This is a genomic window from Ectopseudomonas chengduensis, from assembly GCF_900102635.1.
In the GTDB taxonomy this organism is placed as follows: Bacteria; Pseudomonadota; Gammaproteobacteria; order Pseudomonadales; family Pseudomonadaceae; genus Aquipseudomonas; species Aquipseudomonas chengduensis.
The window spans coordinates 56,729-106,695 of the sequence record NZ_FMZQ01000017.1; the positions used below are offsets into that span (position 1 = coordinate 56,729).

General features: G+C 61.3%; 45 protein-coding genes and 2 tRNA genes (1 of these 47 cut by a window edge). 33 read left to right on the plus strand and 14 right to left on the minus strand.

All coding sequences use genetic code 11. The features are described from left to right. Nucleotides 1–1,546, plus strand: the 3' portion of a protein-coding gene (gene nahK, locus BLS08_RS22370) for a hybrid sensor histidine kinase/response regulator NahK/ErcS' (protein WP_164092079.1). It extends 1,097 nt beyond the left edge of the window; 1,546 of the gene's 2,643 nt are visible here — the last part of the coding sequence; the start codon falls outside the window, past its left edge; it ends in the stop codon at nt 1,544–1,546. A 137-nt stretch (nt 1,547–1,683) separates the two neighbouring features. Here the strand turns inward: nahK and BLS08_RS22375 are convergent, their stop codons facing one another. The 8 genes from BLS08_RS22375 to BLS08_RS22410 form a co-directional block, all read right to left on the minus strand. Further along, nucleotides 1,684–2,103 carry a GNAT family acetyltransferase gene (locus BLS08_RS22375; protein WP_017676564.1) on the minus strand — a complete coding sequence of 140 codons (420 nt, stop codon included), beginning with the start codon at nt 2,101–2,103 and terminating at the stop codon, nt 1,684–1,686. Nucleotides 2,104–2,235: 132 nt separating this feature from the next. Further along, nucleotides 2,236–2,901 (minus strand): response regulator transcription factor, encoded by a 666-nt coding sequence (locus BLS08_RS22380; protein ID WP_017676565.1) that lies wholly within the window; start codon nt 2,899–2,901, stop codon nt 2,236–2,238. A 23-nt stretch (nt 2,902–2,924) separates the two neighbouring features. Beyond that, nucleotides 2,925–3,500, minus strand: coding sequence for a PQQ-dependent catabolism-associated CXXCW motif protein (locus tag BLS08_RS22385; protein WP_017676566.1), 576 nt, complete (start codon nt 3,498–3,500; stop codon nt 2,925–2,927). A 238-nt stretch (nt 3,501–3,738) separates the two neighbouring features. After that, nucleotides 3,739–4,530 (minus strand): ABC transporter permease, encoded by a 792-nt coding sequence (locus BLS08_RS22390; RefSeq protein WP_017676567.1) that lies wholly within the window; start codon nt 4,528–4,530, stop codon nt 3,739–3,741. Then, nucleotides 4,527–5,384, minus strand: a complete 858-nt coding sequence (locus BLS08_RS22395; RefSeq protein WP_017676568.1) for an ABC transporter ATP-binding protein — start codon at nt 5,382–5,384, stop codon at nt 4,527–4,529. The genes BLS08_RS22390 and BLS08_RS22395 overlap by 4 nt, the downstream gene beginning before the upstream one ends. Further along, complete coding sequence (locus BLS08_RS22400; protein ID WP_017676569.1) at nt 5,381–6,346, minus strand: YVTN family beta-propeller repeat protein; 966 nt, start codon at nt 6,344–6,346, stop codon at nt 5,381–5,383. The genes BLS08_RS22395 and BLS08_RS22400 overlap by 4 nt, the downstream gene beginning before the upstream one ends. Nucleotides 6,347–6,554: 208 nt before the next feature. Next, nucleotides 6,555–7,736: an ABC transporter substrate-binding protein gene (locus BLS08_RS22405; RefSeq protein WP_017676570.1), complete on the minus strand. Its 1,182-nt coding sequence runs from the start codon at nt 7,734–7,736 to the stop codon at nt 6,555–6,557. Between the two features lie 121 nt (nt 7,737–7,857). Then, nucleotides 7,858–8,814, minus strand: a complete 957-nt coding sequence (locus tag BLS08_RS22410; protein WP_017676571.1) for a tetratricopeptide repeat protein — start codon at nt 8,812–8,814, stop codon at nt 7,858–7,860. A 249-nt stretch (nt 8,815–9,063) separates the two neighbouring features. On the opposite strand from BLS08_RS22410, the gene BLS08_RS22415 reads away from it, so the two are divergent. The 4 genes from BLS08_RS22415 to BLS08_RS22430 all read left to right on the plus strand — a co-directional run bounded on the left by BLS08_RS22415 (nt 9,064) and on the right by BLS08_RS22430 (nt 12,494). After that, nucleotides 9,064–9,501, plus strand: coding sequence for a cupredoxin domain-containing protein (locus BLS08_RS22415; RefSeq protein ID WP_017676572.1), 438 nt, complete (start codon nt 9,064–9,066; stop codon nt 9,499–9,501). Continuing rightward, nucleotides 9,502–10,767 (plus strand): HAMP domain-containing sensor histidine kinase, encoded by a 1,266-nt coding sequence (locus tag BLS08_RS22420; RefSeq protein WP_055986260.1) that lies wholly within the window; start codon nt 9,502–9,504, stop codon nt 10,765–10,767. Continuing rightward, nucleotides 10,764–11,414, plus strand: a complete 651-nt coding sequence (locus tag BLS08_RS22425; protein ID WP_017676574.1) for a response regulator transcription factor — start codon at nt 10,764–10,766, stop codon at nt 11,412–11,414. The genes BLS08_RS22420 and BLS08_RS22425 overlap by 4 nt, the downstream gene beginning before the upstream one ends. A 186-nt stretch (nt 11,415–11,600) precedes the next feature. Then, entirely contained in the window at nt 11,601–12,494 is an 894-nt protein-coding gene (locus BLS08_RS22430; protein ID WP_017676575.1) for a DUF6414 family protein, read from the plus strand. 115 nt (nt 12,495–12,609) lie between these two features. Here the strand turns inward: BLS08_RS22430 and BLS08_RS22435 are convergent, their stop codons facing one another. From BLS08_RS22435 to exaA, 4 genes are all read right to left on the minus strand, one after another. Then, entirely contained in the window at nt 12,610–13,911 is a 1,302-nt protein-coding gene (locus BLS08_RS22435) for a PQQ-dependent sugar dehydrogenase (RefSeq protein WP_017676576.1), read from the minus strand. Further along, entirely contained in the window at nt 13,908–14,336 is a 429-nt protein-coding gene (locus tag BLS08_RS22440) for a DUF2231 domain-containing protein (protein ID WP_017676577.1), read from the minus strand. Before BLS08_RS22440 ends, BLS08_RS22435 begins: the two co-directional genes overlap by 4 nt. Nucleotides 14,337–14,853: 517 nt before the next feature. Next, entirely contained in the window at nt 14,854–15,513 is a 660-nt protein-coding gene (locus BLS08_RS22445) for a pentapeptide repeat-containing protein (protein ID WP_017676578.1), read from the minus strand. 102 nt (nt 15,514–15,615) lie between these two features. Further along, nucleotides 15,616–17,478, minus strand: coding sequence for a quinoprotein ethanol dehydrogenase (gene exaA, locus BLS08_RS22450; protein ID WP_026088535.1), 1,863 nt, complete (start codon nt 17,476–17,478; stop codon nt 15,616–15,618). Between the two features lie 329 nt (nt 17,479–17,807). Between exaA and pedF the strand changes: the two genes are divergently transcribed. From pedF to BLS08_RS22470, 4 genes are all read left to right on the plus strand, one after another. Then, complete coding sequence (pedF, locus tag BLS08_RS22455; RefSeq protein WP_017676580.1) at nt 17,808–18,227, plus strand: cytochrome c-550 PedF; 420 nt, start codon at nt 17,808–17,810, stop codon at nt 18,225–18,227. Between the two features lie 3 nt (nt 18,228–18,230). Continuing rightward, entirely contained in the window at nt 18,231–19,103 is an 873-nt protein-coding gene (locus tag BLS08_RS22460) for a substrate-binding periplasmic protein (RefSeq protein WP_017676581.1), read from the plus strand. Nucleotides 19,104–19,124: 21 nt separating this feature from the next. Next, nucleotides 19,125–19,874 (plus strand): quinoprotein dehydrogenase-associated SoxYZ-like carrier, encoded by a 750-nt coding sequence (locus BLS08_RS22465; protein WP_017676582.1) that lies wholly within the window; start codon nt 19,125–19,127, stop codon nt 19,872–19,874. Nucleotides 19,875–19,992: 118 nt separating this feature from the next. After that, nucleotides 19,993–20,922 (plus strand): quinoprotein relay system zinc metallohydrolase 1, encoded by a 930-nt coding sequence (locus tag BLS08_RS22470; protein WP_017676583.1) that lies wholly within the window; start codon nt 19,993–19,995, stop codon nt 20,920–20,922. Between the two features lie 173 nt (nt 20,923–21,095). On the opposite strand, the gene BLS08_RS22475 is transcribed toward BLS08_RS22470, so the two are convergent. Further along, a complete protein-coding gene (locus tag BLS08_RS22475; RefSeq protein ID WP_017676584.1) occupies nt 21,096–21,482 on the minus strand; it encodes a hypothetical protein in 387 nt (128 codons plus the stop codon). A gap of 217 nt (nt 21,483–21,699) precedes the next feature. Here BLS08_RS22475 and BLS08_RS22480 point away from each other — a divergent pair, with 217 nt between their 5' ends. The 12 genes from BLS08_RS22480 (at nt 21,700) to BLS08_RS22535 (ending at nt 35,411) form a co-directional block, all read left to right on the plus strand. Beyond that, nucleotides 21,700–23,475, plus strand: a complete 1,776-nt coding sequence (locus BLS08_RS22480) for a methanol/ethanol family PQQ-dependent dehydrogenase (RefSeq protein ID WP_017676585.1) — start codon at nt 21,700–21,702, stop codon at nt 23,473–23,475. A gap of 322 nt (nt 23,476–23,797) precedes the next feature. Further along, nucleotides 23,798–25,318, plus strand: coding sequence for an acetaldehyde dehydrogenase ExaC (gene exaC, locus BLS08_RS22485; RefSeq protein WP_017676586.1), 1,521 nt, complete (start codon nt 23,798–23,800; stop codon nt 25,316–25,318). 457 nt (nt 25,319–25,775) lie between these two features. Beyond that, complete coding sequence (pqqA, locus tag BLS08_RS22490) at nt 25,776–25,847, plus strand: pyrroloquinoline quinone precursor peptide PqqA (protein WP_003243383.1); 72 nt, start codon at nt 25,776–25,778, stop codon at nt 25,845–25,847. Between the two features lie 47 nt (nt 25,848–25,894). Next, nucleotides 25,895–26,809, plus strand: a complete 915-nt coding sequence (gene pqqB / locus BLS08_RS22495) for a pyrroloquinoline quinone biosynthesis protein PqqB (protein WP_017676587.1) — start codon at nt 25,895–25,897, stop codon at nt 26,807–26,809. A gap of 86 nt (nt 26,810–26,895) precedes the next feature. Then, nucleotides 26,896–27,648 (plus strand): pyrroloquinoline-quinone synthase PqqC, encoded by a 753-nt coding sequence (pqqC, locus tag BLS08_RS22500; RefSeq protein ID WP_017676588.1) that lies wholly within the window; start codon nt 26,896–26,898, stop codon nt 27,646–27,648. Between the two features lie 85 nt (nt 27,649–27,733). Then, nucleotides 27,734–28,015 carry a pyrroloquinoline quinone biosynthesis peptide chaperone PqqD gene (gene pqqD / locus BLS08_RS22505; RefSeq protein ID WP_017676589.1) on the plus strand — a complete coding sequence of 94 codons (282 nt, stop codon included), beginning with the start codon at nt 27,734–27,736 and terminating at the stop codon, nt 28,013–28,015. Continuing rightward, nucleotides 27,987–29,141 (plus strand): pyrroloquinoline quinone biosynthesis protein PqqE, encoded by a 1,155-nt coding sequence (gene pqqE, locus BLS08_RS22510; protein WP_017676590.1) that lies wholly within the window; start codon nt 27,987–27,989, stop codon nt 29,139–29,141. Before pqqD ends, pqqE begins: the two co-directional genes overlap by 29 nt. Beyond that, a complete protein-coding gene (locus tag BLS08_RS22515) occupies nt 29,129–31,036 on the plus strand; it encodes a S9 family peptidase (protein WP_017676591.1) in 1,908 nt (635 codons plus the stop codon). The genes pqqE and BLS08_RS22515 overlap by 13 nt, the downstream gene beginning before the upstream one ends. A 77-nt stretch (nt 31,037–31,113) precedes the next feature. Next, nucleotides 31,114–32,277 carry an alcohol dehydrogenase-like regulatory protein ErcA gene (ercA, locus tag BLS08_RS22520; RefSeq protein WP_017676592.1) on the plus strand — a complete coding sequence of 388 codons (1,164 nt, stop codon included), beginning with the start codon at nt 31,114–31,116 and terminating at the stop codon, nt 32,275–32,277. Further along, nucleotides 32,261–33,985 carry a hybrid sensor histidine kinase/response regulator gene (locus tag BLS08_RS22525; RefSeq protein WP_017676593.1) on the plus strand — a complete coding sequence of 575 codons (1,725 nt, stop codon included), beginning with the start codon at nt 32,261–32,263 and terminating at the stop codon, nt 33,983–33,985. Before ercA ends, BLS08_RS22525 begins: the two co-directional genes overlap by 17 nt. Nucleotides 33,986–34,065: 80 nt before the next feature. After that, complete coding sequence (locus BLS08_RS22530) at nt 34,066–34,473, plus strand: PA2779 family protein (RefSeq protein ID WP_021490532.1); 408 nt, start codon at nt 34,066–34,068, stop codon at nt 34,471–34,473. Beyond that, complete coding sequence (locus tag BLS08_RS22535; RefSeq protein WP_186351536.1) at nt 34,458–35,411, plus strand: PA2778 family cysteine peptidase; 954 nt, start codon at nt 34,458–34,460, stop codon at nt 35,409–35,411. Before BLS08_RS22530 ends, BLS08_RS22535 begins: the two co-directional genes overlap by 16 nt. 48 nt (nt 35,412–35,459) lie before the next feature. On the opposite strand, the gene BLS08_RS22540 is transcribed toward BLS08_RS22535, so the two are convergent. Continuing rightward, a complete protein-coding gene (locus BLS08_RS22540) occupies nt 35,460–36,743 on the minus strand; it encodes an NAD(P)/FAD-dependent oxidoreductase (protein ID WP_017676596.1) in 1,284 nt (427 codons plus the stop codon). Nucleotides 36,744–36,926: 183 nt separating this feature from the next. On the opposite strand from BLS08_RS22540, the gene BLS08_RS22545 reads away from it, so the two are divergent. The 12 genes from BLS08_RS22545 (at nt 36,927) to BLS08_RS22600 (ending at nt 49,631) form a co-directional block, all read left to right on the plus strand. Then, nucleotides 36,927–37,003 (plus strand) — tRNA-Val (locus BLS08_RS22545). Nucleotides 37,004–37,270: 267 nt separating this feature from the next. Beyond that, nucleotides 37,271–39,193, plus strand: coding sequence for a threonine--tRNA ligase (thrS, locus tag BLS08_RS22550; protein ID WP_017676597.1), 1,923 nt, complete (start codon nt 37,271–37,273; stop codon nt 39,191–39,193). Further along, nucleotides 39,193–39,744: a translation initiation factor IF-3 gene (gene infC, locus BLS08_RS22555; RefSeq protein WP_169886860.1), complete on the plus strand. Its 552-nt coding sequence runs from the start codon at nt 39,193–39,195 to the stop codon at nt 39,742–39,744. The genes thrS and infC overlap by 1 nt, the downstream gene beginning before the upstream one ends. Before the next feature lie 60 nt (nt 39,745–39,804). Beyond that, a complete protein-coding gene (rpmI, locus tag BLS08_RS22560) occupies nt 39,805–39,999 on the plus strand; it encodes a 50S ribosomal protein L35 (RefSeq protein ID WP_003461222.1) in 195 nt (64 codons plus the stop codon). A 29-nt stretch (nt 40,000–40,028) separates the two neighbouring features. Further along, nucleotides 40,029–40,385 carry a 50S ribosomal protein L20 gene (gene rplT / locus BLS08_RS22565; protein ID WP_003461224.1) on the plus strand — a complete coding sequence of 119 codons (357 nt, stop codon included), beginning with the start codon at nt 40,029–40,031 and terminating at the stop codon, nt 40,383–40,385. A gap of 96 nt (nt 40,386–40,481) precedes the next feature. Beyond that, nucleotides 40,482–41,498: a phenylalanine--tRNA ligase subunit alpha gene (pheS, locus tag BLS08_RS22570; RefSeq protein ID WP_017676600.1), complete on the plus strand. Its 1,017-nt coding sequence runs from the start codon at nt 40,482–40,484 to the stop codon at nt 41,496–41,498. A gap of 44 nt (nt 41,499–41,542) precedes the next feature. Next, nucleotides 41,543–43,921: a phenylalanine--tRNA ligase subunit beta gene (gene pheT / locus BLS08_RS22575; protein WP_017676601.1), complete on the plus strand. Its 2,379-nt coding sequence runs from the start codon at nt 41,543–41,545 to the stop codon at nt 43,919–43,921. A 3-nt stretch (nt 43,922–43,924) separates the two neighbouring features. Further along, a complete protein-coding gene (gene ihfA / locus BLS08_RS22580; protein WP_003243414.1) occupies nt 43,925–44,227 on the plus strand; it encodes an integration host factor subunit alpha in 303 nt (100 codons plus the stop codon). Then, nucleotides 44,208–44,564 carry a MerR family transcriptional regulator gene (locus tag BLS08_RS22585; protein WP_013716019.1) on the plus strand — a complete coding sequence of 119 codons (357 nt, stop codon included), beginning with the start codon at nt 44,208–44,210 and terminating at the stop codon, nt 44,562–44,564. The genes ihfA and BLS08_RS22585 overlap by 20 nt, the downstream gene beginning before the upstream one ends. 75 nt (nt 44,565–44,639) lie before the next feature. After that, nucleotides 44,640–44,716 (plus strand) — tRNA-Pro (locus tag BLS08_RS22590). Nucleotides 44,717–44,853: 137 nt separating this feature from the next. After that, complete coding sequence (locus BLS08_RS22595; protein WP_241032993.1) at nt 44,854–48,003, plus strand: type I restriction endonuclease subunit R; 3,150 nt, start codon at nt 44,854–44,856, stop codon at nt 48,001–48,003. After that, complete coding sequence (locus BLS08_RS22600) at nt 47,997–49,631, plus strand: HsdM family class I SAM-dependent methyltransferase (protein ID WP_017676603.1); 1,635 nt, start codon at nt 47,997–47,999, stop codon at nt 49,629–49,631. Before BLS08_RS22595 ends, BLS08_RS22600 begins: the two co-directional genes overlap by 7 nt. Nucleotides 49,632–49,967 lie beyond the last annotated feature (336 nt).

Here is a 49,967-nt window from a genome sequence, read left to right on the forward strand (position 1 = left end):
CACCAACAAGGTCTACGAGGAATGGTACTGCTGGCCGCGTGGCGCGATGCTCGGCCAGAGCCTGCGCGAAGTGCACAGCGAGGAGCATTGCCAGCGCCTGGAGCCCTACGTCGAATTGGCGCTGTCCGGCGAGAGTGTGACCTTCGAATTCGCCGAAACCAACCATAACGGACAGGAGCGCTACATGCTGCGTTCCTACGTGCCCAACCGTCAGGCCAGCGGCGAGGTGGTCGGCATCTTCGTGCTGATCCGCGACATCACCGAGCGTCGCCGGACTGCCGAGGCATTGCACCAGGCTTATCAACATCTGGAGCAGCGCGTGCGCGAGCGCACCGCCGAGCTGACCACGGTGAACGACCAGTTGCGCCGCGAAATCGACGAGCGCACGCAGATGGAGGCGCGCTTGCGTGAGGCCAAGGGCGAAGCCGAGCAGGCCAACCTGTCCAAGACCAAGTTCCTCGCCGCCGTCAGCCACGACCTGCTGCAGCCGCTCAATGCCGCGCGGCTGTTCACCAGCGCCTTGCTGGAGAGGCGCGACCTTTCCGGCTGCGCGCCGCTGGTGCGTAATGTCAGCAACTCGCTGGAGGACGTGGAAAGCCTGCTCGGTACCCTGGTGGACATTTCCAAGCTCGATGCCGGGGTGATCAAGCCGGATATCGCGCCGTTCGCCGTCAGCGAGCTGCTGGAGAACCTGGCCGCCGAGTATCACCAGATCGCCGGTAGCGAGGGTTTGCGCCTGGACTACCTGCCCAGCTCGGCCCTGGTACGCAGCGACGTGCAGCTGCTGGCGCGGATTCTGCGCAACTTCCTTAGCAACGCCATTCGCTACACCGCCAGCGGGCGCATCCTGCTGGGCTGCCGGCGGCGCGGCAACAGCCTGTCCATCGAAGTCTGGGACACCGGTATCGGTATCGCCCAGGACAAGCTGGTGGAAATTTTCCAGGAGTTCAAGCGCGGCGACAACGTGCAGCGCAAGCAGGATCGCGGCCTCGGCTTGGGCCTGGCGATCGTCGAGAAGATTGCGGGCATGCTTGGCCACCGCATTCGTGTGGCGTCGCAACAGGGAAAGGGCTCGATGTTCGCTGTGGAAGTGCCTCTGACCCGCCGCGCGCCACGCGCGCGCAGGGTGCAGGACAGCCCGGATCTGTTGCTCGAACGCCTCAGCGGTGCGCGGGTCTGGGTGCTGGATAACGACGCGGCGATCTGCGCCGGCATGCGCACCCTGCTCGAAGGCTGGGGCTGCCGGGTGGTTACTGCGCTGAGTGAAGAAGACCTGGCGTGCCAGGTGGACAACTACCATGCCGAGGCCGACCTGCTGATCGCCGACTACCACCTCGACGACGAGCGCAATGGCGTCGACGCGGTGGCGCAGATCAACGCCCGGCGCAGCGCGCCGCTACCGGCGCTGATGATCACCGCCAACTACAGCAATGAGCTCAAGCAGCAGATGCGCGAGCTGGGCCACAGCCTGCTGCACAAGCCGGTGCGACCGATGAAGTTGAAGGCGGCGATGAGCCATTTGATGGAGCGTGGGGCAGGGGCTTGAGAGTGTCGTGAACCCCGGTGCGCATGGCGCACCCTACGACGCCCAAGCATCGATCACCCCGTAGGGTGCGCTGTGCGCACCGAGGCGTGCGAATCCGTGCAATTGAGCGCGGTACCCATGGCAAACCCTATATGGCATCACTCATCCGCGATCAGTCGCTTGCCCAGGCTGACCGAGGCATCGACCTTGTAGCCAAGGCGTTCGTAGAAAGCCAATGCCGCGGCATTGGTATCGCGTACCTGCAGGCTGAGCTTGGGGCAGCCCAGGGCCAGCAACTGCTCTTCGATATACGCCATCAGCTGACGGGCCAGGCCCTGCTGGCGTTGCTCCGGGCACACCGCCAGGTAGTTGACCCAGCCGCGATGCCCCTCGTAGCCGGCCATGGCCGAGGCCACCAGCTTGCCGTCGATCTCGCCTACCAGAAACAGCTCGGGCTGCACCTTCAGCTTGCGCTGGATGTCCTTGTGCGGATCGTTCCACGGGCGGGTCAGGTCGCAGCGTTGCCAGAGATCGACGACGGCGGCTTCGTCAGCGAGCCGGAAGGGACGGATGTGCATGCTGGGCTCCAATCGGTGAGGTCGCCGTTTTAGCACGGGTTGATGACGGGAGTCAGGACAACCTCGTTCGTCACTCCCGCGAAGGCGGGAGCCCAGGTGCTGCGTGCGGGATTGACTGTCACTCCTCAGGAGCTAGCGCCGCAGGTAGGAGGCGAAATCGATATCGCCGGCCGAGAGGATCGCCTGCACGCGGTTATGCACGCCCAGCTTGCGCAGAATGGCCGAGACGTGGGCTTTGACCGTGGTTTCGGCGATATCCAGGCTGTAGGCGATCTGCTTGTTCGATTCGCCCTTGGTCATACGCTCGAGCACCAACAGTTGCTTGCGCGTCAGTGCCTGCAGCAGTTCCGGGGCGATGCTGTGGTGGTCGTGGTGCTGGCGCGAGCTGCCGCTTTTCTGCGAACGGATGATGTCCGGCGGCAGGTAGACGTTACCGTCGAGAATCTGCGCAATGGCGTCGGTCATCTGCGCGCGCGGCGAGGACTTGGTGATGAAACCCACCGCACCATAGGTGATGGCCTGCAGCACGATCTGCTTGTCCTGCTCGGCCGAGACGATCACCACCGGGATGGTTGGCGCCTCGTTGCGCAGGTTCATCAGCCCGCCCAGGCCATGCATGCCGGGCATGTTCAGGTCGAGCAGGATCAGATCCAGGTCGTCGTGGCTTTGGGTCAGCTCCAGAGCGCTGTCCAGGTCGGCGGTTTCCATGATCTCGCTGCCGGGAAACCCGTCGGCGATGACGTTATGGATGGCTTCACGAAACAGCGGATGGTCGTCGGCAATCAGAATCTTGTACATGGCCTTGCACCTCGTTGTTGTGATTATGGTGTGGCGGTGGGCGTGAGGAAAGCGGCAGGCAATTCGGCCGGTTGGGCGGGCGCTATCGGCAGGCCGGCCTGTTCCCAGGAGTCGATACCATCACGATACCAATACAGCTGGCGGTATCCCATGGCATGGGCGCGGCGCGCGGCGTTCCAGCTCGGCCAGCAGTCGGGGCGGCAGTAGAAAACGAAAGGCTTGTCCAGGTCGCCTTTACTGGCCTGGTTCAGGTAATGGGTGAAGTAGCGCAGCCATAGCGCTTCCAGGTTTCCGCTGCCGGTGTTGGGTAGCCACAGACTGCCGGGGATGTTGGCGTGGGGCTCTTCTTCGATGAAGCGATCATGGCGCCACAGCTGACGGTAGACATCGACCAGTTGAACATCGGGGCGTTCGTCGAGCAGCTTTTGCAGGGCGGGAGTATCGAGAACCTGAACACCCTCAAGCGTTGACGGTGTCGGGCTGCGGTACTGGCTGCTGCGATAGCCGTCGGCATCGAACAGCTCTTCGGCACGCACGACGCAGACCAGTAGCAGGGAGGCGAGCATCAGGCCTGCTTGCACGGGCAGACGGTACTTCATGGCAAGGTCTCTACTTATTGTTGTGCCGGTATTACAGGCCATGGTCGCAGGCTTGGGAATTCTACGTTGGAGAGGAAAACCAGTACCAAAGTAGTAGAGATGGCTGGTGGGGCGTGCCTGGAATCTGTCGTAGGGCGTACTCGCGAAGCAGTACGCCATCAGGTTTGCGAGGCGACGAAGCGCGGCGGACTGTTCGCTGGCGCTCCTGAGTCCGCCCTACGGGGGGATTCCCTATTGGTTAACCCGCCTTGCGCAGCGCCGCATGTTGCGGATTGAAGCTGGCCACGGCCAGCAGTGTCAGCAGCACGGTGAGGCCGGTGCAGATCAGCAGCGCCTCAACATGCAGGCGCAGATATAGAGCGTTGCGCACCAGCTCCACGGCGTGGGTGAAGGGGTTGACTGCGCACAGCCAGTACAGCCACTCGCTGGACTCGCGCATCTTCCACAGTGGGTACAGCGCAGATGACAGGAAGAACATCGGGAAGATGACGAAATTCATCACCCCGGCGAAGTTCTCCAGCTGGCGGATGCCGTTGGACAGCAGCAACCCCAGTGCACTGAGCAGCAACGCCACCAGCAGCAGCGCCGGCAGCGCGGCGAGCAGGCCCCAGGCTGGCGGTTGCACGCCATACACCCAGGCGATGGCGAGGAAGGCATAGACCTGTAGTAGCGAGATCAGCGCCGTGGCCAGCAGTTTGGCCACCAGCAGGAAGGCGCGTGGCAGCGGGCTGGTGAGCAGCACGCGCATGCTGCCCATCTCGCGGTCGTAGACCATCGACAGCGAGCCCTGCATGCCGTTGAACAACAGGATCATGCAGGCCAGGCCCGGCACGATGTAGGTGTCGTAGGTGATATAGGTGTCGTAGGGCTCGATGATGGCGATGCCCAGCGCGGCGCGGAAACCGGCGGCGAACACCAGCAGCCACAGCAGCGGGCGCACCAGGGCGCTGAGAAAGCGCGAGCGCTGCAACACGAAGCGCAGCCATTCGCGCAGGACGATGCCACGCAGGCATTCCCAGTAGGCGGTCATGGTTGCGGCTCCGTTTTGGAATCTGTGGGGGTGGCCGGGCGGCGCTCCGCTTTAGCCGCGAGCTCTTCGATATGGTGGATCTCGCGGCTAAAGCCCCTCCCACAACTGGGCCGCAGCGCCTCACGCACATAGCCACGGCCCAGCGCCTCGTCGCCGGTGAGGCGGGCGAAGCTGATGGCCAGGTCTTCGCCGAACTGGCTGGCCTTGCCCCAGGCCACGCGCGCGCCGCGATGGAGGATCAACAGATCGTCGCTGGGCTCGATCTCATCCAGCAGGTGGGTCGTCCACAGCACGCACAAGCCCTGCTCGCGGCACAGGTTGCGCACATGCCGGCCCAGCGCCAAGCGGCTGGCTGGGTCGAGCCCGGCGCTGGCTTCGTCGAGCAGCAGCAGGCGCGGCTGGTGGAGCAGGGCGCGGGCAATTTCCACGCGGCGACGATGGCCGCCGTTGAGCGTGCGCACCTTTTCGTGGCGACGTTCGGCGAGATCCTGGCGCAACAGCTCCTCGTCGATGCGCGCCTGCGCCTCGCGGCGCGGCATGCCGTGCAGCGCGGCATGATAGGCGAGGTTCTGCTGCACCGAGAGGTCGAGATCCAGCGTGCTTTGCTGGAACACCACACCCAGCTGGCGCAACGCCTGGCGCGGTTCATCGCGCAGGCTGTGGCCGAAGATGCGGATGTCGCCCTGCTGCAGGTCGTACAGGCGGGTGAGCAGGGCGATCAGGGTGGATTTACCGGCGCCATTGGGGCCGAGCAGGGCGCCGAAACGCCCCGGCGCCAGTTCGAAGGCCAGGTCGTTGAGCGCCTGGCGGGCACCATAGGCGAAACCGACGCCGCTCACCTCCAGCGCATTCATGGCGTGACCACCACGCCCCAGGGATAGCGGCCAACCTTGATTGACTTGGTCACCTTGAGCGTATCGACGTCGATCACCGATACGTCGCCGCTGACGCCGTTGGTGGTCAGCAGGCGCTTCTGATCCGGGGTGAGCGCCAGATGCCAGACGCGCCGGCCGACCAGCAGGTAGTCGAGAATCTCGTAGGTCTTGGCATCCACCACGGCCACATGGTTGGCCGGGCCGAGGGCGACGAAGGCGTACTTGCCATCGTCGGTGAGCTTGACCCCCACCGGCTGCACCTTGTCCGGGTGCACGCCCTTGATGGCGAAGTTGAGCACCTTGAGCACCTGGCGCGAGTCGACGTCCAGCACCGTCACCGTGCCGCCGATTTCGGCCGAGGCCCACAGACGTTTGCCGTCCTTGTCGAATTCGACGTGACGCGGGCGCTGGTCGACCAGGGTGTTGTCCACCAGTTGATTGGTGCTGGTATCGATCCAGTGCAGCATGTTGGTGGTTTCGCTGGTGTTGACCGCCCACTTACCGTCCGGGCTCACCGCCATGCCTTCGGGTTCCACGCCGACTTCGATCTGCGCCAGCACTTCGTCGCTCTGGGTGTCGACCACCGTTACCAGGGCATCGTCTTCGTTGGAAATGTACAGCCAGCGGTCGTTGGGATGCAGGGCGAACTGCTCGGGGTCGGCGCCGGAGGGCAGCTCCTTGATGATCTTGCGCGTGGCCAGGTCCATTACCTGCACGCGGTCCGAGTCGCTGGCGCAGATGTACAAGAGCTTGTTGTCGGAAGACAGCAGCAGCCCACGCGGGCGCATGCCGACATCGAGGGTGGCGGTGACTTCCAGGCTGTCGAGGTCGATGACGCTGATGCTGTCATCCTTCTCGTTGGACACGTAGGCAGTAGCGGCGAAGGCCGAGTGGCAGGCCAGGCCGAAGGCGACGGCGCAGGCGAGACGGGTCAGACGCATGGGGTTGATCCTCTTGTTGTAGTTGTTGGTAGCCGTTGCTTTTGTGGGAGGGGCTTTCGACTCGGGCATCCTGCTTCGTTCTATCTCCTGCATCCCTGCAGTCGCAGCCGCGACAGTCGCCGCTAAAGCGCCTCCCACAGGTGTTCTGCTTTTCTGTAGGAGCCCGCTTGCGGGCGATACTTTGCGATGATCGCCGGCAAGCCGGCTCCTACAGGGACATACCCGCCAGATCACAGCTCACCTCGGGCCGGTCGTAGCCAAGGCTGTCCATCTCGTTACTGGGATGGAGAAAACCATCCTGCGGCGAGGTGCTGACCAGGGCGCGTGGATGCACCAGCGGAATCGGTTGGCGCAGCTCGCCGTTCCACGGACGGAAGCTCAGCTTGCGACCCTTGAAGCCGTCCAGCGGCAGTTGTTCGTTCAGCAGCTGGTGGCGAATGCCCTGCGGCTCGGCGGCGCGCTGCTTGGTGATGGCCGTGGCCACGCTGCGCACGGCCATCCAGGCAGCGAAGTCGCGGTCGTTCATCCAGCGTCCGGCCAGTTCCTCGAAGCGTTTCTGCAACTGCGCGGCGCCGAAGGTTTCCACCGTCTTGTGCCAGGCGGTCGGGGTCAGGCCCTGGGTGCCGGCCACCGGGCGCGGTAGCCAGGTGTTGTAAGGCAGGTATTCGCCGAAGTCGCCGCGCTCGTCGGCTACCAACACCACGTCGTACTCGCTGGCCTGGGTGAATAGCGGCATTTCCGCCTGGGCGCTGCGGCGCTGGTCGTTGTCGAAGCTCCAAGGCTTTTCGGCGACGATCTTGTGGCCGAAACGTTTGGCGGCGCGCTTGAGCGCGTCGGCGTAGGCGATGTCGTCCTCGGTGCTGCCGGTGACCAGCAGCCAGCGTGTCCATTTGCGCACGGCGAGGAACTGCGCCAGGGCGTCGGCCAGCATGGCGCGGCTGGGCAGGGTGTGCAGCACGTTGCCCAGGCATTGCTCGCGGCGCAGGCCGTCGTCGGCGCTGCCGGCGTTGAGCAGCAGGCTGTCCGGCAGGCGCTCGCTGAGCTGGCGCAGGGTAGCGGCCGGGGCATTGACTACGAACAGGCGAATGCCGGCCTGATGCTGTTGTTCGGCGGCAGCAAGCAGCTCGGTTGCATCCTCGCTCTCGGCGCTTTGCAGTTCGAACTTCTGCTTGAGGAAGCGCCCGGTGCTGTTGCTATCGATGATCGCCAGCTCCGCGCCACGGCGGCCGGCGTCCAGCGGTTCGGGGATGACGTTGGACAGCAAGGGCCCGCGTGGTGGTTGATGAGCCAGGTAGCCGATGCGCACCTGCAGCTCGTTCGCGCTGGCTTCGACCACCAAGCTGAATATGGCAGCGAGGCAGAACAACAGGCGGCAACTGATCCGGTGCATGGGACGACTCCTGCAAAGGGTGTCGCCAGCATAGGAAGCGTCGCCAGGTCGGGAAATATGCCCAAGGTCGCGCCGGCTTAGTACAAAGGTCGTAGCTCTTCAGGGCCGTTCTTCAAGGCCTTCACTCGCCTTGTTGGCGGATATCCAGGCGCAGGCCATGGATGCTGGCCTTGCCGTCGCGGACGCGTAACTGGGCGTTTTCGCGAATTTCCAGCTGCTGTATCCGGTCGCCGCGTTTGAGCTTCTCCCGGATCAGCGAGAAGGCCAGGATAGTGCCGCCTGCGTTTATCAGTTCGGGCTCATTGCGCTGGTAGCTGTACTCGTCGGCCTGGGCAAAGGTCTGCTGCCAGAGCGTGCGCAGCTGCGCCTTGCTCAGATGCTGCCAGTTACGCTCGTGCGGCAGGCGCACCAGGATCTGCGCGTCATCGTCGATCAGCGTCACCAGTGCCGCGGCATCCTGGCGTTGGGCTGCCTGGTCGACCGTCGCGAGGGCCGCCAGTGCGGCGCGGCGTTCGTGCTCGGTCGGGGTGATGGTGGTGCGGCTGCCTTCGCGGCTGGCGAGAAACTGCTGGGCCTGCGGATGTTCTCCCTGCCTGGCCGCGGCCCGTATCCAGCTCAGCCCGACACTGTGCTGGCCTTGCTCGTACAGGCGTTCACCCAGCGTCCACTGCGCCTCGGCGTTGTCCTGCTCGGCAGCACGTCGATACCACTGCGCCGCCTGGTCCGGGTCGGCCTCGGTGCCCAGCCCCAGGTCATGGGCGCGGGCCACCTCGTACATGCCGATGGCGTCACCCGCATCGGCAGCGCGCTGGTACCAGGTCAACGCCTGCTTGAGGTCGGCTGCGGTGCCCAGGCCGGCGGCGTACATGTTGCCGAGGTTGAGCATGCCCTGGCGGTTACCGGCTTCGGCGAGCTGGCGATAGCGCTCGAAGGCCTCGTCGAAGTCGCCCATCTTGTATACCGCATAGGCGTCCAGCACCTGGATCATCTCGCGGGCGATACGCGTCTGTTCGTCGTTGCCGGCACTCAGCGGCGTGCTCAGCAGTGTGCCCAGCAGCAGGCAGGCGAGATGACGCATGGCGGTACTCCAAGAGGGTGAAAGCGGTGAGTCAGGCTAACAAGCCGGGTACGTGCGGTATTTAGTTCGATGGTGGCGGATGGATGCGCCGATGGTGGCGGGTAGAGCAGGGGCGATGGGCATTGGGCCCGGATCTGGCGGGAAATCTGCCCAAAGTACCAGCTGGGCAGTACCAAGGTAGTAACCCGGTGCGGGCCTTTACTTCCTAGCATGGCAGGCGACGTCCAATAACAAGAACAGGTGAACGCCATGCGTATTTTCAAGGCCCTGCTACTGCCGCTGTTGCTGATCATCAGCCTGCTCGGTGTCGATCAACTGCACGCCGCCGGCGATATGACCCGCCGGCCGGTCGCCTTGCCCGACCTGGTGCTGGGGAGCGAGGAAAGCGACTACTTCATGTCGCAGAACGAGTACCAACTGGAAACCGGCCAGGCCTACCAGCTCAAGATCATCGCCAGCGGGCAGAAGGAATACGCCTTTCAGGCCCCCGAGTTCGCCACGTCCATCTACCTGCGCAAGGTCGAGGCCGGCGGCGTGGAGATCAAGGCGGTGACCCTCACCGAGCTGGAGTTCGAGGACGCCGGCGAGGCGGAGATCTTCTTCCTGCCGGTCAAACCGGGCAAATACCGCTTCTACGCCAAGGGCCTGGAAGGCAAGGGCATGCTCGGTCATTTCGTTGTCAAGTAGATGACCGCCCTGGGCCGCATCAACCTCGGCGTCAGCCTGCTGTTCGGGCTGGTGACCCTGGCCGGGCTGGCGCTGCTGTTGCGCCAGGCCAGTCACGATGTGCAGCGCGAGCTACAGGCCGCCGAAGCGGTGGTGGAATACCTCGGCGAAGTGGCGCGCAGCAACCCCGGCAGCCTGCGCCCGGAACTGACCGAGAACCTGCGGCATATCCGCGTGAGCTGGCTGCGCCCGGGCGAAGAGCCCGAGCAGCAGACCGAAAGCACCATCGAGCACTGGATCGCCGAACGCCTGCTGGGCTCGGCGTCACTGGTGGCCGATGCCTGGCCGCTGGAGGATGGCCGCGAGTTGCGTATCGCCCTCGATCCCTATGATGAAATCGAGGAAATCTACGACTCGCTGCTGCAACTGCTGTTGCTCAGCGCCTTCGCCCTGATCCTCAGCCTGCTGACCATCCGCTTTGCCGTGCAGCGGGCTCGGCGCGTGCTGGACGAACTACTCGCCGGTCTGCGCGACGTCGGCGCCGGTCACTTCGATACGCGCTTGCATGACCACGGCCTGGCCGAGGCCAAGCACCTGGCGGCGCACTTCAACGAGATGGCCACCACCCTGCAACAGGTGCAGGCGGACAATGCCGAGCTGACCCAGGCGCTGCTGGAGTTGCAGGAGCGCGAGCGCACGCGCCTCGGTCAGACCCTGCATGACGACCTCGGCCAATACCTCAGCGGCATTCGTGCCCAGGCCTGCCTGCTCAAGGTAATTGCCGATCGGCCGCAGCAGGTGCAGGACACTGCGCGCCTGCTCGACGACAACTGCGAGCGCCTGCAGCAGGGCTTTCGCAGCCTGATTCGCGACCTCTATCCGGTGGTGCTGGAGCGTCTGGAACTCGGCCCAGCATTGCAGCAACTAGCCGCCGACTGGCAACAGGCGCAAGGCATCCGCTGTCGCCTGCAACTGAGCGAACAACTGCCAAGCCTGCCGTTGGCGAGCAAGGCCCATCTCTATCGCCTGGTGCAGGAGGCGTTGACCAATGTCGCCCGCCATGCCGATGCCAGCGAAGTACGTATTCGCCTGCAACGCCGTGGCCATGGCTTGCGCCTGTTGGTACGCGACAACGGCCAGGGCACTGCACTGCCGCTGCGTCCTGGCATCGGCCTGCGCTCGATGCGCGAACGCAGCCGCAGTCTCGGCGGCGAACTGCGCCTGCACAGCCGCCCACAAGCTGGCTGGGCGCTTTGCCTGAATATTCCCTTGGAGGCAACGTCATGAAGATTCTGCTGGTAGATGACCACGCAGTGGTGCGCCAGGGCTACGCGAGCCTGCTGCGTGCGCTGTTGCCGGATGTGCAATTGCGCGAGGCCTGTGATGGCGAACAGGCTTTGCAGCGGGTGCAGGAAGAGATCCCCAACCTGGTGATCATGGATATCGGCCTGCCCGGCATCAGCGGCCTGGAAACCACCCGCCGCCTTCGTCAGCGCCTGCCGCAACTGCGCGTGCTGTTCTTCAGCATGCACGACGAACTGCCTCTGGTACGCCAGGCGCTGGACGCCGGCGCCATCGGCTACCTGACCAAGAACTCGTCGCCGGAAGTGCTGGTGGAGGCGGTCAAACGCACCGCCGCCGGCCACGCCTATATCGAACAGCAACTGGCCACCCAACTGGCCTGCAACCCCGCCAGCAGCGACGGTCTAGACCCGCGCCTGCGCGAGCTGACCCAGCGCGAGTTCGAAATCTTCGTCATGCTCGCCCGCGGCCTGCCTCCGAGACAGATCGCCGAGAAGCTGTGCATCAGTGCCAAGACCCTGTCCAACTACCAGACCTTGGTAAAGAACAAACTGCAGATCGCCTCGCAGGCCGAACTGGTGCATCTGGCGATTGATAGTGGGGTGGTTAGGGTGGGGTTGGAGAGTGCTTGAGAGGCTAAGGCGAGCTGCAATGGCCTGACGCCAGCTACTGCTTCCAGGGTCGCCGCAATCCAGTGATTAGGTGTAGATTGATGGCATTGAGCCATGGCGTGCGTGCGGTGTTACACCGAATTCTCGTGTAATGGGTTGATGTGAAATTCTATCCAATCACTGTTTGAACACAGAGTAGGAAAGGAAATGGGATATCTGGAACCTTTGTACTTGAATGAGAAAATGGTTTTGAATGCTGCCGCATATCTATTTAAAGGCGTTGGCTCAGAGTTGGAGGAAAGGGTGTCTTCTTCGGCAAATAGTCAGGCTAATGCAAAAATAGGCATTTCATTTTTGCAAGGCTTGCTTGGAAAGGCAGAGTTGGGTGTTAAAGGAGAAAGCGCAAGCGCCAGCGAAGTTACAACTGTTAAGCGATATACTTTGGGTGGGCTGCATATGACTGTGGTTGATGAGTTGGAGAATAGAAAAGATATTAAGGATTTTTCAAATGTTGAAATGGCGGCAGGTCAATATATCAAGGCAAAAGCTGTACTGCAGCCGGTCGATATTTTTCAGCTTGTCGAAACACTTCAGACATCAGCTCCCCTAATTGTTCAGGGTTTAAAGCACTTTGGTGTGGGACTGGGTATTCAGAAAAAATCTCTTGACGAATTTCTGAAATATGAAAAACCGCTCACGCAGCTAATTGATGCAATTGAGCAGGATTACTTGAAATCTAAGCAGCTTGAGATGCTTTTGTGCAGCCCGGAAACAGGGATTCCATTTGGGGTTGTTGATTTAGATGTTACGGACTATGATCCAAAAGAAATTAAGGCAAAGCTTACTGATGGTGAATTTGCTGTCTTCGGGAAATTAACAAAGCGTATTGGTGGTGGAGAGACGTTGAGCTTGGTCCAAAGAACGTTTTTGTCATATGTCATGGGCGTTTTGGATACGCTGATGGAAGTGACGAATGACATGAAAGGTTTAAATGAATATAGGCACTCCATGGATACAGCCAAGCCATTTGTCGAGAGATTTTGCCGCCTTTCGATAGATGGGCCTGCTTACAGAATGACAGCCATGTCGGTCTGCGCATAATTGATCGTTCCCACGCTCTGCGTGTGAATGCAGCCCTCGACGCTCCGCGTCCACTTGCCGGGCATTGCACATCTGAGTCAGCAGGCAACGCAGAGCGTGGGAGCCATGTACAGGCTTACTCCCTACCATCCCTCACCACCCGCCAAACCGTATTCGCCAGATCATCCGCCACGATCAATGCGCCGCTCGGATCGACCGTTACGCCCACCGGGCGGCCGCGGGTCTTGCCGTCTTCAGTGCGAAAGCCGGTGACGAAGTCGATGGGGTCGCCTGAAGGGCGGCCGTTTTCGAAGGGCACGAAGATCACCTTATAGCCCACCGGGTTCTTGCGGTTCCAGCTGCCGTGCTCGCCGACGAATACGCCGTCGGCATATTGCTCGCCCATCACGTCGCTGGAAAAGTCCAGGCCCAGCGCGGCGACGTGGGCGCCAAGGGCGTAGTCCGGGGCGATGGCGCTGGCGACCTTGTCCGGATCCTGCGGCTTCACCCGTGGGTCGACGTGCTGGCCGAAGTAGCTGTAGGGCCAGCCGTAGAAGCCGCCTTCCTGCACCGAGGTGAGGTAGTCGGGCACCAGGTCTTCTCCCAGTTCGTCACGCTCGTTGACCACTGCCCACAAGGTGCCGGTGCCCGGCTGGATGGCCAGTGCGGTGGGGTTGCGCAGGCCGGTGGCGTAGGGTTTGTAGGCGCCGGTTTCGGCGTCCACCTGCCAGACCAGGGCGCGGTCGACTTCGGCCTCCATGCCGCGCTCGGTGATGTTGCTGTTGGAGCCGATACCAACGTACAGGTAGCGGCCGTCCTCGCTGATGGTCAGCGCCTTGGTCCAATGGTGGTTGATTGCCGATGGCAGGTCGGCGACCTTGCTCGGCGGGCCGCTGGCCTTGGTCTGGCCTTCTTCATAGTCGAAGCGCACCAGCTCGTCCTGGTTGGCCACGTACAGGTTGCCTTCGTGCAGCGCCAGGCCGTAGGGCGCGTTGAGGTCTTCGGCGAAAACCGTCTGCAGCTCGTAGCTGCCGTCGCCATCGGCGTCGCGCAGCAGGGTCAGGCGGTTGCCGCTTTCCACCGAGGTGTTGCCACGTGCCTTGATCACGCCGGCGATCACGTCCTTGGGCTTGAGCTTGGCCGCGCTACCGCCACGGCCCTCGGCAACGAGAATGTCGCCGTTGGGCAGCACCAGAGTTTGCCGGGGAATCTTCAGGTCAGTGGCGATGGCGCTGACGCTGAAGCCTTCGGGCACGGTGGGTCGTTGATCACCCCAGGGTGTCGGTTCGGCAATGGTCATGCTCGGCAGGATGCCGCGTTCGGGGGAGGGCAGGTCCGGCTGGGCTCCGTAGAACTGTTGGTTGCTGCCGGGCTCTTCGCCGCAGGCGGTCAACAGCAGGGCGAGGGGCAGGGCGGTCAGTGCGATGGCAGTTTTCATCGGGCATCTCCTATGCGTGGCTGGGCCATGCCGACCCAGGTGGCGGCAATGGCCAGCAAGGTGACGATCACCGACAGGGCCAGGCCCATCGGCATAACGGCCCAGGCGTCCTTGGCGTGCTCCAGCGCGTTGATGAAACCCAGCACCCAGGTAACCAGGAGCAGCAGAAAGTAGGTGAGCGGCCGCGGGTTGCGTCGACGGAATAGCCCGACCAGGGCGAACAGCATCGCCAGGCCGGCGAATACCAGGGCGCCGGCGATCAACCAGGAGGCGAAGTTGCTCCATTGGATCTGGTAGCTGCGGTAGTAGGCGATGTCGGCGATCAGGGCGCCGAGAAACAGCGGCACCTGGCCGCACAGCAGGGTGGCGTGCAAGGGGCTGAGAATGTTGGGGTAGGCGTGTGGAGTTGCAGTGGTAGTGGTCACGGCAGATCCCTCTTGGGCAATGACTGATGACGGCCTGGATGCTGCCGCCTCGATCTGGCTGTTCCTAAGAAGGGATTGCCCTGTATGGGCATGGTTCAGGTTGTTTTTGCACCGAGTCAGATGGGCGAGGCCCTCGATGAGAGCTGTATAGCCTGGCGCTCGGATGATGTAGGAGCGGCGCCCCGCCGCGAACCCGTACGACGGGCACTCGAAGCGCTTCGCCCCGGGGCGGGGCTCCTACGGGAAGCGGTCTGGAGGCTTAGTTGATCGGCATTGGCGTGTAGTCCGGATGAAATCCGGGGACCGCAGACATATTGCTCCCGGATTCATCGGGCTACGAAGCTAACCTTAGGAGGCGCCAGTCGCGGCTAAAGCCCCTCCCACAAGAGCAGCCTGTAGCCTAATGTTGCAGCCGGCCTGTAGGAGCGGCTCTAGCCGCGATGTTAAGGCGTGCATCGCGGCTGAAGCGCAGTGCCGCCCAGCCGCTCTTACGGGGTGTGGGTGTTTGCGAGCGGGCTCAATCCCACCCTTTGGGACATTGCACGCAGCCGGGCATGTTGGCGTCCTGGAAGTTGCCGAAGCGGGTGCGGGCACCGGTGAGGTTGGCGTTCTCCAGGTTGGAGCTGCCGAGTTTCACTTCCTGCAGGTTGGCATCTTGCAGATGTGCGCCCTTGAGGTCAGCCTTGCTCAGCCAGGTCATTTCCAGGTTGGCGGCCTGCAGCTGTACGTTGTGCAGCTTGGCGCCGGAGAGGCGGGCGAATTCCAGGTTGGCGGCGCGCATGTCGGCGCCTTCGAATTGCGCAGCCTGGGCGAATAGGGCCCAGCCACTGATGGCCACCAGGCTGGCGCCGGACAGGTCGGCAAGGCGAAGGTTGCTTTGTTGCAGGCTGGCACGGGTCAGGTTGGCGCCGCGCAGCTTGGCTTTCTCCAGGTTAGCCAGGTCGAGGTTGACGTGGCGCAGGTCGGCGCCGGAAAGGTCGGCACCGGAGAGGTCCATGCGGCGCATGTCGAGGTTGCGCAAATCGGCGCCACGCAGGTTGGCGTTGGGGCATTTGCTGTCGGGTTCGATGCGGCAGCCGTTGATCTGCGGCACGCCGTCGTTCTGGGTTTCGGCGCCGATGGCGTGGCTGCCGATGACCAGCAGCAGGACCGGGATAAGCAGGGGCGGGTAGTTCATGGCGAGTCCTCGGATGAATTGATGGGGGAGGCGGTCGCGGCTGAAGCCCCTCCCACAGGTAGCGCGCATGGCGCACCCGAGGGTGCGCCATGCCTGTTGCTATCAGCGCTGGGCGCTGGCCTTGTCCCAGCTCGGCAGCTTGAACACCCAGAAGGAGCCGCCTTGAGCGACCGGTTTGGTCAGGTCGGCCATGTCGCCGCCCCACAGCGGCACGGCGCCGCCGTAACCGGCGGTCACGCCGATGTACTGCTCACCATCCTGCTCCCAAGTGACGGGCGGGGAGATGATCCCGGTGCCGACCTGGAACTTCCACAGCTCCTTGCCGTTCTTGGCATCGAAGGCCTTGAAGTAGCCGTCGCCGGTACCGGTGAACACCAGATTGCCCTTGGTGGCGAGTACGCCGGCCCATAGCGGCAGGCGCTCCTTGTGCTCCCAGGCGACCTTGCCGGTGGTCGGGTTCATCGCCCGCAGGATGCCGACGTGGTCGTCGAACAGACGCTTGATGCGAAAGCCCATGCCCAGGTAGGCGGAGCCTTTTTTGTAGGTGGCTTCCTCGGCCCAGTAGTCCTCCTTCCAGTGGTTGGCCGGGACGTAGAACAGACCGGTGTCCTGGCTGTAGGCCATCGGGTTCCAGTTCTTGCCGCCGAGGAAGGGCGGGGAGACTTCGACCACTTCACCCTTGCTTTCACCGGGCTTGGGCTTGGGCGGACGCTGGCCTTCGACTTCCACCGGGCGACCGGTTTCCAGATCGATATGGCTGGCCCAGGTGATCTTGTCGACGAAGGGGAAGGCGTTCTTCAGCTTGCCGTTGGCGCGGTCGACCACGTAGAAGAAACCGTTGCGGTCGGCGTGGGCGGTGGCCTTGGTGACCTTGCCGTCCTTGTCCTTGTAGTCGAACAGCACCAGCTCGTTGTTGCCGGAGAAGTCCCAGGCATCGTTCGGGGTGTGCTGGTAGAACCACTTCACTTCGCCAGTGGTGGGGTCGACGCCGACCTGGCCGGAGGTGTACAGGCTGTCGTAGTCCTTGGGGTTGCCGCCGTCGCTGGTGCGCGCCCAGCCGTTCCAAGGGGCCGGGTTGCCGGCGCCGATAATGATGGTGTTGGTTTCGGCATCGAAACTGGCGCTCTGCCACGGCGCGCCGCCGCCCTGGCTCCAGGCTTCCTTCTTGCCGGTCGGGTGGTTGGGATCATCCGGCCAGCTCGGCGCTTTGACGTCACCGGTCGGGGTGCTGTCCTTGCCGTTCAGGCGGCCCATATGGCCCTCGACGAAGGGACGCATCCAGACTTCTTCACCGGTATCCGGATCGCGGGCGAACAGCTTGCCGACCACGCCGAACTCGTCACCGGAGCTGCCGTGGATGACCAGCACCTTGCCGGTCTTGCCGTCTTTGACGATGGTCGGCGCGCCGGTCATGGTGTAGCCGGCGGAGTGATCGCCGAATTTCTTGTTCCAGACGACCTTGCCGGTGTCCTTGTTCAGCGCCACGACGCGGGCGTCGAGGGTGCCGAAGTAGATCTTGTCGCCATAGATGGCGGCGCCGCGGTTGACCACGTCGCAGCACGGGCGGATGTCGTCGGGAAGGCGGTGGCTGTAGGTCCACAGGCGCTTGCCGGTCTTGGCGTCGAGGGCGAAGACGCGCGAGTAGGAGCCGGTCACGTAGACCACACCGTCGTGGATGATGGCCTGCGATTCCTGGCCGCGCTGCTTCTCGTCGCCGAAGGAATAGCTCCACGCCGGAGTCAGCTTGAACACGTTCTCGGCGTTCACCTGAGCCAGCGGGCTCCAGCGCTGGGCGTTGGTGCCCATGCCGTACTGCAGCACGTTGCTGGTGGTGGTGTGGTCGTTGGCAATGTCTTCCCAGGTGACCGGCTTGGCGAGCGCGCCCTGGCTAAGCGCCAGGCCGCCGGCCAACATCAGGGCAAGCGCCAGGGGGCGCGGGGTGCTGGGTAGGTTTCTTGTTGTCATCGTTGTGCTTCCCATTGGAGGTGGTAGGTCGCTGCAGTGACACCGCGAAAACTGGGTTCCGGGGATGTCCAGCAGAGGCAAGCCGATGGTGGTACCCGGCCACCTTCGCGCCTACGGAAAAACTCCCGCCTTTGCCGGGAGGATTTCCCGGTCGGCCCATGACTTGGCCTTGCTGCCAAGGCATCGCCAACACCCCTTCACAAGCCCTACTACCAAGGGACTAGAACGCGACCACCAAAGCAGCATTCGGCGCGTTGCACGGCCTTTCTAAGATGGTCGCCACGAGCTCTGTATGGGCTGTCTTGCGTGCATTAGATGAGGTCCTAGACATGAACAAGAAGATCCAATCCACCCTGGCGCTGCTGGTGCTCGCCGCATCGACCAACCTCTGGGCGCACGGTGATGTGGTACCGCAGGCGGTGAACACCGATGGCCTGGAACCGCTGGGTGAGGAATGGCTGGACGAGAACCCCTATCGCGACAACCCGCGCGCTATCGAGATCGGCTCCTCCGCGTACAACCAGAACTGCGCCGCCTGCCACGGCCTGGAAGCCAAGTCCGGCGGTATCGCCCCGGATCTGCGGATGCTGGAACTGGGCGCCAGTGGTGACGAGTGGTTCAAGGAACGGGTAATCAACGGCGCGGTGCGCGATGGCCGCGTCTATATGCCGAAGATGGCGGACTTCCTTAGCCAGGAAGCATTGTGGGCAGTGCGTAGCTATCTGGAGAGCGTGCACGTCGAGGAGTAATTCATGCGTCTGCTGACCCTCCTGTGTGGCCTGCTGTTTTTCTTGGGTACGGCTCAGGCGCAGGTGCGCGACTTCGACCGTATCACCGAGTCGGGCATCCTGCGCGTGGCGCTGTACCAGAACTTCCCGCCCTACAGCTACGAGCAGGACGGTCAGCCACGTGGCGTCGATTACGAGCTGGCCAAGGCGCTGGCTGAAGGGCTTGGGCTGAAGCTTGAAGTGATGTGGGCGCCGCCAGGCGAAAAGCTTGACGACGACCTGCGTGACTACATTTGGCGTGGCCGGGTGACCGCGCAGGGCCAACTGGCCGATGTGATGCTGCGTGTGCCATACGACCGCGACTACGCGCAGATGCGCAACGAGCTGGGCGAGCTGGTCAACGAACTCGTGGTGATGTTCGGCCCCTATCAGCGTGAGCGCTGGCAACTGGCGTTCGATCGTCGGCGTCTGGCCGAGGTGCCGAGCATCGTTGCGTTGCGCCAGCATCCAGTCGGCGTCGAAGTTGAGAGTGTGCCCTCGTTCTACCTGAGTTCGGTGCAGGGCGGCATGCTCAGCCAGGAAACCCGCCATTACCCGACACCGAAGCTGGCCTTTGCGGCCATGCAGGGTGGTGAAGTGGATGCGGTGATGGCGCTGCGTGGCGAGGTGGACTGGCTGCTGCACGAGGCCAATGACCCGCAACTGGCGCTGGCCGAGAACGCCTACCCGGACATGGGCCGGCAGATATGGGAGATCGGCATGGCGGTGCACGAAAGCAATCGGCAGCTTGCCTATGCCCTGGAAGAACGGCTGGAAACCCTGATTCTCGACGGCTCGCTCGAGCGCCTGTACGCGCGCTACGGGCTGCGCTACGAGAAGCCAGAACAATACCAATAAGAGTCGAGCCGGAGGTGGGCGATGGATTGGCGTAGCCTGATGTTGCTGGCCCTGTTTGCCTGGGCCTGGGAAGCGCGGGCCGCCGCGCCCGATCCGGTCACCTCGGTGATGTGGGACTACTACCACCAGCGCCTGCTCAACGGTGAGGCCTTCGTCTTCGACGACAAGGTTCGCCTCGAGGTGCCGCCATTCGCCGAGGATGCGCGCCAGGTGCCGATCCAGATCGACGCCAGCGCCTACCGCGGCAAGGTCAAGCGCATTCTGGCCTGGGCCGAGCTCAACCCGATCCCGCGTATTCTCGACTTCGCCCCCGGCGACCACCTGGAACCGAGTCTGGCTATTCGCATCCGTGTCGAGCAGGCCACGCCGATTCGCGCGGCGGTGCTGACCGACGATGGCGTCTGGCATATCGGCTCGGCCCGCGTCGAAGCGGCGGGTGGCGGCTGTACCGCTCCCAGCGTGGTGCGTGCTGAGGCTGGCTGGGAGGAACGCCTGGGCCAGGTGCTGGGCAAGCGCTTCGTACGCGGTGAGGACAGCCGTCTGCGCCTGCAGGTGTCGCACCCGATGGACAACGGCCTGGTCGGCGGCATCCCCGAGTTCTACATCGAAGAAGCCGAGCTGCGCGATGCCGATGGCCAGGTGCTGGGGCGCATCGAGTTGTTCCCCGCTGTCAGCGAGAACCCAACGCTGACCTTTGACCTGCGCGACGACCGGCAGGCCGAAGTCTGGCTGCGCGACAACAACGGCAACGAATTCCGGGCCGCGTTCTGACGACGGTTCTATTCGCCGCGGGGCGCAGCTCCCACAGTAGGCAGCAGCGCTCGCCCTGTCTGTAGGAGCCCCGCCTCGGGGCGAAGCGTTCAGCTAAGCAGATTTCGAGGAGAAAAGCATGCGCTGGATACTGATTCTGCTGGCTCTCGGTACCGGGTTTGCCCAGGCACTCGATTACCACCTGCAACCCCGGCAGATCGCCGAGGGCGTCTGGCTGCTGGAAGGCAGCACCGATAATTTCGCTGCGGACAATGGCGGCAATATCGTCAACGTCGGCTTTATCGAAACTGCGGACGGCGTGGTGGTGATCGATACCGGTCCGTCGCGTCGCTACGGCGAGGCGCTGCGCCAGAGCATCGAGAAAACCACCGGCAAGCCGGTGGTGCGCGTGTTGCTGACTCACCATCATCCCGATCATGTGCTGGGTAACCAGGCCTTCACCGGGGTGCCCATCGCGGTGCTACCCGAGACCACAGGGTTGTTGGCTGAACAGGGCGACGCCATGGCGGAGAATATGTACCGTCTGGTGGGCGACTGGATGCGTGGTACCGAGGTCGTGTTGCCCAGCGAAGAAGTGCGCGAAGGCATGCTGGAGATCGGCGGCAGGCGTCTGCAGTTGTTGGCGCTACACGGCCACACCGGCGCCGATCTGGCGATTCTCGATGAGCGCACGGGTGTCTTGTTTGCCGGCGATCTGCTGTTCTACCAGCGCGCACTGACCACACCGAACAGCCCGGGGCTGGACGTGTGGATGGCCGATCTGGACCGACTCGAAGCAATGCCATGGAAGCAGATCGTGCCCGGCCACGGCCCGGTGACCACCGATGCGGCGCCGTTCGTGCAGATGCGTGATTACCTGGGCTGGCTCGATGGCTTGCTGCGTCAGGGGGCGGAGCAGGGCGCGGAGATGAACGAACTGATCCGCGCGCCCATTCCCGAGCGCTTCGCTCAGGTCAACCTGTCGCGCTATGAACTGATCCGCAGCGTCAGCCACCTCTACCCGCGCTACGAGCTCAATGCCATGGGGCGGGTTGATCGTCAGGATTAGAAACCTGGGGTGTCATCGGTGCGCGCGGCGCACCCTACGCGAACGTCGCCACGGCTTGGTAGGGTGCGCTGCGCGCACCAGCATGTGCTGGAAATACCCTGTGGGAGGGGCTTTAGCCGCGACTTGCGTATAAGGGCGTCGCCGCTAAAGCGCCTCCCACATTACGTCTGGGGCTAAAGCTCTTCGTCATCACGAATCAGCACGTAATGGCGGCCGTGCTCGGTCTCTTCGTGGTCGTAGACGTAATACATCACCACGTCGCCCAGGCTGGACTGCACGGCCACATAGTCACCGCTATCGGGCATGAAGAATTCCCGGGTGGCTGGCTTGGCCAGGCATTCGATATGGGCGCTGACGAAGTGGGTGGGGTCTTCCTCGCCGTAGTAGTCCTCGCGCTGGTGCGCATCCCAATCCTGCGGCGGCTCGAAGGCACCGGTGATCAGGACCTTGGCGTCGCCCAGATCCTGCTCTTCGGTATCCGGGTCCTGCTCGTCCGGGCGATAGACAGTGCAGTCCAGTGCATCGGGATGGTTGAGAATTTCCTGGCGAGGGTGGGGCACGGGCGTCTCCGATCAGAATGTGCGGGCGGCCAAGTGTCGGGCAAAGCCGGGGCCGCCGCAATCGTCATGATCATGGCCTGTGGAGCAGGTATTGCTACCAAGGAACGAGGAAAATCGGCTGGGGGTGCAATTGTTGGGTGACCCGGGTGAGCCAAGAATTTGCGGCAGACCGGGAAAATTTCCCGGCAATAACAATGAACCCGCAGAGGTAGCCGCAATGAAACACGCCGGTCTTCGCCAGCCTTTCCTCCTCACCGCACTCTGTACCGCCATGCTGTTGCCGTCCGCCGCCGCGCTGGCGGTCACCGACGCCGAGATTCTCAAGGACGCCACCACCACCGACGAGATCGTCACCAATGGCCTCGGTCTGCAGGGCCAGCGCTACAGCCCGCTGAACATCCTCAACGATCAGAACGTCAAGGAACTGCGCCCGGTCTGGACCATGTCCTTCGGTGGCGAGAAGCAGCGTGGTCAGCAGGCGCAGCCGCTGATCAAGGACGGGGTGATGTACGTCACCGCTTCCTACTCGCGGGTGTTCGCCGTCGATGCGCGCACCGGGCGTGAGCTGTGGCAGTACGAAGCGCGCCTGCCAGACGATATCCGCCCCTGCTGCGACGTGATCAACCGGGGTGTCGCCCTGTACGACGACCTGGTGATCTTCGGCACCCTCGACGCCAAGCTGGTGGCGCTGAACAAGGACACCGGCAAAGTGGTATGGCGCAAGAACGTCGCCGATCACAAGGCGGGTTACTCCATCACCGCGGCGCCGCTGGTGGTCAACGGCAAGCTGATCACTGGCGTCTCCGGTGGTGAGTTCGGCGTGGTCGGCAAGATCGAAGCCTACGATCCGAAGAACGGTGAGCTGCTCTGGAGTCGCCCGACCGTCGAAGGTCACATGGGCTACGTCTACAAGGACGGCAAGGCCGTCGAGAACGGTATCAGCGGTGGCGAAGCCGGCAAGACCTGGCCGGGCGACCTGTGGAAGACCGGCGGCGCCGCGCCCTGGCTGGGCGGCTACTACGATGCCGACACCAACCTGCTGTTCTTCGGTACCGGCAACCCGGCACCGTGGAACTCGCACCTGCGTCCTGGCGACAACCTCTATTCCTCGTCGCGCCTGGCACTGAACCCGGACGACGGCAGCATCAAATGGCACTTCCAGACCACGCCGCACGACGGCTGGGACTTCGACGGCGTCAACGAGCTGATCTCCTTCGACTATCAGGAAAGCGGCAAGACCGTGAAGGCTGCGGCCACTGCCGACCGTAACGGCTTCTTCTATGTGCTCGATCGCACCAACGGCAAGTTCATCCGTGGCTTCCCCTTCGTCGACAAGATCACCTGGGCCAAAGGCCTGGACAAGAACGGCCGGCCGATCTACGACGACAGCAACCGTCCGGGCTCGCCTAGCGCGAAGGAGAAGGGCACGAGCGTGTTCTCCGCTCCGGCCTTCCTCGGCGCGAAGAACTGGATGCCCATGGCCTACAGCCAGGACACCGGCCTGTTCTACGTGCCGTCCAACGAGTGGGGCATGGACATCTGGAACGAGGATATCGCCTACAAGAAGGGCGCCGCCTACCTGGGTGCCGGCTTCACCATCAAGCCGCTCAACGAGGAATACATCGGCGTGCTGCGCGCCATCGACCCGAAAACCGGCAAGGAAGTCTGGCGCCACAAGAACTACGCGCCGCTGTGGGGCGGCGTGCTGACCACCAAGGGCAACCTGGTGTTCACCGGCAACCCGGAAGGCTACCTGCAGGCGTTCAATGCCAAGACCGGTGAGAAAGTCTGGGAATTCCAGACCGGCTCGGGCGTGATCGGCTCGCCCGTGACCTGGGAAATGGACGGCGAGCAGTACGTTTCGGTGCTGTCCGGCTGGGGTGGTGCGGTACCGCTGTGGGGTGGCGAGGTGGCCAAGCGCGTCAAGCACCTGAACCAGGGCGGCATGCTCTGGACCTTCAAGCTGCCGAAGGAGCTGGTGGCCAAGCGCTGATCGCTTGAGGTGTCAGACGATGGCCGGACTCTGTCCGGCCATCGTCGTTTCTGGCGCCTGCCTGCCAGCGCTGAGCTGCTGCGACATACCACGGGCGAAATTTTCTGGTCGGGAACGCAAGACCAGGCCAACGGGTCTAGCCTTTAGCTTCCACAGCCTCGTGCCTCGCTGCCAAAAGCCCGTGCCAGACAGCTCTACTACCAAATGACTAGGTGATCTATGCCATGGGCGCATACCGAGGTTTTCGGGGGCTTTCTAAGATCGAACCATGACTCGCTTCCCCGATTGGCAGCGGGCTCCGACAACAAGAGAGGTCAGCATCATGATTTACGCGAAACCGGGTACCGCAGGCGCCGTCGTCACCCTCAAACCACGCTACGGCAACTACATCGGCGGTGAGTTCGTCGCTCCGCTCAGCGGCCAGTACTTCAGCAACACCAGCCCAGTCGATGGCTCGGTGATCGGCGAATTCCCCCGTTCCAACGCTGCCGACATCGACAAGGCGCTGGACGCCGCGCATGCCGCCGCCGACGCCTGGGGCAAGACTTCGGTGCAGGAGCGCTCGCACATCCTGCTGAAGATCGCCGACCGCATCGAAGCCAACCTCGAGCTGCTGGCCGTGGCCGAAACCTGGGACAACGGTAAGGCCGTGCGTGAAACCCTCAATGCCGACGTGCCGCTGGCCGCTGACCATTTCCGCTATTTCGCTGGCTGCATCCGCGCCCAGGAAGGCAGCACCGCCGAGATCAACGAAGGCACCGTGGCCTATCACTTCCACGAACCGCTGGGCGTGGTTGGGCAGATCATCCCGTGGAACTTCCCGTTGCTGATGGCCGCCTGGAAACTTGCGCCGGCCCTGGCTGCCGGCAACGCCGTGGTGCTCAAGCCGGCCGAGCAGACGCCGCTGTCGATCACCCTTTTCGCCGAGCTGATCGGCGATCTGCTGCCACCGGGTGTACTCAACATCGTTCAGGGCTTCGGCCGCGAAGCCGGTGAGTCGCTGGCCACCAGCAAGCGCATCGCCAAGATCGCCTTTACCGGTTCGACTCCAGTGGGTTCGCACATCATGAAGTGCGCCGCCGAGAACATCATCCCGAGCACCGTCGAGCTGGGCGGCAAATCGCCGAACATCTTCTTCGCCGACATCATGAACGCCGAGCCGGCCTTTATCGAGAAGGCTGCCGAAGGCCTGGTGCTGGGCTTCTTCAACCAGGGTGAGGTGTGCACGTGTCCGTCGCGCGCCCTGGTGCAGGAGTCGATCTACGACGCCTTCATGGTCGAAGTACTGAAGAAGGTCAAACAGATCAAGCGTGGCAACCCGCTGGACACCGAGACCATGGTCGGCGCCCAGGCTTCGCAGCAGCAGTACGACAAGATCCTCAGCTACCTCGAAATCGCTCAGCAGGAAGGCGCCCAGGTGCTCACCGGCGGTGCGGCCGAGCAACTGCAAGGAGACCTTGCCAGCGGCTATTACATCCAGCCGACCCTGCTCAAGGGCACCAACAAGATGCGCGTGTTCCAGGAAGAAATCTTCGGTCCGGTGATCGGTGTGACCACCTTCAAGGACGAAGCCGAAGCCCTGGCGATTGCCAACGACACCGAGTTCGGCCTCGGCGCCGGCGTGTGGAGCCGCGACATGAACGTCGCCTACCGCATGGGCCGCGCAATCAAGGCCGGCCGCGTATGGACCAACTGCTACCACCTGTACCCGGCGCATGCCGCCTTCGGTGGTTACAAGAAGTCCGGCGTCGGCCGTGAAACCCACAAGATGATGCTCGACCACTACCAGCAGACCAAGAACCTGCTGGTGAGCTATGACATTAATCCGCTCGGCTTCTTCTGATAGCCAGCACACGATCTGCTGCGCGTCGGCCCTACTGCGTTAGAAGCAGGCTCGGAATGCTCATGTACAAAAGTACACTCCGCTTCCTCACCTGCTTCTGCCTTGTAGGTCTCTAGCTCGCAAGATCGTGAGCCGGCTATGTACCAAAGGTGGCGCGCTCGCTCCGGTGCGCCGCCTCTTGCCAGGCGAACAACCCTACCCGGGTGGATCTGCAGGCAGCCATGGGCCTGAACGGCAGCAGATCCTTATCGCGACGCGGCTTCGGCCGCGTTTTTTATTGGCGCATGTTTCAGGCCAGGCGATGACTGGAACCTTCCAGGCGTGAGGCATGCCTACTGATAGCGTCACCTACCAATGCCAGTGCCGATTCATCCCAAAGTACCATTTGGCCTCTTGCCTGGCGGGGGCTTAATGGGGTTGCCGGAATGCCCCGGCTTCATAACAAGAGGACCGCATCATGTGGACTAAACCCGCCTACACCGATCTGCGCATTGGCTTCGAAGTGACCATGTATTTCGCCAACCGTTGATCGCTCCTGGCCCCGGCTCGTCCGGGGCATCCCCGCTGGTGACTTCCATGCATATCCAGATTCTCGGTTCCGCCGCTGGCGGCGGCTTTCCCCAGTGGAACTGCAACTGCCGCAACTGCCGCGGCGTGCGTGCCGGTACCCTGCGGGCGCAGCCGCGCACGCAATCGTCCATCGCCATTTCCGATGACGGTGAGCAGTGGATCCTGTGCAATGCCTCGCCGGACATCCGTGCGCAGATCGAGGCCTTTCCGGCGCTGCAACCAGCGCGCAAGCTGCGTGACACCGCCATCGCCGGCATCGTCCTGCTCGATAGCCAGATCGACCATTGCACCGGTCTGCTTACCCTGCGCGAAGGCTGCCCGCATCAGGTCTGGTGTACCGAGATGGTGCATCAGGACCTGACCACCGGTTTTCCGCTATTCAACATGCTCAGCCACTGGAATGGCGGCCTGCAGCACCAGTTGATCGAGCTGGATGCAAAACCCTTCAGCATTCCCGCCTGTCCGGCGCTGAGCATCACCGCCATTGCCCTGCGCAGCAGCGCGCCGCCGTATTCGCCGCATCGCGGCAATCCGTACCCGGGGGACAACATCGGCCTGTTCATCGAGGACCGTCGCAGCGGCCGCAGCCTGTTCTACGCACCAGGCCTGGGCCAGGTAGACGAGCACCTGCTGGGCTGGATGCGCCGCGCGGACTGCCTGCTGGTCGATGGCACGCTGTGGCGTGACGACGAGATGCGCGTGTGTGAGGTGGGCGACAAGCTCGGCAGTGAGATGGGCCACCTGTGCCAAAGCGGCCCTGGCGGCATGATCGAGGTGCTCGACGGCCTGCCGTCCGCGCGCAAGATCCTTATCCATATCAACAACACCAACCCGATTCTCGACCTGGATTCGCCCGAGCGCACCGAACTGGACGCCCACGGCATCGAGGTCGCGTTCGATGGCATGAGCATCGTTTTGTAGGGTGTTCGGGGCCGTTCAGGTCGCGCGGACCTTAAAGAATGCTGGTGCGCACGGCGCACCCTACGCAACGCGTATCGGAGATACTGATGAGCCAACCTGCCATGACCCCTGCCGAGTTCGAGCAGGCGCTGCGCGCCAAGGGCGCGCTGTATCACATCCATCACCCGTTCCATCGCGCCATGTACGAAGGGCGCGCCACCCGCGAGCAGATCCAGGGCTGGGTGGCCAATCGCTTCTACTACCAGGTCAATATCCCGCTGAAGGATGCGGCGATCCTCGCCAACTGCCCGGATCGCGAAACCCGGCGCGAGTGGATTCAGCGCATCCTCGATCATGACGGTGCGCCCGGAGAAGAGGGCGGTATCGAGGCCTGGCTGCGCCTGGCCGAGTCCGTCGGTCTCTACCGTGATCAGGTGCTGTCGCAGGAGCTGGTGCTGCCCGGCGTGCGCTTCGCCGTCGATGCCTACGTCAACTTCGCTCGTCGCGCCAACTGGCAGGAAGCGGCCAGCAGTTCGCTGACCGAGCTGTTCGCCCCACAGATCCACCAGTCGCGCCTGGATGCCTGGCCGCAGCACTACCCATGGATCGACGCCACCGGCTACGACTACTTCCGCAAGCGTCTGAAAGAGGCGCGCCGCGATGTCGAACACGGCCTGCGCATCACCCTCGAACACTACCGCACGCGCGAAGCGCAGGAGCGCATGCTGCAGATCCTGCAATTCAAGCTCGACGTGCTGTGGAGCATGCTCGACGCCATGAGCATGGCCTACGAGCTGCAGCGTCCGCCGTATCACACCGTGACTGCCGAGCGCGTTTGGCATCGGGGTATCGCCTTATGAGTATCGAGCGAGCGGTGCGCACGGCGCACCTTGAGGCCGAGTCCTTTATAGGGTGCGCCGCACGCACCAGTCAGGAGCCCGAACAATGACTGCTGTCATCCTCCCACCCAGCGTGCCCTCCATCCGCCGCGGCTTTCGCCTGCAGTTCGAGCCGGCGCAAGGTTGCCACGTGCTGCTCTATCCGGAGGGCATGATCAAGCTCAACGACAGCGCCAGCGAGATTCTTCAGCAGGTCGACGGTAAGCGCTCGGTGGCCGAGATCATCGGCAACCTGCACCAGCGCTTCCCCGATGTGCCCGGTATCGACGAGGACATTCTTGCCTTCATGGAGGTGGCCCATGCTCAGTTCTGGATCGAGCTTCGCTAAGGCAGGTCATGAACCAGGGCCACCGCTGTGGCTGCTGGCCGAGCTGACCTACCGCTGCCCGCTGCAGTGCCCGTACTGCTCCAACCCGCTGGACTTCTCCCAGCAGGGCCCAGAGTTGTCGACCGCCGAATGGGTCGAGGTATTCCGCCAGGCCCGTGGACTGGGGGCGGCGCAGCTGGGCTTCTCCGGTGGCGAGCCGCTGGTGCGTCAGGATCTGGCCGAGCTGATCGCAGCGGCGCGCGGCCTGGGCTACTACACCAACCTGATCACCTCCGGCATCGGCCTGACCGAAGCACGTATCGCCGAGTTCGCCGATGCCGGCCTCGATCATATCCAGATCAGCTTCCAGGCTGCCGATGAGGAAGTGAACAACCTGCTGGCGGGCTCGAAGAAGGCCTTCGCGCAGAAACTGGCGATGGCCCGCGCGGTCAAGGCCCATGGCTACCCTATGGTGCTCAACTTCGTCACCCACCGGCACAACATCGACAATATCGAGCGCATCATCGAACTGTGCCTGGAGCTGGAGGCGGATTTCGTCGAGCTCGCCACCTGCCAGTTCTACGGTTGGGCCGAGCTGAACCGAGCCGGGCTGCTTCCGACCCGCGCGCAACTGGAGCGCGCCGAACGCATCACCAATCAGTGGCGCGACAAGCTGGCGGCCGAGAACCACCCGTGCAAGCTGATCTTCGTCACCCCGGACTACTACGAGGAGCGCCCCAAGGCCTGTATGAACGGTTGGGGCAACCTGTTCCTCGACATCACCCCTGACGGCACGGCGCTGCCTTGCCACAGCGCGCGGCAGTTGCCGGTGCAGTTTCCCAACGTGCGCGAGCACAGTCTCGAACATATCTGGCGGCATTCCTTCGGTTTCAACCGCTTCCGCGGTGACGACTGGATGCCCGAGCCGTGTCGTTCGTGCGACGAGAAGGACAAGGATTTCGGCGGCTGTCGCTGCCAGGCCTTCATGCTCACCGGCGATGCCAGTAACGCCGACCCGGTATGCAGCAAGTCGGCGCACCATGGCGTTATTCTCGCTGCACGTCAGCAGGCCGATGAAGCACCGCTTGGGCTGGGTGAACTGCAGTATCGCAACGAGAAGGCCTCACGAATCATATGCAAAGCGTAGGGTGCGCCGTGCGCACCGATCCTGACGCGATCTGGAGCGCCGAGCAGGCTGCAGCCGCCAGTGCCGACTTCGCCGAACTGCACGCTGCCCACGGTGGCGTGTTGTGGGTGGCATTCGACCCACAGTTGGCGCGTTGCGGGCTGTTCTTCTGCCGCAACGGTGTGGTGTGTGAGTTGACCCCGCCAGGGTTCTCCGTGCGCAGCCGCGTCTACGAGTACGGCGGTGGCGCTTGCTGTGCCACGGAGCATGGCGTGGCGTTCGTCAATGAGCGTGATCAGCAGGTCTATCGTATCGATATCGGCTTGGACGGCGGTGCGTACGGCGCACCCTACCTGATCACCAGTCACTCCCACTGCCGTTATGGCGACCTGTCCTTCGTGCCCGCCTGGCAGGCGTTGCTGGCTGTGGAGGAAAGTCATGAAGGCGGCGCGGCGGTGCATCGCCTGGTGCGCATCGGTCTGAACGGCAAGCGTGAGGTACTGGTCGAGGGTGCCGATTTCTATGCGGCGCCGGTGGCTGACCCCACTGGCCAGCGTCTTGCCTGGATCGAATGGGATCGACCACATCAGCCCTGGATCGCCACGCGCCTGTGCCAGCGTGAGTCCGGCGAGCGCACTCGGGTGCTGGCCGGGCAGGGCAGCGATCAGGCCCTGCAGCAGCCGCGGTTCGATGCCCGGGGCCGGTTGTGGGTGTTGAGCGACAAGGCAGGGTGGTGGCAACCCTGTTGCGTCGATGGCGACACAACGTTGCACGCCGAGCCCTATGATCACGCGCCAGCGCCCTGGCAACTGGGCGGTCGAACCTATCTGCCGCTGGAAAACGGCGAGCTTTTACTGACGCGTTTCGAGCAAGGCAAAGGCGTTCTGGTAGGGTGCGCTGCGCGCACCAGCGATCTCGGCGACAACACAATTGTTGAGCACAGCCTGGGCGGCCCCGCGACACCCTATCCAAAGGCGGAGCGGTTGTTGGCCGAAGGGTTTACGCGTTTCCGTAGCCTGGCTGCCGACAACGAACATTTCTACTGCATCGCTGCCGCTCCTGATCGTCTGCCAGCGGTGCTTGCCATTCGCCGCAGCGATGGCGCATTGCAGATGCTGGCTGGCGGCGAGCAGCCGCTGGCGGAAGCACAGCTATCACGACCCCAGCCATTCAGCTGTGGGGTCGGTGAGGGCGAACGCAGCCATGGTTTTTTCTACTCGCCTGCATCAACCGGGGAGCGCCCGCCGCTTTTGATCTTCCTGCACGGCGGGCCGACTTCAGCCAGCTACCCGGTGTTCGATCCGCGTATCGCCTTTTGGACGCTGCGCGGCTTCGCCGTGCTCGACCTCAATTACCGGGGCAGCAGTGGTTACGGTCGTGCTTATCGGTTGCGTCTGGCTGACCAGTGGGGCGAGCTGGAAGTCGAGGACATCCGCGCCGCCATCGACGCACTGGCCGGTGATGGCCGTATCGATGCGCAACGTGTGTTCGTGCGCGGTGGTAGTGCTGGCGGCTTCAGCGCGCTGCGTGCTCTGGCCGAGCTGCCGCAGTTACGTGGCGGCGCCAGCCTCTATGGTGTCAGCGACCCGCTGGCGCTGCGCCGGCTGACCCACAAGTTCGAGGCGGATTATCTCGACTGGCTGATCGGCGACCCCGAGCAGGATGCCGAGCGCTACCGGGATCGCACACCCTTGTTGCAGGCCGAACGGATCAAGGCACCAGTGATTTTCTTCCAGGGCGCACTGGATGCGGTGGTGGTGCCGAGCCAGACCGAAAGCATGATCGAGGCACTGCGTCAGCGCGGTTTCCCGGTGGAATACCACCTGTTCGCCGAGGAACGCCACGGTTTCCGTCAAGCCACCAACCTGGCCGAGGCTCTGCGCGCTGAGCATGCCTTTTATCAGCGGCTGAGCTGATCGCAGGTCGCATTGCATTAACCCGGCAATGCAGTAGGCTGATCGCCATTCCATAACAATAAATTTCAGGCCGTTGTATGAGCCACGAATTGAATCAGCTGCGAAAGTTCGTTTCCCCCGAGATCATCTTTGGCGCCGGCTCCCGGCATAACGTCGGCAATTACGCCAAGACCTTCGGTGCACGCAAGGTGCTGGTCGTCTCCGATCCCGGTGTAGTCGCCGCGGGCTGGGCTGGCGATGTCGAGGCGAGCCTGCAGGTCCAGGGCATCGCCTACTGCCTGTACACCAAGGTGTCGCCCAACCCGCGCGTGGAAGAGGTGATGGAGGGCGCCGAGCTGTATCGCAGCGAGGGTTGCAACGTCATCGTCGCGGTCGGTGGCGGCAGCCCGATGGACTGCGCCAAGGGCATCGGCATCGTCGTCGCCCACGGTCGCAGCATTCTCGAATTCGAAGGCGTGGACACCATTCGCGTGCCCAGCCCTCCGCTGATCCTGATCCCGACCACCGCCGGCACGTCGGCCGACGTGTCGCAGTTCGTGATCATTTCCAACCAGCAGGAGCGGATGAAGTTCTCCATCGTCAGCAAGGCAGTGGTGCCGGACGTGTCGCTGATCGATCCGGAAACCACCCTGAGCATGGATCCGTTCTTGTCGGCCTGCACCGGCATCGACGCCATGGTGCACGCCATCGAAGCGTTCGTTTCCACTGGCCACGGCCCGCTGACCGATCCGCATGCGCTGGAAGCCATGCGCCTGATCAACGGCAACCTGGTGCAGATGATCGCCAACCCGGGCGACATCGCCCTGCGCGAGAAGATCATGCTTGGCAGCATGCAGGCTGGTCTGGCGTTCTCCAACGCGATCCTTGGCGCGGTGCACGCCATGAGTCACAGCCTCGGTGGCTACCTCGACTTGCCGCACGGTCTGTGCAATGCAGTGCTGGTCGAGCACGTGGTGGCGTTCAACTACAGTGCGGCGCCGGAGCGTTTCAAGGTCATCGCCGAAACCCTCGGCATCGACTGCCGTGGGCTCAACCATGCGCAGATTCGCCAGCGTCTGGTCGAGCACCTGATTGCCTTCAAGCACGCCATGGGCTTTCGCGAGACGCTCAGCCTGCACGGCGTCAGTACCTCTGACATTCCGTTCTTGTCCAGCCATGCGATGGACGACCCGTGCATCCTCACCAACCCGCGTGAATCGACCCAGCGTGACGTCGAGGTGGTGTATGGCGAGGCGCTCTGACGAAGCGCTTGCCGGGCTGCTGGGGCTCGGCAGCCAGTCGGCGCGCAAGAGTCATTACCCCGAGCTGCTGGCGCGCCTGGAAGAGCTGGAAGTCGAGCGCAATCGCTATAAATGGCTGTTCGAACACGCCGTGCACGGGATCATCCAGGCCAGCCTGCAGGACGGTGTACTGGCGGCCAATCCGGCGATGGCGCGCATGCTCGGTTATGACGACCCGCAGCAGGTGCTATGGTCGCCGGGCGATCTGGCTCGGCACCTGTTCGTCGGCGGCTTCGACGAGCTGGAGGTGATTCGCCAGGGGCTTAGCCAGGGCCAGGCTCTGCTCGGCTACGAGACGCGCCTGCGCAGGCGCGATGGCAGCACCATCGACGTGCTGATGAACCTGCTGCTCAAGCCTGAAGGCGAGGGCATCTTCGAAGGCTTCGTCGCCGATATCACCGAGCGCAAGCAGGCGCAGCAGCGCCTGCAACAACTCAATGACGAACTGGAGCGCCGCGTCGCTGCGCGCACCTTCGAGTTGCTCGAATCCAACCGCAATCTGCAGCGGCAGATCGAGGAGCGCGAGCGCATCGAGCTGGCCCTGCGCGAAGCGCGCGACGCGGCCGAAGCGGCCAACCGCAGCAAGGACAAGTACCTGGCCGCGGCCAGTCATGACTTGCTGCAGCCACTTAACGCGGCGCGCTTGTTGATCTCCACGCTACGTGAGCGTGAATTACCGAGTGCCGAGCAGAACCTGGTGGAGCGTAGCCACCTGGCCCTGGAAGGCGCCGAAGATCTGCTGGCGGATCTGCTGGATATTTCCAAGCTGGATCAGGCGGCGATCAAGCCGGATCTCGATGTCTATCGCCTTGAAGAGTTGCTCGCTCCGCTGGCGTCCGAGTTCGAAGGTGTGGCCTCGGCCAGCGGTTTGCGCCTACGCGCGCGAATTGCCAATTGCGCGGTGCATACCGATTTCCGCTTGCTGACGCGCATCCTGCGCAACTTCCTCAGCAATGCCTGCCGCTACACCGAGCGTGGCGGCGTGCTGCTTGGTGCACGTCGGCGTGGCGCTTTCGTCGAATTACAGGTGTGGGATAGCGGCCGCGGCATCGCGGCCGATCAACTGGACAAGATCTTTCTCGAGTTCAGCCAGCTTGAGGTCGGGCGTGCGGCCGAGCGCAAGGGTGTCGGCCTGGGGCTGGCCATTGTCGAGCGCATCGCGCGCATGCTGGGCTACCCGGTGCAGGTGTACTCGCAGCCAGGGCGTGGTTCGGTCTTCAGTATACGCGTGCCGCTGGCGCAGGAGGCTCCGCGGCGCCAGGCACAATCCGCGACGCAACCGGTTCTCGGCAATCCCCTGCCGGGGAGGCGCCTGTTGGTGATCGATAACGAAGTCGACATCCTGCACAGCATGCAGGCGCTGCTCGGGCAGTGGGGCTGCGAGGTGGTCACGGCGGTCGATTTGAGCGAGGCCCTGCAGCGTCTGCAGGGCAGGGCGCCAGAGGTGATTCTGGCGGATTTTCACCTCGATCACGGGGTGCTCGGTTGTCAGGTGATTCAGCAGCTACGTGATGAGTTTTCCAGTCCGATTCCGGCGCTGATCATCAGCGCCGATCGCAGCGATGACTGTCGTCGCGAATTGCAGGCGCTGGGTGCGCCTTTGCTGAACAAACCGGTCAAGCCGGGCAAGCTGCGTGCGGTGCTCAGTCAGCTTTTGATGGAAACGTGAACGCGCGCAGACTGGTGGAGTGAACCTGAGCGATTTGGATGCTGTCTATTGGCTACCTCGTCCCTCAGGAGATAACCACAATGACAATTTCCATGAACCCCGTTATGCGCCGTCTGGCGGCTATTACCGCGCTGTTTCACCTGCTGCTGGTGGTCCAGATTCCTGCCGCGAATGCGGCGATGGTCGGCACTCACGAGGTGATCGCCGAGCAGCAGCACAAGGTGGATCAGGAACAGTTGATGGCCATGCTCGATGACGAGCAGGTGAAGGAGAAACTGGTATCGATGGGCGTCGACCGTGATCAGGTCGAATCACGTATCGCGAGCCTGACCCCGGCCGAACTGGCGCAGTTCAACCAGCAGTTGGATCAGGCACCAGCCGGTGCGGGTGTGGTCGGCATCATCGTGTTGTTTCTGGTGATCTTCATCATCACTGATATGCTGTGCGCCACCAACATCTTCAATTTCGTCAAATGCATAAATCGCTGATTCGCCTCTGCTGTATCGCATCGATCGTTCTACTCACAGCCTGCGCTCGCTCCCCGGTGTTATCACCGGTGGGCGAGCGTTTGCCTGAGCGGGTGGAGCTCACCGACGTTCCCTTCTTCCCCCAGGACGCCTATCAGTGCGGCCCGGCCGCCTTGGCCACCATGCTCAACCAGCGTGGCGTGCTGACCACGCCTGGTGCGCTCAAGGACAAGGTCTACATCCCCAGCCGTGAAGGCAGCCTGCAGGTGGAGATGGTCGCCGCCGCACGCAATCACGAAATGCTGGTGTATCCGCTGCAGCCACGCCTGGAGGCGGTGCTCGCCGAGGTGGCCGCCGGCAACCCGGTGCTGGTGCTGCAGAACCTGGCATTCGACTGGTATCCGCAATGGCACTTCGCGGTGGTGGTGGGTTACGACCGCCGCGAGCGCACGCTGATTTTGCGCTCGGCCACCACGCGCAGGCTCGAAGACAGCTTCAACAGCTTCGACAGAACCTGGGCGCGCGGTGGGCGCTGGGCGGTAGTGACCCTGCCTCCGGAGCGCTTGCCGGCACAGGCCGACATGCATGTCTGGATGAAGGCTGCCAACGACCTTGAGCAAACCGGCAATGCTCAGCCGGCTCGGCGCGCCTATCGCCGCGCCGCCGAGGCCTGGCCGGAGCAGTCATTGCCGTGGTTCGCCCTGAGTAACAGCCGCTACGCCGATGGCGACCGCAAGGGCGCCGAGCAGGCGTTGCGTGAGAGCCTCAAGCGCGAGCCGGGTTTTGCTGCGGGTTGGTTCAACCTGTCGCAAGTACTGGGTGAGCAGGGCTGTGCTGCTGAGGCGCAGCAGGCCCAGGCCTGCGCACAGCGTCTGGCGCCGGAGGATGGGCGCTTCGCCGCACCGCCGAAAGCCAGTGGTTCTGGTGGGCAGTGTCAGGCCTTACCGGCCTGTCCGTGATGCAAAAGAAAACGGCGCCCGAGGGCGCCGTTTTCGTTTATGGCGGGATTACACGCCAAGTTTGTCGCGCAGCGTGTAATACCAGGCGCCAATGGCGCTGAACGGTACCTGGAACAGGCGACCGCCCGGGAAGGGGTAGTGCGGCAACCCGGCGAACGCATCGAAACGCTCGGCCTGACCACGTAACGCTTCCGCCAGCACCTTGCCCGCCAGGTGCGTGTAGGTGACGCCATGGCCGCTGCAGCCTTGCGAGTAGTAGATGTTGTCGCCGATACGACCGACCTGCGGCAGGCGCGACAGCGTCAGCAGGAAGTTGCCGGTCCAGGCGAAATCGATCTTCACGTCCTTCAACTGCGGGAAGGTCTTGAGCATTTTCGGCCGGATAATCGCTTCGATGTTCGCCGGATCGCGTGCGCCATACACCACACCACCGCCGTAGATCAGGCGCTTGTCACCGGTTAGGCGGTAGTAGTCGAGCAGGTAGTTGCAGTCTTCCACGCAGTAGTCCTGCGGCAGCAGGCTGGCGGCGACTTCATCGGACAGCGGTTCGGTGGTGATCACCTGGGTGCCGCACGGCATCGATTTGGACGCCAGCTCCGGCACCAGGTTGCCCAGGTAAGCGTTACCTGCGACGACCACGAACTTGGCTTTGATACGGCCTTGCGGGGTGTGTACCACCGGGTTGGCGCCACGCTCGATGCGAGTCGCTGGAGACTGTTCGTAGATCACTCCACCGAGCGACTCGACAGCGGCAGCTTCGCCGAGCGCCAGGTTCAACGGATGGATATGGCCGCCGCTCATGTCCAGCATGCCGCCGATATAGTTGTCGGTGGCGACCACTTCGCGGATACGCTTGGCGTCCATCAACTCCAGCTGGGTATGGCCGTAGCGCTCCCACAGTTTCTTCTGCGATTCCAGATGGCCCATCTGCTTGCTGGTCAGCGCGGCGAACACGCCGCCATCCTTCAGGTCGCACTGGATGTCGTACTTGGCGATGCGCTCACGAATGATGCGGCCGCCCTCGAAGGCCATCTGTCCGAGCAGTTGTGCTTGCTTGGGGCCGACCGTGCGTTCGATCACGTCGATATCGCGGCTGTAGCTGTTGACAATCTGTCCGCCGTTACGACCCGATGCGCCGAAGCCGACCTTGGCCGCTTCAACAATGCTCACCTTGAAACCGTTTTCCAGCAGAAACAGTGCAGTGGACAGGCCGGTGTAACCCGCACCGATGATGCACACATCGGTTTCCACTTCGCCTTGGAGGGTAGGGCGTTGCGGGACGGGGTTGGCTGAAGCGGCGTAATAGGATTGTGGATATGCCGTGTGCGCCATCTTGAACCTCTGTTCTTTATTTTTTACGAATGATCCGATGCTACCTGAGTTGAAAATGGCCGGCTAGTGTCCGTGCAAAATATTCAACGATCCGGTTTCGATAAAAAATTGGCCTATTTCAGTGAGTTAGCGAAAAAACCTGTTGACGGCCAAAAAGATCTGCGTAGAATGCGCACCCATCGAAGGCACATAGCTCAGTTGGTTAGAGCACCACCTTGACATGGTGGGGGTCGTTGGTTCGAGTCCAATTGTGCCTACCAAATCGATAAAAAGGGGTCGCTAAGCGACCCCTTTTTTTATTGCTCGGATTTTTCGAGCAGGTTTTACGTGTTTGTTTCAAACGGCAGCTTGTCAGGGCTCAGGCTTTCTGAAAGCATCCGCACTCTTTTACTTCCAGTGACTCTGGTTCGGTCTGGTTGGCCTTCGGGCTCCTGCCATCGTTAGGTGGGTACACCGCTGAATCGCTTCCTGGCTCATCCCAACCCACGTGACCTTTCGTAGGGGTCACCACTAGGAGAGGAGGCGCCATGCCCATCATTACTCTTCCCGACGGCAGTCAACGTTCGTTCGATCATCCGGTATCCGTGCTGGAGGTCGCTCAATCCATTGGTGCGGGCCTGGCCAAGGCCACCCTGGCTGGCAAGGTAAACGGCAAGCAGGTCGATGCCTGTGACGTGATCGATACCGATGCCACCTTGCAGATCATCACGCCGAAGGACGAAGAAGGGCTGGAAATCATCCGCCACTCCTGCGCTCACCTGGTTGGGCATGCAGTCAAGCAGCTGTATCCGAACGCCAAGATGGTGATCGGCCCAGTTATCGATGAAGGCTTCTATTACGACATCGCCATCGACCGCCCCTTCACGCCGGAAGACATGGCGGCCATCGAAAAGCGCATGGCCGAGTTGATCGAGAAGGACTACGACGTCATCAAGAAGATGACGCCGCGTGCCGAGGTCATCGAGCTGTTCAAGTCCCGTGGCGAGGAATACAAGCTGCGTCTGATCGACGACATGCCGGACGAAACGGCCATGGGGCTGTATTTCCATGAAGAATACGTCGACATGTGCCGCGGCCCGCACGTGCCGAATACGCGCTTCCTCAAGGCGTTCAAGCTCACTCGTATTTCCGGCGCCTACTGGCGAGGCGACTCGAAGAACGAGCAGCTGCAGCGTGTTTACGGCACTGCCTGGGCTGACAAGAAGCAGCTGGCTGCCTATATCCAGCGCATCGAAGAAGCTGAAAAGCGCGATCACCGTCGCATCGGTAAGCAGCTCGATCTGTTCCACCTGCAGGAAGAAGCGCCGGGCATGGTGTTCTGGCACCCCAATGGCTGGACTGTCTACCAGGTGCTGGAGCAGTACATGCGCCAGGTACAGCGTGAGAACGGCTACGTGGAAGTGCGCACGCCGCAGGTGGTCGATCGCATCCTCTGGGAGCGTTCCGGGCACTGGTCCAACTACGCCGAGAACATGTTCACCACGGCTTCGGAAAACCGCGACTATGCGGTCAAGCCGATGAACTGCCCGTGCCACGTGCAGATCTTCAATCAGGGCCTGAAGTCTTACCGCGACCTGCCGCTGCGTCTCGCCGAATTTGGTGCTTGTCATCGCAACGAACCGTCCGGCGCGCTGCACGGCATCATGCGTGTGCGTGGCTTCGTGCAGGACGATGCGCATATCTTCTGCACCGAGGATCAGGTCAAGAAGGAAGCGGCCGATTTCATCAAGCTGACCCTGCAGGTCTATGCGGACTTCGGCTTCAGCGATATCGCCATGAAGCTTTCGACCCGTCCTGCCAAGCGCGTGGGCTCCGACGAGCTGTGGGATCGCGCCGAAGGCGCGCTGGCCGAAGCGCTGAACGAATCCGGCCTGGCCTGGGAATATCAGCCGGGTGAGGGCGCCTTCTACGGTCCGAAGATCGAATTCACCCTGCGTGACTGCCTGGGGCGTAACTGGCAGTGCGGTACGCTGCAGTACGATCCGAACCTGCCTGAGCGCCTGGATGCCAGCTACATCGCCGAAGACAACAGCCGCAAACGCCCGGTCATGTTGCACCGTGCGATCCTCGGTTCGTTCGAGCGTTTCATCGGTATGTTGATCGAGCATTACGCCGGTTCCTTCCCGGCTTGGCTCGCTCCGACCCAGGCGGTGATCATGAATATCACCGACAAGCAGGCCGATTTTGCCCGTGAAGTCGAGAAAACTCTCAATCAAAGCGGTTTTCGTGCCAAGGTTGACTTGAGAAACGAAAAGATCGGCTTTAAAATCCGCGAGCATACCTTGCTCAAGGTTCCCTATCTCTTGGTTATTGGAGATCGGGAAGTCGAGACTCGATCCGTTGCTGTCCGTACCCGTGAAGGCGTCGATCTGGGCTCTCTGCCCATCGAGCAGTTCGCCTCGCAGTTGCAGCAAGCGGTTTCCCGGCGTGGTCGCCAAGATTTGGAGTAATAACTATTAAGCGTGAAATGAGACAGGACAAGCGGGCCGCCCCTAAGGCGCCGATCAACGAAAACATCACCGCTCGTGAAGTGCGCCTGATTGGTGCGGACGGCGAGCAGGTTGGTATTGTTTCGATCGATGAGGCATTGCGCGTGGCTGAAGAAGCCAAGCTGGATCTGGTAGAGATCTCTGCTGACGCACTGCCGCCAGTTTGCCGCATCATGGACTACGGCAAGCACCTGTTCGAGAAGAAGAAGCAGGCTGCTATCGCCAAGAAGAACCAGCACCAGCAGCAGATTAAAGAAATCAAGTTTCGTCCAGGGACGGAAGATGGGGATTACCAGGTAAAACTACGCAACCTGGTACGTTTCCTTGAAGATGGGGACAAGGCCAAGGTATCTCTGAGATTCCGCGGCCGTGAGATGGCTCACCAGGAACTGGGTATGGAGCTGTTGAAGCGGGTCGAAGCTGACCTCGCTGAAATCGGCACTGTAGAACAGCATCCTAAGCTGGAAGGACGCCAGCTGATGATGGTCATCGCACCCAAGAAGCGTAAATAATCTACCGGGCACTGGCAGGCCTGATGGTTATCAGTTGTTAATGAATGCGGAGTACAAAACATGCCAAAAATGAAAACCAAGAGCGGTGCTGCGAAGCGCTTCCTGAAGACTGCTACAGGCTTCAAGCACAAGCACGCTTTCAAGAGCCACATCCTGACCAAGATGTCCACGAAACGTAAGCGCCAGCTGCGTGGCAGCTCGCTGATCGGTCCGTCGGACAAAGCTAAAGTCGAGCGCATGCTGCGCGTTCGTTAATCGGTCAAGATACTTAGAGGTAATTACTCATGGCTCGTGTTAAGCGTGGCGTTATCGCTCGTGCTCGTCACAAAAAGATTCTGAAACTGGCTAAAGGCTACTACGGCGCTCGTTCGCGTGTGTTCCGTGTTGCCAAGCAGGCTGTCATCAAGGCTGGTCAATATGCCTACCGTGACCGTCGTCAGAAAAAACGTCAGTTCCGCGCACTGTGGATCGCTCGTATCAACGCTGGTGCTCGCGTCAACGGTCTGTCCTACAGCCGTCTGATCGCTGGCCTGAAGAAAGCGTCGATCGAAATCGACCGTAAGGTTCTGGCTGATCTGGCAGTGAACGAAAAAGCGGCGTTTGCTGCGATTGTCGAGAAGGCCAAGGCCGTTCTGGCTTAAGTCCCCCGACAATCACCGGGCTCGCCCGGTGGCAACGTCAAAGATAGGGGAAGAGCCTTAACAGCTCTTCCCCTATTTCGTATCTGGAGTCTGTAAATGGAAAATCTGGATGCATTGGTCTCGCAAGCGCTTGAGGCCGTGCAACGAAGTGAAGATGTCAATGCCCTGGAACAGCTCCGGGTTCAGTACCTTGGCAAGAAAGGCGAACTGACCGCCCTGATGCAGACTCTGGGCAAGCTGTCGGCCGAAGAGCGCCCGCAGGCTGGCGCCCTGATCAACACCGCCAAGAATCAAGTGCAAGACGCCCTGAATGCCCGCAAATCCGTGCTTGAGCAGGCCTTGCTCGCCGAGAAGCTGGCCTCCGAGCGTATCGACGTCACCCTGCCAGGCCGTGGCCAGGCTTCCGGTGGTCTGCACCCGGTCACGCGCACGCTCGAGCGTGTCGAGCAGTTCTTCACCCATATCGGCTACAACGTGGCCGAGGGCCCGGAAGTCGAAGACGACTACCACAACTTCGAGGCGCTCAACATCCCTGGCCACCACCCGGCGCGGGCGATGCACGACACCTTCTATTTCAATGCGAACATGCTGCTGCGTACCCACACCTCGCCGGTTCAGGTACGCACCATGGAATCGCAGCAGCCGCCGATCCGCATCGTCTGTCCCGGCCGTGTCTATCGCTGCGACTCCGATATCACTCACTCGCCGATGTTCCATCAGGTCGAAGGCCTGTTGGTCGACGAAGACATCAGCTTCGCCGACCTCAAGGGCACCATCGAGGAATTCCTTCGTGTGTTCTTCGAAAAGCCCCTGGGCGTGCGTTTCCGTCCGTCTTTCTTCCCCTTCACCGAGCCGTCGGCCGAAGTCGACATGCAGTGCGTGATGTGTTCCGGCAAGGGCTGCCGCGTGTGCAAGCAGACCGGCTGGCTGGAAGTGATGGGCTGCGGCATGGTCCACCCGAACGTGCTGCGCATGAGCGGTATCGACCCGGAGAAATACTCCGGCTTCGCCTTCGGCATGGGTGTCGAGCGCCTGGCCATGCTGCGTTACGGCGTCAATGACTTGCGCCTGTTCTTCGATAACGACCTGCGGTTCCTGGCGCAATTTCGCTAGCCGCCGCCCCTCGTGATCGAATTCGTTTAAGGAGAACAGACAACATGAAATTCAGTGAACAATGGCTGCGCAGTTGGGTGAATCCCGATGTATCCCGCGAGGATTTGGTCGCACGCCTGTCCATGGTCGGCCTCGAAGTCGACGCGGTACAGCCGGTGGCCGGCGCCTTCAGTGGCATCGTGGTCGGTGAGATCCTCAGTGCCGAACAGCACCCGGACGCTGACAAGCTGCGCGTATGCCAGGTGAGCAATGGTGCCGAGACCTTCCAGGTCGTTTGCGGTGCGCCCAATGCCCGCGCTGGCATCAAGATTCCGTTCGCCATGATCGGCGCCGAGCTGCCGGGCGACTTCAAGATCAAGAAGGCCAAGCTGCGTGGCGTGGAGTCACAGGGTATGCTGTGCTCGGCGTCCGAGCTGCAGATCAGCGAAGACAACAGCGGCCTGATGGAGCTGGCGGCCGATGCGCCGGTGGGTAGCGACATTCGCGCTTACCTGCAGCTGGATGACGCCAGCATCGAGATCGGCCTGACCCCCAACCGTGGTGACTGCCTGTCGCTCGCCGGCCTGGCTCGGGAAGTCGGTGCGATGTACAGCGCCGCTGTTTCACCGGTCGCTATCGACGTCGTTGCTCCTGCACATGACGAAGTACGCCCAGTCGAGGTGCTTGCGCCCAAGGCGTGCCCGCGTTACCTCGGTCGCGTTATACGTAACGTTGACCTGTCTCGCCCGACCCCGCTGTGGATGGTCGAGCGCCTGCGTCGTTCCGATATTCGCAGCATCGATGCAGCGGTGGACATCACCAACTACGTGATGCTCGAGCTCGGCCAGCCGATGCACGCCTTCGACCTCGCCGAAATCAATGGCGGCATTCGCGTGCGGATGGCTGAAGAGGGCGAGAAGCTGGTGTTGCTCGACGGCCAGGAAGTCAGCCTGCGTGCCGATACTCTGGTCATCGCTGATCATGGCCGCGCGCTGGCCATCGCCGGCGTGATGGGCGGTGAGCACAGCGGTGTGAGCGACAATACCCGCGATCTGTTCCTGGAAAGCGCCTTCTTCGACAACATCGCCGTTGCCGGCAAGGCCCGCTCCTATGGCCTGCACACCGACGCGTCGCACCGCTTCGAGCGTGGTGTGGATTCGCAACTGGCGCGCCAGGCAATGGAGCGCGCGACTGCGCTGCTGCTGGAGATCGTTGGCGGCGAAGCCGGCCCGGTCATCGAAGTCAGCAGCGAGGCCGATCTGCCGAGCGTGGCGCCGATCACCCTGCGCGCCGAGCGCATCAACCAGATGTTGGGTATGGAGATGGACAGCGCCGAAGTCGAGCGTCTGCTCACCGCGCTGGGGCTGGGTGTCAGCGCTCAGGGCTCCGGCCAGTGGCTGGTCAGTGTGCCAAGTCACCGTTTCGACATCAGCCTGGAAGTGGATCTGATCGAAGAGCTGGGGCGCCTGTACGGCTACAACCGTCTGCCGGTGCGCTACCCGCAGGCCCGTCTGGCGCCACAGGCCAAGTCCGAGGCGCGTGCTGAGCTGCCTGCTCTGCGTCGCCTGTTGGTCGCCCGTGGCTACCAGGAAGCTATCACCTATAGCTTTATCGATCCCAAGCTGTTCGAGCTGTTCACTCCGGGTGTAGAGCCGCTGCAACTGGCCAACCCTATTTCTGCCGATATGGCCGCTATGCGTTCCTCGCTGTGGCCAGGGCTGGTCAAGGCGCTGCAGCACAACCTCAATCGTCAGCAGTCGCGCGTGCGTCTGTTCGAGAGCGGCCTGCGTTTTGTCGGTCAGCTGGAAGGTCTGCAGCAGGAAGCCATGCTCGCCGGCGTGATCACCGGCAGCCGCCTGCCTGAGGGCTGGGCCAACAGCCGTGATAACGTCGACTTCTATGATCTGAAAGCCGATGTCGAGGCGCTGCTGGGTTATGCCGGTGCGGCCGATGCCTTTAGCTTCGTGCCTGGCGAGCATCCTGCTCTGCATCCAGGCCAGACCGCTCGCATCGAACGGGAAGGGCGCCTGGTTGGCTTCATCGGTGCTCTGCATCCTGAACTCACCAAGACCCTGGGCTTGGATCAGCCGGTATTCCTCTTCGAGCTGGTGCTGGCCGAAGTGGCTGCTGGTCGCATGCCTGTATTCAGCGAATTGTCGCGCTTCCCTGAAGTGCGTCGTGACCTCGCGCTGCTGGTCGACCGCGAGCAGCCGGCCGAGGCTGTGCTGGGCGCAATCCGTGAAACGGCGGGAGAATGGCTGACGGACCTCAAGCTATTTGACGTCTATCACGGTAAAGGCATTGATCCGCTTAGAAAAAGCCTTGCCGTCGGCTTGACCTGGCAACATCCATCGCGCACTCTTAATGACGATGAGGTGAGTACTACTACGCAAAATATCCTCACCTGCCTCGAACAAAGGTTCAACGCCACGTTAAGGAAGTAGCGTATGGGGGCTCTGACGAAAGCTGAAATGGCGGAACGTCTGTATGAAGAGCTCGGCCTGAACAAACGGGAAGCCAAGGAACTGGTGGAGCTGTTTTTTGAAGAGATCCGCCAGGCTCTTGAGCTGAACGAACAGGTCAAGCTGTCCGGGTTCGGCAACTTCGACTTGCGCGACAAGCGCCAGCGACCCGGCCGTAACCCGAAAACAGGGGAAGAGATTCCAATCACGGCTCGCCGTGTGGTCACTTTTCGTCCAGGGCAAAAATTGAAAGCCAGGGTCGAGGCCTATGCTGGAACCAAGTCATAACGACGAACTACCGGCAATTCCCGGCAAACGCTACTTCACCATCGGTGAGGTCAGTGAACTCTGCGCGGTCAAGCCCCACGTTCTACGTTACTGGGAACAGGAATTCCCACAGCTGAATCCGGTAAAGCGGCGGGGTAACCGTCGCTATTACCAGCGTCAGGATGTGCTGATGATTCGGCAGATTCGTGCGCTCCTGTACGATCAGGGCTTCACCATCGGTGGCGCACGTCAGCGCCTTTCTGGTGACGAAGCCAAGGACGACACCACTCAGTATCGTCAGCTGATCAAACAGATGATCGCCGAGCTCGAGGACGTTTTGCACGTGCTGAAGAAGTAGGGCTAAGAAAAAGTTGCCTTATTTCAAAAGCTTAATGTATAGTTCCTCCCGCTTTCGGTCACCCGAAAGCATCGTCGGGGCGTAGCGCAGCCCGGTAGCGCACTTGCATGGGGTGCAAGGGGTCGAGTGTTCGAATCACTCCGTCCCGACCAAAAAACCCTAGAAAATCCAGTCATTTAGCGGTGACTGGATTTTTTTATGCCTGCGGTTTTTCGTTGCCAATTGAGATTGGCTTGATAGCGATAGGGGATTAGCATTAATCGAGGGTTCGGAGCAGATCAGCTCGCTCTTGCCCAAGCTGATCCACGCAGAAGGAAGAGCAAACTTAATGGTTTTCAGTGAAGATTCGCGCGTCAAGATCCCCTGTATATTGAACCTAGTTCGCCTGGGCTACAGCTACTTCTCTCTGAAGGGGGCTTCCTGGGATGAGCAAACTAATATCTTCCCCGCGCTTTTTTGTTCTTCGCTAGCCAGGATCAACCCTGGCGTGGAAGCCGCTGACATCGACCGCCTGCTGGCGGAAGTCAAGCTGCTGCTGGACAACGAAGACCTTGGCCAGGCTTTCTATGACAAGCTAATCGAGCGCTCGGGCATCCGTCTGATCGACTTTGAGAACTTCGACAACAACAGCTTCCACGTTGTGACCGAGCTGCCCTGCAAAAACGGCGACGACGAGTTTCGGCCTGACATCACTCTGCTTATCAATGGCATGCCGCTGGTCTTTATTGAGGTCAAGAAGCCCCATAACCGTGAAGGCGTATTGGCTGAGCGAAACCGCATCATTACGCGCTGCCGCAATCCGCGTTTCCGTCGCTTCATTAACATCACCCAGTTGATGGTCTTCTCCAACAACATGGAGTACGAAGACGGTTCTCCGCAGCCCATCGAAGGTGCTTTTTATGCCAGCCCTTCCTATGACACGCCGATCTTCAATTACTTCCGTGAAGAGGAAGCGTTGAATCTGGCCGAGCTGCTGGCTGCCGAAGATGACGACGTCGAGAACGCGGTGCTGCGCGACAACAACCTCAACGTCATCAAGCACAGCCCGGAGTTCCTCAGTAATAAGGATCCCGACGCACCGACCAATCGTATCTGCGCGTCATTGTTCAGCCGCCAACGCCTGGCTTTTCTGCTGCGTTTTTCGCTCGTCTATGTCAACGAGGCCGACGGCCTGCATAAGCACGTCATGCGTTATCCGCAGCTTTTCGCCACTAAGGCGATTGAGAGGAAGCTTGATGCCGGCGTACACAAGGGCATCATTTGGCACACCCAGGGTAGCGGTAAAACCGCGCTTGCCTACTACAACGTCCGCTTTCTGACGGACTACTTCCAGCGCCAGGGCATAATCCCCAAGTTCTATTTCATCGTCGACCGGCTCGATCTGCTCACCCAGGCCCAGCGTGAGTTTTCCGGGCGTGGGCTGATCGTACACAGCATCGACAGCCGTGAAGCCTTCGCCCGTGATATCAAGGCCACCCAGGTATTACACAACCACAGCGGAAGGCCCGAGATCACCGTGGTCAACATCCAGAAATTCCAGGATGACCCGGACGTGGTGCGTACCGAGGACTACGACGTCAACATCCAGCGTGTCTACTTCCTTGATGAGGTACACCGCAGCTACAACCCGCAGGGCAGTTTCCTCGCAAATCTAAGCCAGTCGGACCGTAGCGCCATCAAGATTGGACTTACCGGTACTCCTTTGCTCGGCGATGACTACAACTCCCGCGCTTTGTTTGGCGACTACATCCACAAGTACTACTACAACGCATCCATCGCCGACGGCTATACCTTGCGGTTGATCCGCGAAGAAATCGCCACTAACTACAAACTCGTCCTGCAGGAAGCGCTGGCCGCCGTAGAACTGCAGCAGGGTGATATCGACCGCAAGCTCATCTACGCCCACCCTAAGTTTGTCGAGCCCATGCTCGAATACATCGTGCGTGACTTCGAAAAGAGCCGCGGTGCACTAGCTGATACCAGCATCGGCGGTATGGTGATCTGCGACAGCGCCGAGCAGGCCCGGCAGATGTTTGAGATCTTCAACGCTGTTCATGCCAAGCAGGGCCAGCCCAGCCCCAACCTGCAGGATTCCTCGCAGGCCTTGATCGCCGCAGCGAAGCCCGGCAGTTACGCTGCCCGCAGCCTATTGGAAAACCGCGTCAAGAGCGCAGCACTGATCCTGCACGACGTGGGCAACAAGGAAGAGCGCAAGCAATGGGTGGAAGACTTCAAAGCGGGCAAGGTCGACCTACTTTTCGTCTACAACATGCTGCTTACCGGCTTCGATGCTAAGCGCCTGAAAAAGCTCTACCTAGGTCGTGTGATCCGTTCACACAACCTGCTGCAGGCTCTCACTCGCGTCAATCGCACCTACAAGGATTTTCGCTACGGCTATGTGGTTGATTTCGCCGACATCCGCAAGGAGTTCGACGCTACCAACAAGGCCTATTTCGACGAGCTGCAGGCCGAGCTAGGCGATGAGGTTGAGCACTACTCCAACCTGTTCAAATCCGCTGAAGAAATTGCCGAGGAAATCGAAGCGATAAAGGACATCCTATTCAGCTTCAACATCGAAAACGCCGAAGAGTTTTCGCGGCAGATCACCCAAATTCAGGATCGCGCCACGGTGCTGGCGCTCAAGAAAGCACTGGGCGACGCCCGCAGCCTCTATAACCTGATTCGCCTGCAGGCTGACTACGCACTCCTGCAGCAGCTTGATTTTCAGAAGCTTAACCAACTCTACCGCGAAACCTGCAACCACCTCGACATGCTCAACCTGAAAGAGAGCATCGAATCCAGCACTGACACCAGCAACCTGCTCAACTTGGCGCTGGAAGATGTGCTGTTCATGTTCACCAAGATCCGGGAAGAAGAGCTTGTACTGGCTGACAAGCTCAAGAACACTCTGCGCCAGACCCGCGAAGCACTGGCCGACAATTTCGATCAGCAAGACCCCAAGTTCATCACTCTGAGGCAGGAGCTGGAGCGGCTTTTCAAGAAGAAAAAACTCAACGAAGTCACCCAAGACGAAATGACCGCCAATATCGGCGCGCTCAACGCGATTCATGACCAGGTCAAAGAGCTCAACCGGCAGAATAACCAGCTACGCGCCAAGTATCAGGGTGATGCCAAATACACCCGCATACACAAGCGCCTGCAAGAGCGTGGCGGCCTCACGCAAACCGAACGCCGCCTGTTTGAGGCTCTCTCTGGCGTCAAACAGGCGGCCGACGAGCAGGTGTTACAGAACACCCAGCTCGTGAGTAATGAAAGATATTTCGAAGGGATGATGATGCCGCTCGTGATTGGCGAGTTCCAAAATCACCAGAAGATTAAGCTCACCCCAGACGCTTCCCGCACCATCAACCAGTTGGTGGTGGCCGAATATATTAATGAGTTTGCCTCAGGCACCCGAATAGGAACACGTACGTGGTAACGCAGGAATTTGAGCAACGCACTCGCCGGCTGATTGACAGCCTTAAGTCGACTTGCGCCGACTACGGTTTGGGCAACGACGGCAACGAATTCAAGATCATCACCCAGGTCTTTCTCTACAAATTTCTCAATGACAAATTCACCTTCGAAGCGAAGAAAATCCGTCCTGAGCTAAGCCAAGCCCTCACTTGGGAGCAGGCCATGGCTGGCCTTAGCGCAGATGAATTGGAAATGCTGCAATTGCAGTTGGGACCTGACACTCCACGCCTGAAGCCAGAGCACTTTCTAGCTCATCTGTTTGGCCGGCAGAATGAGCCAGAATTCGCGAAGCTGTTTGACGACACCCTGCGCGACATCGCCATTACCAACAACGACATCTTCGCGGTGAAAACCGATGGCGGAGCCAAAGTCACGCTATTTGACCGCGTCAGCGAATACATCTCAGATCCGTCCAAACGCGACAGTTTTTGCCGCGCATTGATCAACAAGCTGGTGGCGTTCAGCTTTGAGCGTATTTTTACGCAGAAGTACGATTTCTACGCAGCGCTCTTCGAATATCTGATCAAAGACTACAACAGTAACAGTGGTGGTAAATACGCCGAGTACTACACGCCACACTCCGTGGCTCAGATCATGGCCGCCATCCTAGTGCCGGAGAAGGTGCGCGGAAAAATCAGGAACGTGAGTTGCTACGATCCGTCCGCGGGTTCCGGCACCCTGCTGATGAATATCGCCCACGCCATTGGCGAGCAGCGTTGCAGTATCTATTCGCAGGACATTTCACAAAAGTCATCCAGCCTGCTACGCCTAAACCTGATCCTCAACAACCTAGTGCATTCCATCCCTAACATCATCCAGGGCAACACCATGCTTCACCCTTACCATCGGGAGGGCAAAGCGCTTAAAAAATTCGACTATATCGTCAGCAATCCACCGTTCAAGATGGACTTTAGCGATTTCCGTAACGCGCTGGACAGCAATGAGCATCGAGAGCGCTTCTTCGCCGGGGTGCCGAGCATACCCAAGCAGGCCGTCGACAAGATGGCCATTTATCAGCTGTTCCTGCAGCACATCATCCATTCGCTGAAACCCGGCGGCAAAGCGGCTGTGGTAGTGCCCACTGGCTTCATCACTACGCAAAGTGGTATAGACAAGGCTATACGCAAGCATTTGGTGGATAACAAAATGCTGGCCGGCGTTGTATCCATGCCTAGCAATATCTTTGCCACTACCGGCACCAATGTGTCCATCCTATTTATCGATGCCGCTAATAAAGAAGACGTGGTGCTGATCGATGCCTCCAATCTCGGAACCAAGGTCAAGGATGGTAAGAACCAGAAGACCCTCCTTTCCGAAGTCGAGGAAGACCACATTATCGCCACTTTCAACGATAAACGAGAAGTGGAGGATTTCTCCAAAGTGGTGAGTTACGAGGAGCTCGCCGCCAAGAATTACAGTCTGAGTGCCGGGCAGTATTTTGAAGTGAGGATTGAATATTCTGACCTAACTCCGGAGCAGTTCAGTGATAAATTGCAAGGCTTTAGCGAAAATTTAGAAAAATTGTTTTCTTTGTCGTCGAATCTAGAACTCCAAATACTCTCGAAAGTAAAATCATTGGAGTTCAAGTAGATGCTAACCAAAAAGACAAAACCCCTTGGTGATCTAGCTGAAAGGATTACTGTTGGTTACGTAGGGTCGATGGCAAGTGAGTATGTCGATAAAGGCATCCCCTTTCTTCGCTCATTAAATATTCGACCATTTTTCTTCGATCCTTCCAATCTAAAATATGTCACGAGTGCATTTCATAACAAGATCAAAAAGTCAACTTTAAGGCCGGGTGACGTGGCTGTTGTTAGGACCGGAAGCCCTGGTGTTGCCGCTGACCGAAAACTGACCCAGTAGAGGCTGTTCTGCCGACTGAAAACTGACCCAGGTGTTCAACTGCTTCTGCTCAATTTTTGAGCA

Excerpts from the sequence above, each read along its gene's own strand:
- BLS08_RS22375 (WP_017676564.1), bottom strand. The coding sequence starts at position 2,103 with ATGCACATCCGTCCCTTCCGGCTCGCTGACGAAGCCGCCGTCGTCGAT.
- BLS08_RS22380 (WP_017676565.1), bottom strand. The coding sequence starts at position 2,901 with ATGTACAAGATTCTGATTGCCGACGACCATCCGCTGTTTCGTGAAGCC.
- BLS08_RS22385 (WP_017676566.1), bottom strand. The coding sequence starts at position 3,500 with ATGAAGTACCGTCTGCCCGTGCAAGCAGGCCTGATGCTCGCCTCCCTG.
- BLS08_RS22390 (WP_017676567.1), bottom strand. The coding sequence starts at position 4,530 with ATGACCGCCTACTGGGAATGCCTGCGTGGCATCGTCCTGCGCGAATGG.
- BLS08_RS22395 (WP_017676568.1), bottom strand. The coding sequence starts at position 5,384 with ATGAATGCGCTGGAGGTGAGCGGCGTCGGTTTCGCCTATGGTGCCCGC.
- BLS08_RS22400 (WP_017676569.1), bottom strand. The coding sequence starts at position 6,346 with ATGCGTCTGACCCGTCTCGCCTGCGCCGTCGCCTTCGGCCTGGCCTGC.
- BLS08_RS22405 (WP_017676570.1), bottom strand. The coding sequence starts at position 7,736 with ATGCACCGGATCAGTTGCCGCCTGTTGTTCTGCCTCGCTGCCATATTC.
- BLS08_RS22410 (WP_017676571.1), bottom strand. The coding sequence starts at position 8,814 with ATGCGTCATCTCGCCTGCCTGCTGCTGGGCACACTGCTGAGCACGCCG.
- BLS08_RS22415 (WP_017676572.1), top strand. The coding sequence starts at position 9,064 with ATGCGTATTTTCAAGGCCCTGCTACTGCCGCTGTTGCTGATCATCAGC.
- BLS08_RS22420 (WP_055986260.1), top strand. The coding sequence starts at position 9,502 with ATGACCGCCCTGGGCCGCATCAACCTCGGCGTCAGCCTGCTGTTCGGG.
- BLS08_RS22425 (WP_017676574.1), top strand. The coding sequence starts at position 10,764 with ATGAAGATTCTGCTGGTAGATGACCACGCAGTGGTGCGCCAGGGCTAC.
- BLS08_RS22430 (WP_017676575.1), top strand. The coding sequence starts at position 11,601 with ATGGGATATCTGGAACCTTTGTACTTGAATGAGAAAATGGTTTTGAAT.
- BLS08_RS22435 (WP_017676576.1), bottom strand. The coding sequence starts at position 13,911 with ATGAAAACTGCCATCGCACTGACCGCCCTGCCCCTCGCCCTGCTGTTG.
- BLS08_RS22445 (WP_017676578.1), bottom strand. The coding sequence starts at position 15,513 with ATGAACTACCCGCCCCTGCTTATCCCGGTCCTGCTGCTGGTCATCGGC.
- exaA (WP_026088535.1), bottom strand. The coding sequence starts at position 17,478 with ATGACAACAAGAAACCTACCCAGCACCCCGCGCCCCCTGGCGCTTGCC.
- pedF (WP_017676580.1), top strand. The coding sequence starts at position 17,808 with ATGAACAAGAAGATCCAATCCACCCTGGCGCTGCTGGTGCTCGCCGCA.
- BLS08_RS22460 (WP_017676581.1), top strand. The coding sequence starts at position 18,231 with ATGCGTCTGCTGACCCTCCTGTGTGGCCTGCTGTTTTTCTTGGGTACG.
- BLS08_RS22465 (WP_017676582.1), top strand. The coding sequence starts at position 19,125 with ATGGATTGGCGTAGCCTGATGTTGCTGGCCCTGTTTGCCTGGGCCTGG.
- BLS08_RS22470 (WP_017676583.1), top strand. The coding sequence starts at position 19,993 with ATGCGCTGGATACTGATTCTGCTGGCTCTCGGTACCGGGTTTGCCCAG.
- BLS08_RS22480 (WP_017676585.1), top strand. The coding sequence starts at position 21,700 with ATGAAACACGCCGGTCTTCGCCAGCCTTTCCTCCTCACCGCACTCTGT.
- exaC (WP_017676586.1), top strand. The coding sequence starts at position 23,798 with ATGATTTACGCGAAACCGGGTACCGCAGGCGCCGTCGTCACCCTCAAA.
- pqqB (WP_017676587.1), top strand. The coding sequence starts at position 25,895 with ATGCATATCCAGATTCTCGGTTCCGCCGCTGGCGGCGGCTTTCCCCAG.
- pqqC (WP_017676588.1), top strand. The coding sequence starts at position 26,896 with ATGAGCCAACCTGCCATGACCCCTGCCGAGTTCGAGCAGGCGCTGCGC.
- pqqD (WP_017676589.1), top strand. The coding sequence starts at position 27,734 with ATGACTGCTGTCATCCTCCCACCCAGCGTGCCCTCCATCCGCCGCGGC.
- pqqE (WP_017676590.1), top strand. The coding sequence starts at position 27,987 with ATGCTCAGTTCTGGATCGAGCTTCGCTAAGGCAGGTCATGAACCAGGG.
- BLS08_RS22515 (WP_017676591.1), top strand. The coding sequence starts at position 29,129 with ATGCAAAGCGTAGGGTGCGCCGTGCGCACCGATCCTGACGCGATCTGG.
- ercA (WP_017676592.1), top strand. The coding sequence starts at position 31,114 with ATGAGCCACGAATTGAATCAGCTGCGAAAGTTCGTTTCCCCCGAGATC.
- BLS08_RS22525 (WP_017676593.1), top strand. The coding sequence starts at position 32,261 with ATGGCGAGGCGCTCTGACGAAGCGCTTGCCGGGCTGCTGGGGCTCGGC.
- BLS08_RS22530 (WP_021490532.1), top strand. The coding sequence starts at position 34,066 with ATGACAATTTCCATGAACCCCGTTATGCGCCGTCTGGCGGCTATTACC.
- BLS08_RS22535 (WP_186351536.1), top strand. The coding sequence starts at position 34,458 with ATGCATAAATCGCTGATTCGCCTCTGCTGTATCGCATCGATCGTTCTA.
- BLS08_RS22540 (WP_017676596.1), bottom strand. The coding sequence starts at position 36,743 with ATGGCGCACACGGCATATCCACAATCCTATTACGCCGCTTCAGCCAAC.
- thrS (WP_017676597.1), top strand. The coding sequence starts at position 37,271 with ATGCCCATCATTACTCTTCCCGACGGCAGTCAACGTTCGTTCGATCAT.
- rpmI (WP_003461222.1), top strand. The coding sequence starts at position 39,805 with ATGCCAAAAATGAAAACCAAGAGCGGTGCTGCGAAGCGCTTCCTGAAG.
- rplT (WP_003461224.1), top strand. The coding sequence starts at position 40,029 with ATGGCTCGTGTTAAGCGTGGCGTTATCGCTCGTGCTCGTCACAAAAAG.
- pheS (WP_017676600.1), top strand. The coding sequence starts at position 40,482 with ATGGAAAATCTGGATGCATTGGTCTCGCAAGCGCTTGAGGCCGTGCAA.
- pheT (WP_017676601.1), top strand. The coding sequence starts at position 41,543 with ATGAAATTCAGTGAACAATGGCTGCGCAGTTGGGTGAATCCCGATGTA.
- ihfA (WP_003243414.1), top strand. The coding sequence starts at position 43,925 with ATGGGGGCTCTGACGAAAGCTGAAATGGCGGAACGTCTGTATGAAGAG.
- BLS08_RS22585 (WP_013716019.1), top strand. The coding sequence starts at position 44,208 with ATGCTGGAACCAAGTCATAACGACGAACTACCGGCAATTCCCGGCAAA.